At 73.7% G+C, this 55828-nt stretch carries 52 protein-coding genes and 1 pseudogene (2 of these 53 only partly in view); 20 read left to right on the forward strand and 33 right to left on the reverse strand.

Annotated elements, in window-relative coordinates; genetic code table 11:
* Window positions 1–521: the 3' end of a HAMP domain-containing sensor histidine kinase gene (locus KLI87_RS14360; protein WP_156215932.1), read on the forward strand. It extends 640 nt beyond the left edge of the window; only the last 521 of its 1161 coding nucleotides appear in the window; its start codon lies off the left edge, out of view; the stop codon is at window positions 519–521.
* Window positions 522–662: 141 nt separating this feature from the next.
* Window positions 663–2018, forward strand: coding sequence for a tetratricopeptide repeat protein (locus tag KLI87_RS14365; RefSeq protein ID WP_214617292.1), 1356 nt, complete (start codon window positions 663–665; stop codon window positions 2016–2018).
* Window positions 2019–2065: 47 nt separating this feature from the next.
* On the opposite strand, the gene KLI87_RS14370 is transcribed toward KLI87_RS14365, so the two are convergent.
* From KLI87_RS14370 to KLI87_RS14380, 3 genes are all read right to left on the reverse strand, one after another.
* On the reverse strand, window positions 2066–2566 hold the full coding sequence (locus tag KLI87_RS14370; protein ID WP_214617294.1) for a DinB family protein: 501 nt from the start codon (window positions 2564–2566) through the stop codon (window positions 2066–2068).
* Between the two features lie 47 nt (window positions 2567–2613).
* A complete protein-coding gene (locus tag KLI87_RS14375) occupies window positions 2614–3747 on the reverse strand; it encodes an FAD-dependent oxidoreductase (protein WP_214617296.1) in 1134 nt (377 codons plus the stop codon).
* A gap of 78 nt (window positions 3748–3825) precedes the next feature.
* The gene (locus KLI87_RS14380) at window positions 3826–4287 is read right to left on the reverse strand and encodes a cupin domain-containing protein (RefSeq protein ID WP_214617298.1); all 462 of its coding nucleotides are present in this window, start codon (window positions 4285–4287) and stop codon (window positions 3826–3828) included.
* A 308-nt stretch (window positions 4288–4595) separates the two neighbouring features.
* Here KLI87_RS14380 and KLI87_RS14385 point away from each other — a divergent pair, with 308 nt between their 5' ends.
* Both KLI87_RS14385 and KLI87_RS14390 read left to right on the forward strand, forming a co-directional pair.
* On the forward strand, window positions 4596–5378 hold the full coding sequence (locus tag KLI87_RS14385; protein ID WP_173390709.1) for a SigB/SigF/SigG family RNA polymerase sigma factor: 783 nt from the start codon (window positions 4596–4598) through the stop codon (window positions 5376–5378).
* 280 nt (window positions 5379–5658) lie between these two features.
* Window positions 5659–6126: a hypothetical protein gene (locus KLI87_RS14390; RefSeq protein ID WP_214617300.1), complete on the forward strand. Its 468-nt coding sequence runs from the start codon at window positions 5659–5661 to the stop codon at window positions 6124–6126.
* Here KLI87_RS14390 and KLI87_RS14395 read toward each other — a convergent pair.
* The 8 genes from KLI87_RS14395 to gvpJ are packed head-to-tail and all read right to left on the reverse strand — an operon-like array spanning window position 6080 to window position 9448.
* Window positions 6080–6373, reverse strand: coding sequence for a gas vesicle protein K (locus KLI87_RS14395; RefSeq protein WP_214617301.1), 294 nt, complete (start codon window positions 6371–6373; stop codon window positions 6080–6082). The genes KLI87_RS14390 and KLI87_RS14395 overlap by 47 nt on opposite strands.
* Entirely contained in the window at window positions 6370–6573 is a 204-nt protein-coding gene (locus KLI87_RS14400) for a gas vesicle protein (RefSeq protein ID WP_242884689.1), read from the reverse strand. Before KLI87_RS14400 ends, KLI87_RS14395 begins: the two co-directional genes overlap by 4 nt.
* On the reverse strand, window positions 6570–7343 hold the full coding sequence (locus KLI87_RS14405) for a GvpL/GvpF family gas vesicle protein (RefSeq protein WP_214617305.1): 774 nt from the start codon (window positions 7341–7343) through the stop codon (window positions 6570–6572). The genes KLI87_RS14400 and KLI87_RS14405 overlap by 4 nt, the downstream gene beginning before the upstream one ends.
* A complete protein-coding gene (locus KLI87_RS14410; protein WP_156215925.1) occupies window positions 7340–7723 on the reverse strand; it encodes a gas vesicle protein in 384 nt (127 codons plus the stop codon). Before KLI87_RS14410 ends, KLI87_RS14405 begins: the two co-directional genes overlap by 4 nt.
* A 16-nt stretch (window positions 7724–7739) precedes the next feature.
* Window positions 7740–7997 (reverse strand): gas vesicle protein GvpO, encoded by a 258-nt coding sequence (gene gvpO / locus KLI87_RS14415; RefSeq protein WP_156215924.1) that lies wholly within the window; start codon window positions 7995–7997, stop codon window positions 7740–7742.
* Between the two features lie 9 nt (window positions 7998–8006).
* Window positions 8007–8267 carry a gas vesicle protein GvpG gene (locus KLI87_RS14420; protein ID WP_156215923.1) on the reverse strand — a complete coding sequence of 87 codons (261 nt, stop codon included), beginning with the start codon at window positions 8265–8267 and terminating at the stop codon, window positions 8007–8009.
* A gap of 3 nt (window positions 8268–8270) precedes the next feature.
* Complete coding sequence (locus KLI87_RS14425; protein WP_214617306.1) at window positions 8271–9017, reverse strand: GvpL/GvpF family gas vesicle protein; 747 nt, start codon at window positions 9015–9017, stop codon at window positions 8271–8273.
* Window positions 9014–9448 (reverse strand): gas vesicle protein GvpJ, encoded by a 435-nt coding sequence (gene gvpJ, locus KLI87_RS14430; protein ID WP_156215921.1) that lies wholly within the window; start codon window positions 9446–9448, stop codon window positions 9014–9016. The genes KLI87_RS14425 and gvpJ overlap by 4 nt, the downstream gene beginning before the upstream one ends.
* Before the next feature lie 196 nt (window positions 9449–9644).
* Here gvpJ and KLI87_RS40030 point away from each other — a divergent pair, with 196 nt between their 5' ends.
* The 4 genes and pseudogenes from KLI87_RS40030 to KLI87_RS14450 form a co-directional block, all read left to right on the forward strand.
* Entirely contained in the window at window positions 9645–10382 is a 738-nt protein-coding gene (locus tag KLI87_RS40030; RefSeq protein ID WP_250903765.1) for an FAD-binding protein, read from the forward strand.
* A complete protein-coding gene (locus KLI87_RS14440) occupies window positions 10379–11455 on the forward strand; it encodes an enolase C-terminal domain-like protein (protein WP_214617307.1) in 1077 nt (358 codons plus the stop codon). The genes KLI87_RS40030 and KLI87_RS14440 overlap by 4 nt, the downstream gene beginning before the upstream one ends.
* Window positions 11452–13134, forward strand: coding sequence for a glycoside hydrolase family 15 protein (locus KLI87_RS14445; RefSeq protein WP_214617308.1), 1683 nt, complete (start codon window positions 11452–11454; stop codon window positions 13132–13134). Before KLI87_RS14440 ends, KLI87_RS14445 begins: the two co-directional genes overlap by 4 nt.
* Window positions 13110–13673 (forward strand): annotated as a pseudogene (locus KLI87_RS14450) (SDR family oxidoreductase); the annotation flags it as partial. The gene KLI87_RS14445 and the pseudogene KLI87_RS14450, both read left to right, overlap by 25 nt.
* Window positions 13674–13867: 194 nt before the next feature.
* On the opposite strand, the gene KLI87_RS14455 reads toward KLI87_RS14450, so the two are convergent.
* Window positions 13868–15664, reverse strand: a complete 1797-nt coding sequence (locus tag KLI87_RS14455) for a thiamine pyrophosphate-requiring protein (protein WP_214617309.1) — start codon at window positions 15662–15664, stop codon at window positions 13868–13870.
* A gap of 124 nt (window positions 15665–15788) precedes the next feature.
* Between KLI87_RS14455 and KLI87_RS14460 the strand changes: the two genes are divergently transcribed.
* The 3 genes from KLI87_RS14460 (at window position 15789) to KLI87_RS14470 (ending at window position 19004) form a co-directional block, all read left to right on the forward strand.
* On the forward strand, window positions 15789–16646 hold the full coding sequence (locus KLI87_RS14460; RefSeq protein ID WP_214617311.1) for a helix-turn-helix transcriptional regulator: 858 nt from the start codon (window positions 15789–15791) through the stop codon (window positions 16644–16646).
* A 70-nt stretch (window positions 16647–16716) separates the two neighbouring features.
* The gene (locus KLI87_RS14465; protein WP_214617313.1) at window positions 16717–17466 is read left to right on the forward strand and encodes an SDR family NAD(P)-dependent oxidoreductase; all 750 of its coding nucleotides are present in this window, start codon (window positions 16717–16719) and stop codon (window positions 17464–17466) included.
* Entirely contained in the window at window positions 17463–19004 is a 1542-nt protein-coding gene (locus KLI87_RS14470) for an MFS transporter (RefSeq protein WP_214617315.1), read from the forward strand. Before KLI87_RS14465 ends, KLI87_RS14470 begins: the two co-directional genes overlap by 4 nt.
* On the opposite strand, the gene KLI87_RS14475 is transcribed toward KLI87_RS14470, so the two are convergent.
* The 3 genes from KLI87_RS14475 to KLI87_RS41520 all read right to left on the reverse strand — a co-directional run bounded on the left by KLI87_RS14475 (window position 18989) and on the right by KLI87_RS41520 (window position 22562).
* Window positions 18989–19762 carry an SDR family oxidoreductase gene (locus KLI87_RS14475; RefSeq protein ID WP_214617317.1) on the reverse strand — a complete coding sequence of 258 codons (774 nt, stop codon included), beginning with the start codon at window positions 19760–19762 and terminating at the stop codon, window positions 18989–18991. The genes KLI87_RS14470 and KLI87_RS14475 overlap by 16 nt on opposite strands.
* Before the next feature lie 375 nt (window positions 19763–20137).
* Window positions 20138–21562 (reverse strand): MFS transporter, encoded by a 1425-nt coding sequence (locus tag KLI87_RS14480; RefSeq protein ID WP_214617326.1) that lies wholly within the window; start codon window positions 21560–21562, stop codon window positions 20138–20140.
* A 34-nt stretch (window positions 21563–21596) separates the two neighbouring features.
* Window positions 21597–22562, reverse strand: coding sequence for a LuxR family transcriptional regulator (locus KLI87_RS41520; RefSeq protein ID WP_173390708.1), 966 nt, complete (start codon window positions 22560–22562; stop codon window positions 21597–21599).
* Between the two features lie 375 nt (window positions 22563–22937).
* Here KLI87_RS41520 and KLI87_RS14490 point away from each other — a divergent pair, with 375 nt between their 5' ends.
* Complete coding sequence (locus tag KLI87_RS14490; RefSeq protein ID WP_250903766.1) at window positions 22938–24299, forward strand: carbohydrate-binding protein; 1362 nt, start codon at window positions 22938–22940, stop codon at window positions 24297–24299.
* A 198-nt stretch (window positions 24300–24497) separates the two neighbouring features.
* Here the strand turns inward: KLI87_RS14490 and KLI87_RS14495 are convergent, their stop codons facing one another.
* Entirely contained in the window at window positions 24498–25679 is a 1182-nt protein-coding gene (locus tag KLI87_RS14495; protein WP_156215910.1) for a zinc-dependent alcohol dehydrogenase, read from the reverse strand.
* Between the two features lie 112 nt (window positions 25680–25791).
* Window positions 25792–26655, reverse strand: a complete 864-nt coding sequence (locus KLI87_RS14500; RefSeq protein WP_156215909.1) for a helix-turn-helix domain-containing protein — start codon at window positions 26653–26655, stop codon at window positions 25792–25794.
* Window positions 26656–26799: 144 nt separating this feature from the next.
* On the opposite strand from KLI87_RS14500, the gene KLI87_RS14505 reads away from it, so the two are divergent.
* On the forward strand, window positions 26800–28236 hold the full coding sequence (locus tag KLI87_RS14505; RefSeq protein ID WP_250903767.1) for an MFS transporter: 1437 nt from the start codon (window positions 26800–26802) through the stop codon (window positions 28234–28236).
* On the opposite strand, the gene KLI87_RS14510 is transcribed toward KLI87_RS14505, so the two are convergent.
* Genes KLI87_RS14510 through KLI87_RS14520 form a run of 3 tightly spaced genes read right to left on the reverse strand, consistent with a single transcriptional unit; the run spans window position 28148 to window position 29593 of the window.
* A complete protein-coding gene (locus KLI87_RS14510) occupies window positions 28148–28642 on the reverse strand; it encodes a Clp protease N-terminal domain-containing protein (RefSeq protein ID WP_156215907.1) in 495 nt (164 codons plus the stop codon). The genes KLI87_RS14505 and KLI87_RS14510 overlap by 89 nt on opposite strands.
* A gap of 7 nt (window positions 28643–28649) precedes the next feature.
* Complete coding sequence (locus KLI87_RS14515) at window positions 28650–28829, reverse strand: hypothetical protein (RefSeq protein ID WP_214617327.1); 180 nt, start codon at window positions 28827–28829, stop codon at window positions 28650–28652.
* Between the two features lie 53 nt (window positions 28830–28882).
* Entirely contained in the window at window positions 28883–29593 is a 711-nt protein-coding gene (locus tag KLI87_RS14520) for a TetR/AcrR family transcriptional regulator (protein WP_214617329.1), read from the reverse strand.
* A gap of 140 nt (window positions 29594–29733) precedes the next feature.
* Here KLI87_RS14520 and KLI87_RS14525 point away from each other — a divergent pair, with 140 nt between their 5' ends.
* Both KLI87_RS14525 and KLI87_RS14530 read left to right on the forward strand, forming a co-directional pair.
* Window positions 29734–30690: an ATP-binding cassette domain-containing protein gene (locus KLI87_RS14525; RefSeq protein WP_214617331.1), complete on the forward strand. Its 957-nt coding sequence runs from the start codon at window positions 29734–29736 to the stop codon at window positions 30688–30690.
* Window positions 30687–31529: an ABC transporter permease gene (locus KLI87_RS14530; RefSeq protein WP_156215903.1), complete on the forward strand. Its 843-nt coding sequence runs from the start codon at window positions 30687–30689 to the stop codon at window positions 31527–31529. Before KLI87_RS14525 ends, KLI87_RS14530 begins: the two co-directional genes overlap by 4 nt.
* Window positions 31530–31545: 16 nt before the next feature.
* Here the strand turns inward: KLI87_RS14530 and KLI87_RS14535 are convergent, their stop codons facing one another.
* The gene (locus KLI87_RS14535) at window positions 31546–32112 is read right to left on the reverse strand and encodes a PadR family transcriptional regulator (protein WP_214617333.1); all 567 of its coding nucleotides are present in this window, start codon (window positions 32110–32112) and stop codon (window positions 31546–31548) included.
* 120 nt (window positions 32113–32232) lie between these two features.
* On the opposite strand from KLI87_RS14535, the gene KLI87_RS14540 reads away from it, so the two are divergent.
* Window positions 32233–33093, forward strand: coding sequence for an SDR family oxidoreductase (locus KLI87_RS14540; RefSeq protein WP_156215901.1), 861 nt, complete (start codon window positions 32233–32235; stop codon window positions 33091–33093).
* Between the two features lie 4 nt (window positions 33094–33097).
* Here the strand turns inward: KLI87_RS14540 and KLI87_RS14545 are convergent, their stop codons facing one another.
* The 3 genes from KLI87_RS14545 to KLI87_RS14555 form a co-directional block, all read right to left on the reverse strand.
* Entirely contained in the window at window positions 33098–33907 is an 810-nt protein-coding gene (locus tag KLI87_RS14545; RefSeq protein ID WP_246249558.1) for an SAM-dependent methyltransferase, read from the reverse strand.
* Between the two features lie 122 nt (window positions 33908–34029).
* Window positions 34030–34716 carry a DUF1986 domain-containing protein gene (locus KLI87_RS14550; RefSeq protein WP_156215899.1) on the reverse strand — a complete coding sequence of 229 codons (687 nt, stop codon included), beginning with the start codon at window positions 34714–34716 and terminating at the stop codon, window positions 34030–34032.
* A gap of 132 nt (window positions 34717–34848) precedes the next feature.
* Window positions 34849–35181: a hypothetical protein gene (locus KLI87_RS14555; RefSeq protein WP_214617334.1), complete on the reverse strand. Its 333-nt coding sequence runs from the start codon at window positions 35179–35181 to the stop codon at window positions 34849–34851.
* A gap of 528 nt (window positions 35182–35709) precedes the next feature.
* On the opposite strand from KLI87_RS14555, the gene KLI87_RS14560 reads away from it, so the two are divergent.
* Window positions 35710–36798 carry a glycosyltransferase family 2 protein gene (locus KLI87_RS14560; RefSeq protein ID WP_214617336.1) on the forward strand — a complete coding sequence of 363 codons (1089 nt, stop codon included), beginning with the start codon at window positions 35710–35712 and terminating at the stop codon, window positions 36796–36798.
* A gap of 31 nt (window positions 36799–36829) precedes the next feature.
* Window positions 36830–39208, forward strand: coding sequence for a glycoside hydrolase family 3 protein (locus tag KLI87_RS14565; RefSeq protein ID WP_214617338.1), 2379 nt, complete (start codon window positions 36830–36832; stop codon window positions 39206–39208).
* Between the two features lie 57 nt (window positions 39209–39265).
* Here the strand turns inward: KLI87_RS14565 and KLI87_RS14570 are convergent, their stop codons facing one another.
* The 3 genes from KLI87_RS14570 to KLI87_RS40040 all read right to left on the reverse strand — a co-directional run bounded on the left by KLI87_RS14570 (window position 39266) and on the right by KLI87_RS40040 (window position 44006).
* A complete protein-coding gene (locus KLI87_RS14570) occupies window positions 39266–41764 on the reverse strand; it encodes an ABC transporter permease (protein WP_214617340.1) in 2499 nt (832 codons plus the stop codon).
* Window positions 41765–41768: 4 nt separating this feature from the next.
* Complete coding sequence (locus tag KLI87_RS14575; RefSeq protein ID WP_308166005.1) at window positions 41769–42551, reverse strand: ABC transporter ATP-binding protein; 783 nt, start codon at window positions 42549–42551, stop codon at window positions 41769–41771.
* A 348-nt stretch (window positions 42552–42899) separates the two neighbouring features.
* Window positions 42900–44006: an MFS transporter gene (locus KLI87_RS40040; protein WP_214617342.1), complete on the reverse strand. Its 1107-nt coding sequence runs from the start codon at window positions 44004–44006 to the stop codon at window positions 42900–42902.
* Between the two features lie 204 nt (window positions 44007–44210).
* Here KLI87_RS40040 and KLI87_RS14585 point away from each other — a divergent pair, with 204 nt between their 5' ends.
* Both KLI87_RS14585 and KLI87_RS14590 read left to right on the forward strand, forming a co-directional pair.
* Entirely contained in the window at window positions 44211–47336 is a 3126-nt protein-coding gene (locus KLI87_RS14585; RefSeq protein ID WP_214617343.1) for a BTAD domain-containing putative transcriptional regulator, read from the forward strand.
* 730 nt (window positions 47337–48066) lie between these two features.
* The gene (locus KLI87_RS14590; protein WP_214617345.1) at window positions 48067–49866 is read left to right on the forward strand and encodes an AfsR/SARP family transcriptional regulator; all 1800 of its coding nucleotides are present in this window, start codon (window positions 48067–48069) and stop codon (window positions 49864–49866) included.
* Window positions 49867–49955: 89 nt separating this feature from the next.
* On the opposite strand, the gene KLI87_RS14595 is transcribed toward KLI87_RS14590, so the two are convergent.
* The 6 genes in view from KLI87_RS14595 to KLI87_RS14620 are tightly spaced (at most 41 nt apart) and all read right to left on the reverse strand, a layout consistent with a single transcriptional unit that may run on beyond the window.
* The gene (locus KLI87_RS14595) at window positions 49956–50465 is read right to left on the reverse strand and encodes a flavin reductase family protein (protein ID WP_156215892.1); all 510 of its coding nucleotides are present in this window, start codon (window positions 50463–50465) and stop codon (window positions 49956–49958) included.
* Window positions 50462–52222 (reverse strand): MFS transporter, encoded by a 1761-nt coding sequence (locus KLI87_RS14600; RefSeq protein ID WP_214617347.1) that lies wholly within the window; start codon window positions 52220–52222, stop codon window positions 50462–50464. Before KLI87_RS14600 ends, KLI87_RS14595 begins: the two co-directional genes overlap by 4 nt.
* Window positions 52219–53262 (reverse strand): MupA/Atu3671 family FMN-dependent luciferase-like monooxygenase, encoded by a 1044-nt coding sequence (locus KLI87_RS14605; protein WP_214617349.1) that lies wholly within the window; start codon window positions 53260–53262, stop codon window positions 52219–52221. Before KLI87_RS14605 ends, KLI87_RS14600 begins: the two co-directional genes overlap by 4 nt.
* 27 nt (window positions 53263–53289) lie before the next feature.
* Window positions 53290–54225, reverse strand: a complete 936-nt coding sequence (locus KLI87_RS14610; RefSeq protein WP_156215889.1) for a TauD/TfdA family dioxygenase — start codon at window positions 54223–54225, stop codon at window positions 53290–53292.
* Window positions 54226–54266: 41 nt separating this feature from the next.
* Entirely contained in the window at window positions 54267–55073 is an 807-nt protein-coding gene (locus tag KLI87_RS14615) for an alpha/beta fold hydrolase (protein WP_214617350.1), read from the reverse strand.
* 7 nt (window positions 55074–55080) lie between these two features.
* Window positions 55081–55828 carry the 3' portion of a phytanoyl-CoA dioxygenase family protein gene (locus KLI87_RS14620; RefSeq protein WP_156215887.1) on the reverse strand. The gene runs 41 nt beyond the window's last position, so 748 of the gene's 789 nt are visible here — the last part of the coding sequence; its start codon lies beyond the right edge, outside the window — the gene reads right to left on this strand; its stop codon occupies window positions 55081–55083.

The following is a 55828-nucleotide window of genomic DNA, read 5'->3' on the forward strand; positions in this document are numbered from 1 at the left end:
TGCTCAGCCGCAGCGACCGCAGGAGCTTCACCCGCGAGCCCGTCGACCTCTCGCTCGTCGCCGAAGAGGCCGCCGAGACGCTGCTCCCGTTCGCCGAACAGCGCCGGATCACCCTTGAGGTCACGGGCGAGAGGGCGCAGACCGTCGGCTCGGAGGAGCTCATCCTGCGGGTGGTCACCAACCTCGTCCAGAACGCCATCGTCCACAACCTCCCCACGGGCGGCGTCGTGAGCGTCCACACCGAGTCGCAGCCCGACGTGAGCGTGCTGCGGGTCGAGAACACCGGCCGACCGGTCCCGCCGGACCTGGTGCCGACCCTGACCGAGCCCTTCCAGCGCGGGACGCGGCGCATCCGCACCGACGAGCACGCGGGCGTCGGGCTCGGGCTGGCCATCGTGCACAGCATCGTCCGCGCCCATGACGGGGCGCTCGACATCACGCCGCGCCCCGCCGGGGGCCTCATCGTGACCGTCCGGCTTCCCAACGCGCCGCAGACGTCCGCGCTGAGCGGAGCGCGTTAGCCGCGCGTATCGCGGGCGTATCGAAAAGCGCATACGCCACCGCGACGGCCTCTCCTCTTCAGTAGAGGCGCGGACCACGGCGGTCCGCGCCGAGGGCATGACGCCCCGGCTCCGAGAGGTGACCGTGAAGAGGAGAGGGATATGGCCAACGCCCGCGAATGGGGTCGGCGGTCGCTGCTGCGGGGCGCCGCCCTGGTGACCGGCGCCGCCGCGACCGCGCCGCTGCTGGGCAGGACGGCCGCGGCGCGAGCCGAGGACGGCGACGCGGACGCGTTGTTCAAGGCCGGGGAGTTCGAGCGGGCGGGCCGCGCCTACGAGGAGATCCTGAAGAAGGATCCCAAGAACGTGCACGCCGCACGCCGGCGCGGCTATGTCGGGCTACTGGGCAACAAGTTCCCCGACGCGGAGAAGTACCTCACGATGGCGCTCGGACTCGCGCCCGCCGACAAGGAGACCAACCGCCTCTTGGGCGACTGCTATATCCGGCAGGACAAGTTCGCCCTTTCCGTGCCGCGCTGGCAGGCGGCCGGCGAGGACGTCTACGCCAAGTGGTTCGGGGCGATCCGCGGCGAGGCGTACCAGGTCCACGGCGACGTCGGCCGCGCGGCCTGGACCGAGTTGGACCCGTTCCCGATACTGCCCGCCTCGGTCAACGGCGGGCCGCAGAAGCGCTTCACGTTCTACAGCCGCGTCCCGTGGCTGGGCCTTTCGGCGAAGACGGCCAAGGAGGCCGGGCTCGAAGCCGTCGCCAGCCAGAAGATCGAGTACGCGGGCCGCGAGATCTGGCACTACTTCGGCGTGCTGGAGTCGTTCAGGCTGGGCGGGATCGAACTGCGCAACGTCCCCGTCCAGTGGACGGGTGATGAGGAGGCCTCCTCCGCGGCCGCGGACGGCATCATCGGCACCTGGATCCTGTACCACTTCCTGACCACGGTCGACTACGCGGGCCGGTCGCTGATCCTGCGCCGCCGGACCCCCGAGGCGGCCAGGAAGGCGCGCGCCGACGCCGGGCGCGCGGGTGCCGACCCGCTGCCGATGTGGTTGGCCCGCGAGCACCTGCTGCACAGCAGGGGCAGCGTCGCCGACTCCGGGACGCGGGTGGTGGCGATGGACGTCGGCGGCACCGGCGAGACCGCCGCGGGAATGGCCGTCGAGACGGCGCAGCGGCTGCGGGTCCGCACCGACTACGACCGGCCGGTGGAGGCCTACGCCGGAGGCCAGCCGGTCATCAGCTACCCCTGCTACCCGCACGAGATCCGCCTCGGCGACGCCACCGCCAAGCACGTCTACTGCTACGCGGACAAGGGCGGCGGCGCCGGCGGATTCGCCTTCGCGGGCGCCGCCGGCGGTGCCTTCGCGAGCGCGGACGAGGACCCGCCCCAGGGGGAGGGATTCGATGTGCTGGCGCACTTCTCCCACAGCTTCTACAAGCCCTACAACGTCACGCTCGACTTCACCGGCATGAACGTCTACATCGCCCGCGGCAAGGCGGGCTGACCGCACCGCCGTCCGGTGCCTCCGGGCGGCTCCGCGAACGCGGGAGACTATTCTCCGGTGCTTCCGTCGATGCTCTCGCGGAGCAGGTCGGCGTGGCCGTTGTGCCGCGCGTACTCCTCGATCAGGTGGGCGAGGATCCAGCGGAGCGAGAAGCTCCAGTCGCCGTCACGGCCGGTGACGTCGAGGGATTCGGCCGCCGCCACGATGTCGCGGGACCGCGCGCACTCCTCGTTCCAGGCCGCGAAGGCCTCCTCGGGATCGGCCGCGTCGACCTCGAAGTCGATGTCGTCGCCGGGCCGCCGCTTCCACCGGAGGGGGATGTCCTCGCCGGACAGCCTGATCCGGAACCAGATCCGCTCGACCTCGGCCATGTGCCGGACCAGCCCGAGCAGCGACATGCTCGACGGCGGCACCGACCTGCGCTTGAGCTGTTCGGGGGTCAGCCCCGCGCATTTCATGGCCAGGGTCTCGCGGTGGTATTGAAGGAAGGCGGCCAGAACGCTGCGTTCATCGCCCTCAAGGGGAGGCACGATCCTCTTGTCGTCCACCGGGTCATCATGGCACAGCCATTGAAGGGGGGCCGCGCCATTCCGCGCTACACGGTCACGCGGAAACGTTCTGGGGCGGCGCGTTCGCCCGATGCCGAATCGGCGATGATTCGGCCGAGGAGCGGAGCGAACTTGGCGCCGTGCCCGGAGCAGGGCGAGGCCACGGTGATTCCCTCGACGCCGTCGATCACGAAGTCTTCCGTGGGGGTGTTGGTGAAAAGGCAGGTCGTCTCGGCGTAGGGCTCGGGGACGAGGCCGGGCAGCGTCCGCCGGACGTGTTCGACGAGCCGCGCGCGGTTGGCCGGGTCGATCCCGCCGTTCTGGGCGGCGGCGCTCCGGATCGGCCGCCCGCCGTTGAACTCGGCCACTTTTATGCCGGACCGGCCGCCGGCGAGGGCGGCGTCGCGTCCGCCTGGAAGGCCGTAGACCAGAATGGCCGACTCCTTATGTATGAATGTCGGCCATACCCTTTCCCCGGCTTCGCGGCAGGGAAAGTGGTAAGCGTTCTCCTGCATCACCTGGAGCGGAGGGAGAGCGGCCAGGAACGGCGCGGGCAGGGGAAGGTCGCCGAGGAGGTCGGGCAGCCAGCCGCCGATGGCGATGACGACCCTCTCGGCCTCCTCGGCCTGCCCGTCCGGGCCCAGCAGCCGGTAACCGGCGCCCGCCCGCTCGATCGAGGTCACCGGCCGGCCGGTCTCGACCCGGGCGCCGTCCGCCCGCGCCAGCCGCAGCATGGCCGCCACCGCGGACTCCGCGTCGATCACCCCGGCCGCCGGGTGCCACAGCACGCCGGAACCGCCCTCGAAGGCGAAGCCCGGCCAGCGCGCGGCGGCCTCGGCGGCGGTGAGCAGCTCGTGGTCGACGCCGACCCGCTCGAACACGGCGGCCAGGGCCGCCGGGTCGCGGGCGGCACCGAAGTCGAGGGAGCCGGTCGGGTCGATGAGGCGCTCGCCGGAGCGGCGCTCCAGCTCGTCCCACTCGGCCCGCGCGTCGGCGACCAGCCGGACGTAGAAGGGGTCGGCGTAGCCGTACCGGAGGATCCGCGCGGACCCGTGCGAGCTGCCCTCGGCGTTGGCCGGGGTGGAGCGCTCCAGCACGGTGACCTCGTGGCCGCGCCGGGCCAGCTGCCAGGCGGTCGCGGCGCCGGTGAGCCCGGCCCCGACGACGGCGTAGGCGCCCATCGCGGCCCTCCCTTCCCGACATGGCCACCGAACAGAACCTACTCACCCCCGGCGGCCGGGCCCGCGCCGGAGGCCCCCTTACCGGTCCGCGTGGAAGTCGTAGGGCAGGTCGTCGTAGACCTTGTAGACGCAGTCGGCGCCCTTCAGGCATTCGCCCCAGTGAACCGCCTTGGACGGGTAGTAGAGGAAGTCGCCCTGGCCGATGCGGGCGCGCGGCCCGCCCTCGACGTTCCAGACGAGCCTGCCCGAGACGCCGAGGACGTGCTCGGGGCTCGTGTGCCAGTGGCGGTCGAAGCCGGTGCCCGCCTTCAGCCGGAAGACGCTCTCCGACGGGCCGGTCCGCGGGTCGCCCCGCAGCGGCTTGTACGTGCACCCGGCGAGACCTTCGCAGGGCAGCCACCGTCCGCCGTGGAGCGGAACGTAGACCGGCTTGTCGGCGGCCGGCTCCACTCGGGGGGACGGCTGGGCGGACGCTTCGGACGCGGCGAGCAGCAGGCCGCCGACCGCCGCGGCGACCAGGAGATGGCGCACGCGCATCATGAACACCCCTTCACTCGGACCATGGTCCGTTTACCTTAAACGGACCATGGTCCCTATGTCCAGGGCACAGAGATCTCCAGGCGGCGGCCATCCGTCCGACCAGGCGATTATCACGATCAGTGATCAGGGAAGCACAATCGGAAAGGCGGCCCCTCCGCAATACATGGCCGAACTCCCGACCGGTGACGCACACGCTCTGAGCGGGTGGAACGCGTCTCTCCTGAAGGCGGGTCGTATGAAGGGCCATTCCGTGGGTAGCCGAAGAAGTGAGCGGAAGCTCGCTCATGCCGAGCGGAAAGGCCCCCCGGATGACAAGGACGCAGGCCACGCAGCGATACGACGATGGACAGACCGAGAACATGCTGGCCGAGATGAAGCGGCTCGCGAGCGACGATCCGCGCCGGGAACGCCTCCGCGGCCGCGTCGTGGACCTGCACGCCTCACTCGTCCGGGGCGTGGCGCGGCGCTACGCCGACCGAGGTGAGCCGCTCGACGACCTCCAGCAGGTCGCCTATGTGGGGCTGATCAAGGCCATCAACCGGTTCGACCCCGAGATCGGCGACCGCTTCGTCGCCTACGCCTATCCGATGATGCTCGGGGAGGTGAAGCGCCATTTCCGCGACAAGACATGGAGCGTCCATGTGTCGCGGCGGCTCCAGGAGCTCCGCCCCATCCTCCAGCGCACCGTCCAGGAGTTCACCCAGGATCACGGGCGCTCCCCCACGACCACCGAGATCTCCGCTCGGATGGGCATCACCGAGGAGGAGACCGTCGAGACCATCGGCGCCTGCGACGCCTACCGCCCGCTGTCCCTGGAGGCGCCGAACGACGCGCACCAGGAGGACGGCACCATCGGCGAGCGCCTCGGGACCGACGACGGCGCGCTGGAGGACCTCATCGACGCCCAGGCCCTCGGCCCCCTGGTCGACGACCTCCCCGAACGCGAGCGGACGATCCTGCTCCTGCGGTTCTTCGGCAACAAGACCCAGGCGCAGATAGCCGAGCAGATCGGCCTCTCCCAGATGCACGTCTCCCGCCTCCTGCGCAGCACCCTCGAAGGACTTCGCGTCGAGATGCTCGCGGAACGCTGACCCGGCGGCCGGGCGATCGTCTCGGCGGTGATCCCGGCGGAGGTGGTCACCGCCTGCCTCGCCGCGGCCGCAGTGGGGGTGGCCGCGCGGCCCGTCCTGGGCGGCAACCTGCGGCGCGGCCTGGTCTCCCTCGGCCGGTCGGTGTGGCCGACGGCGTACGTGGCGCAGGTCGACCCGGAGCGCGATGTGCTGATCCTGCACCGGAGGTCGGGGTTCGAGGAGCGGCCGGTGCCGCGAGGGCGGGCGTGCTGGTCTACGCGCGGTTCCTCGGGAGGACGCTGTGACCGCGCTCTCCTACGTCCTGGTCTGGGCCGGGGGCGTCTTCCGCGGCGCGGGACGTCCGGCGCGGCACACGTCGAAGGCCCACGAGGATCCGGAGACGACGCCCCGGCTGGTCGACCTGCCCTGGACGATGCTCGCCCCCGGCGTCCTGCTGACCGCCGGGACGGCGGCGCTCGCCCTGCTGCCCGGCCGCGCCGTGACCGGCGCCGTCGAGGCGTTCACCCATGGGTACCGGGCCGCCGTCCTCCATGGCGGGCACGTACCGCCGCACGGGCACCCGCTGGAGCTGTGGACGGCGGGCGACATCGCGGCGGCGTCCTCGCGGCGGCGCTGGCCGTGGCGTTCGGCTGGCCGGGCACCCGCGGCCTCCGCCCGCCCGCGCCGGTGCTCGCCCTCCTCCAGCTCCTCTGGGGCTAGCGCTAGTCGGGCGGGAGGAGCGGGCCGAGGGGACCCAGGTCGAGGTTGAGGTCGTGGTCGTCCAGGCCGAAGTGGTCCTTGAGCGTGGTCATCGCGTGGTTCAGCCGCATCAGCGCCAGCCCCAGCTCCTCGACCTGCTCGTCGGACAGGTCGCCGCCGTCGACGCGGCGCAGCGCCTGCCGCTCCATCAGCTGCCGGATCAGCTCCACCAGCGTCAGCACCAGCTTCACGAGATCGCGCTCGACGGTCTCGGGGTCGGTGCGCAGCTTCCAGACGGGCTCGGTCGGTCGGGTCACGGTGCCTCCTCGCCGGACGCCTCGTCCATGACGGTGGTGATCAGCGCGCGCAGCGACACCCGCACCAGGTCGACGCCCGAGACGGAGATGACCAGGTCGCCAGCGATGACGACGCCGCCGGCGAGCAGCCGGTCGAGCAGGTCGACCAGCGCGATCCGCTCCAGCGGGCGGCCGCCGCCGGTGTCGAGGGCGGCGGTCACCGGTCCCCTTCGATGAAGGAGTAGGGCGGCCACGGGCCCGTGACCTCCAGCTCGATGCCGGCCAGCCGGTCCTGCGCCCGCTGCGCCGCCGCCAGGAACTCCTCCACCCGGTCGTCCTCCAGGAGGTAGGCGGCGTTGAGGACCTGGACGTCGGTGCGCCCGGACAGCCGCGCGTCCTGCGCCGGGTGGTGCCGGGACGCCACGGCGCCGTCGGCGAGTTCGGCGTGCAGCTCGCCCGCCAGTTCGGCGGAGCGGCGTCCGGCGTCGGCGCGGCGGCGCTGCTCGCGCTGGCGGCCGCGCAGGTAGGCGGTGCCCGAGCTCGGCTCGGCGGGCGGGGCGTCCTGGACGGCCGGGGCCGGGGCCGGGTACGCCTTGACGCCCCATTCCGTCCGCCCGGCGACGCGGTCCAGGATCTCGGCGAACCGGCCGCCCTCGGACGTCAGGACCTCGGCGACGCGGTCGTCGTCGCTGTAGATCGTCGCGATCCGGACCGGGGCGGTCGGCGCCGCGCGCGCGGCCCGCTCCACCACCGCGTGGTGGGTGCGGGCGGTCGCCTCCAGCCAGGCCAGGTCCTCCAGGTTCGCGCGCAGCGCCGCCTCCCCGTACTCCTCCAGCCGGACGGTGCTGACCAGCGCGGTCAGCCCGGCGGCGGGCACGCCGCGCACGGGCGCGCCCGCCACCCCGGTGCCGGGCAGCGCGGCCGGGTCCAGGTCGCGCGCCACCCCGTACAGGTAGACGGCGGTGCCGCCGTCCGTCCGGACCTCGGTCATGATCGGCTCTCCTTCCGCGACTCGGCCCCGTCACCGGCCCCGCCTGCCTCCAGCGCGGCGAGCCGCTCGCGCAGCCGCCGGTTCTCCTCCTCCAGCTCCCGGTCGCGGCCGCCCTCGACCCCGTCCCGCCGGGCCTTGGACGACAGCGACGGGTCGTGCTCCCACCAGTCGATGCCCATCTCCTTGGCGCGGTCGACCGAGGCGACCAGCAGCCGCAGCTTGATCGTCAGCAGCTCGATGTCGAGCAGGTTCACCCGCACGTCGCCGACGATCACGATGCCCTTGTCGAGGATGCGCTCCAGCAGGTCGGCCAGGTTGGCCGAGCCGCCGCCCGGCGGGCTCCCCCCGGCGAGGGGAGACCGGGCACCGGTCCAGGACATCTCACTCAAACCCCGTTCACTCCCTCTCGACCCGTCCGCGCGGATAGCGGCGGACGCGGCGGTAGGCGACCAGCTCGCCGTCCCCGTCCACCTCGGTTTCGTAGACCGCCAGGATGTCGGCGGAGTCGGGGATGCGGCGGGTCTCCACGACCTCGACCGTGACCCGCCAGCCGTCCCCGTCCGCGCGCTCCATCCCGACGACGGACTCGGCGCTGCGGCCGGTCATGGCGGTGACGTGCTCGACCGCGTACTCGGCGGCCTTGGACGCGGGCATCGGCACGGGCTATCCCCCCGCTCCGCCGAGGGACGCGGCGCGGCGGCGGCCCTCGATCAGCCGCTCGAACAGCTCGTCCTCCGCCGCGGCCGCCTCCTCCTCGGTCAGCTCGCCGTCCGCCACCCGGTCGGCGAGCCCCTGTAGTTCGGCGTTGATGCGCCCCGGGTCATAGAGCCGCTCCTCCGCCTGCGTGACCAGCGTCTCGGCCAGCCAGGTCACGCCGCGCACGGGCGCCAGCGGCAGGGTCAGCAGTCCGGTGAACAGCCCCATGGCTCACGCCTCCGGGACGAAGTCGTAGGGCGGCAGCGGCCCCACCACCCGGATCCGGACGCGGTCGGCGTGCGCGCGGCTCAGCTCCTCGACGGCCGCGTCGAACTCGGCGCGCCGCTCGACGGGGACCAGGAAGGAGGCGTCCACGACGTCCTCCTCGCGGGCGGGCGGCCTCGGGATCACGGCCTCGGCCGCCGGGGCGGCGCCCTCCAGCAGCAGCTGGGCGTCGGTCTCGCGGCGCTGCTCCATCGCGCCCGCGATCAGCTCGCCGAGCCGGATCCGGTCGTAGTAGACCGCGTCGGCCGCGTCGGCGGGCACCTCGCGCAGCCGCTTGGACAGCTCGGCGATCTCGGGCTCGGCCTGCATGATCTCGCGGAGCACCGCGTCCTGGATGTAGGTGCCGCGCAGCCGCAGCTCGACGCGGCCCTCCAGGCGGTCCAGCATGTGGGCGAACCGGTCGGAGTTCGCGGCGAGCAGCTCCCGCTCGACGGCCTCGCGCCCCTCCATCGCGGCCCCGAACCGGAGCGGCACGACGACGATGCCCGCGTCGACCATCGCTCCCAGGACCCGCTGGTGCGCCTCCAGGTCGGGGCGCTCGCCGAGCGCGCGGCCGACCGGCAGGTCGCTGACGAGCGCGGCGCACTCGCCGTCGGCCACCAGCGCGACCGGCCGGTCGTCGAGCCCGGTCACTCCGTCGGGCAGCGCGGCCCCCTTGCGGGTCACCCCGTACACGTACTGCGGGGTCGTCATGAGTCGTCGTCCTCCTTCTTGCGGGAGGAGCGGCGCCGCGAGGGCTCGGACTCCTTCTCGGAGTCGGAGTCGGAGTCGCCGCCGAAGGTCTCCTTCAGCTTGTCCGAGGCGCCCTGGAGGGCACCGCGCGTCTTCTTCTTCGCGCCGGACTCCTCCAGGCCCCCGACGAACTCGGGCAGCCCCTGCGAGGTGCCGTCGTGGGCGATGTCGAGGCGGTTCACCGCCTCGGCGAACCGGAGGTAGGTGTCGACGCTGGCGACGACGATCCGGACGTCCACCGTGAGGATCTCGATCCCCACCAGCGACACCCGGGCGTAGAGGTCGATGACCAGACCCTTTTCCAGGATCAGGTCGACGACATCGACGAGTCCGCTGCCGGACCTGCCGCTCTGGGCGGTGTTCGGCGCCTGCTGGGCGATCGGCCCAGTCATGTCATCCCCTCCTTTGGTCGGAGAAATGTGTCCAAAGTGGACATGACGCAACGTCTACCCTCGTGAGATCGCCTAAACGGCCAATCCGCTTTCGGTCATCGCCCGGTCAAGGTCTCGGCCCCTTCCCCATGCAGGCCGCAGCCCCTGTCACAGCGGGCCTGAGGTTAGATCCGGCGGCCCGGGTAGTTCGACGCGTATGTTCGACACGCTTGAACGTGATCTCGCGGTCAGGGTCGACGGCGAGGTGCGCTTCGACGCCGGGTCGCGGGCGGCCTACGCCTACGACGCCTCCGACTACCGGCAGCCGCCGATCGGCGTGGTCGTCCCCCGGAGCATCGACGCGGCCGTCGAGGCGGTCGCGGTCTGCCGCGGGCACGGCGTGCCCGTGCCGTCGCGGGGCGGCGGGACGAGCCTGGCCGGCCAGTGCCGCAACGCCGCCGTGGTGATCGACCGGTCCAGGTACCGCGGCCGGCCGGTGTCGCTGGACACCGGCCGCCGCCGCGCGGTCGTCGAGCCCGGGGCCTGCCTGGACGACCTGAACGCCGAACTCGCCGCGCCCCAGGTCGTCCTGCGGCCGGACGCCTTCACCGACAACTTCCACCCGGGCGCCGGGCGCGCCGCGATCGCCCAGCCGCACTGCCACCAGCACACCGTCTGGGGGGTCGAGGCCGACGCGGAGGTGCTGCGCCGCGCGGGCGTCCAGGCCCAGGTCCTCGACGTGGGCTGCTGCGGCCTGGCGGGCAACTTCGGCTTCGAGCGGGGCCACCACGAGGTCTCGGTCGGCGCCGCCGAACCCGGGCTGTGGCCCCGCGTCCGCGACGCCGGTCCGGGTACGACCGTGCCGGCCGACGGGTTCTCCTGCCGCACGCGGATCGCCGACGGCACCGGCGTGCGGGCCCCGCACCTCGCCGAACTCCCCGCGGAGCCGCTGTGATCGAGCTGACCGCCGCCGCGTACACGATCCCGACGGACGGCCCGGAGGCGGACGGCACGCTGGCCTGGGCCTCGACGACGCTCGTGCTCGTCGAGGCGTCCAGCGAGGAGTGGACCGGCCTCGGCTGGACCTACGGTCCGGCGGCCGTCGCCGGGGCGGTCACCGCGCTGCTCGCGCCGGTGGTCCGCGACACCGGCGCGCTCGACCCGCCCGGGGCGCACGAGCGGATGTGCCGCGCCGTCCGCAACGCGGGGCGTCCCGGCGTCTGCGCCATGGCGATCTCGGCGGTCGACTGCGCGCTGTGGGACCTGAAGGCGCGGCTGCTCGGCCTGCCGCTGCACCGGCTGCTCGGCGCCGTCCACGACGAGGTCCCCGTGTACGGCTCGGGCGGCTTCACCACCGACGGCCACGCGCGGCTGCGCGACCAGCTCGGCAACTGGGCCGGCGACCTCGGCATCCCCCGCGTGAAGATCAAGATCGGCGAGGGGCGGGGCGCCCGGACCGGCCGCGACCTGGAGCGGCTGCGCGTCGCCCGCGAGGTCATCGGCCCCGACACCGAGCTGTACGCCGACGCCAACGGCGCCTACACCGCCAAGCAGGCCGTGCGGGTCGCCGAGGCGGCGCCCGACCTGCGGTGGTTCGAGGAGCCGGTGTCCTCCGACGACGTCGCCGGCCTGCGCGCGGTCCGCGACGCGGTGCCGTGCGAGGTGGCGGCCGGGGAGTACGGCTACGACCTGCCCTACTACGTCCGCCTGATCGACGCCGTCGACTGCCCGCAGGCCGACGTGACCCGGGTCGGCGGGATCACCGAGTTCCTCCGGGTCGCCGCGTTCGCCCGCGCGCACGCCCGGGACCTGTCCGCCCACTGCGCGCCGCACCTGCACGCGGCCGTGATGGCGGCCGTCCCGAACGCCCGCCACATCGAGTGGTTCCACGACCACGTCCGCGTCGAGTCGATGCTCTTCGACGGCGCGCTCGTGCCGTCCGGCGGGGTCGTCCGCCCCCGGGACGACGCGCCCGGGATCGGCCTGGAGTTCCGCAGGCGGGACGCGGAGGAGTACCGGGTGGCATGAACGACGACCGCTACCCCCCGCAGGTGCTGCGGGAGTACGCGCTCATCGCCGACGGCGAGCGGGGCGTCGTCGTCGGCCCGCGCGGGGAGTTCTGCTGGATGTGCGCGCCGCGCTGGGACGGCGACGCGGTGTTCGCCTCCCTGATCGGCGGGCCCGGGATCTACGCGGTCACGCCCCGGGAGCGGTTCGTGTGGGGCGGCGCCTACGAGCCCGGCACGCTGATCTGGCGCAGCCGGTGGGTGACCGACGACGGGGTCATCGAGTGCCGGGAGGCCCTGGCGTTCCCGGGCGAGCCCGGCCGCGCGGTGCTGCTCCGGCAGATCGTCGCCCGCGAGGGGGACGCCCGCGTCCGCGTCCTCTGCGACCCGCGCCCCGGCTTCGGCGCCTTCCGTCCGGACTTCCACGGCGCCTGGACGGGCGACGCGGGCGGCCTGTGGTTCCGCTGGACGGGCGCGGCCGGGGCCCGGCGCGGGCGGGGCCTCGAACTGGACCTCACGGTTCCGGCTGGAACGCGCCACGACCTGGTCCTGGAGATCACCGACCGTCCCCCGCGCAAGGAGCCGCCGGTCGCGGACCGCGTCTGGCACGCCACCGAAACGGCCTGGCACCGCGCGGTGCCGCGCCCGCGCACGATCGCCGACCGGGACGCGCGGCACGCCCACGCCGTCATGCGCGGCATGACCGGCGCGAGCGGGGGGATGGTCGCGGCGGCGACCACGAGCCTGCCCGAGCGCAGCGAGGCGGGCCGCAACTACGACTACCGCTACGTCTGGATCCGCGACCAGTGCTTCGCGGGCCTCGCGGCGGCCGCCGCCGGGGCCGAGCGGCTCTTCGACGACGCGGTGCGGTTCGTCACCGCGCGCGTCCTGGAGGACGGTCCGCGCCTCAAGCCCGCCTACACGAGCACCGGCGGGCCGGTGCCCGAGCAGGACGTGCTGAAGCTGCCCGGCTACCCGGGCGGCTACGACCGGGTGGGGAACCAGATGACCGGCCGGTTCCAGCTCGACGGCTTCGGCGACGCGCTGCTGCTGCTCGGCGCCGCGGCCGAGCGCGACGGGCTCGACGCCGACGGCAGGCGGGCCCTGCGCACGGCGGTCGCCGCCGTCGACGAGCGCTGGCGCGACCCGGACGCGGGCATCTGGGAGCTGGACGACCGCCGGTGGACGCACAGCGCCCTCAACTGCGCGGCCGGGCTGCGGGCCGTCGGGGAGACCGGGCGGGCCGACGCCATCGTGGCGGCGACGGCGTCCCGCGCCGTCCACCCGTCCGGGCGCTGGCAGCGCTCGCCCGGCGACCCGAGGCTGGACGGCGCGCTGCTGCTGCCCGCGATCCGCGGCGCCGTGCCCGCGGGCGACCCGCGCAGCCGCCGCACGCTCGACGCCTACCTCGCCGAGCTCACCGACGACGGCTACGCCTACCGGTTCCGGCACGACGAGCGGCCGCTCGGCGAGGCCGAGGGCGCGTTCCTGCCGTGCGGGTTCCTCGTCGCGCTCGCCACCCACCGGCGGGGGGACGTGGCGGCCGCGCTGCGCTGGTTCGAGCGCAACCGCTCCGCGTGCGGGCCCGCCGGGCTGCTGTCCGAGGAGTACGACGTGGAGCAGCGGCAGATGCGCGGGAACCTCCCGCAGGCCTTCGTGCACGCGCTGCTCCTCGAATGCGCGGCACGCCTCGACCACTAGACCGGGTCGAGCGCACGCTCGGGCCGATCGGGGTGTGGGTGAACAACGCCTTCACCGGCGTCTTCGCGCCGTTCGACGAGATCACGCCCGAGGAGTACCGCCGCGTCACCGAGGTCACCTACCTCGGGACCGCGCACGGCACGCGGGCCGCGCTCGCGCGGATGAGGCCGCGCGACTCGGGCGTGATCGTCCAGGTCGGCTCGGCGCTGGCCTACCGCGGGATCCCGCTCCAGTCGGCCTACTGCGGCGCCAAGCACGCCGTCGAGGGCTTCACCGAGTCGCTGCGCGCCGAACTGCTGCACGACCGCAGCGCGGTCAAGGTGACGATGGTCCAGCTGCCCGCCCTCAGCACCCCCCAGTTCGACTGGGTCCGCTCCCGGCTGCCGCGCCGCCCGCGGCCGGTGCCGCCGATCTACCAGCCCGAGGTGGCCGCCCGCGCCGTCGTCCACGCCGCCGACAACCCCCGGTGCCGGGAGCGCTGGGTCGGCGACTCCACGATCGCGGCGCTGCTCGCCGAGAAGGTCGTCCCGGGGCTGCTCGACCGCTACCTCGGCCGGACCGGGTACCGGTCGCAGCAGACCGGCGCCCGGCGGCCCGAGTTCGACCCGGCAACCTGTGGGAGCCGTGCGACGCCGACCGGGACCACGGCGCGCACGGCGCCTTCGACGACAGCGCCAGGCCGCGCAGCCTGCTGCTCACCCTCCAGACCTGGCGCCCCGGCCGCTCGTGACCCTCACCTGCCGGAGCGGTGCGGGAGGAGCTCCCGCATCTTGACCTTGAGGCCCTTCTGGACGACGCCCCGGCGGTCCTCGTCGCCCTTCGCCATCGCCTTGGCGGTGTCCTTGGCCTGCTCGAAGGTCGCGTGCGGCGGGATCGGGGGGATGTCGGGGTCCACCAGGACGTCCAGCACGGTCGGCCGGTCGGCCGCGAGCGCCGCCTCCCAGGCCGGGGCGATCTGGCCGGGCTCCTCCACCTTGATCGCGTTGAGCCCGTTGCCCGCCGCGAACGCGGCGTAGTCGCACTCGGGCAGCGTCTGCGACTCGGTGAACTTCGGCGCGCCCTGCATCGCGCGCATCTCCCACGTGACCTGGTTGAGGTCGTTGTTGTGGAGGATCGCGACGACCAGCCGCGGGTCCTCCCACTGCTCCCAGTAGTGCCGGATCGTGAGCAGCTCGGCCATCCCGTTCATCTGCATCGCGCCGTCGCCCTCGAACACGATCACCGGCCGTCCGGGGTGGCCGAACTTCGCCCCGATCCCGTACGGGACGCCCGGCCCCATCGTGGCCAGCGTCCCCGACAGGGAGCCGCGCACGCCGTCGCGGAAGCTCAGGTTGCGGGCGTACCAGTTCGCCGCCGACCCCGAGTCGGCGACGACGATCGCGTCGTCCGGCAGCCGCTCCGACAGCTCGTGGAACAGCCGCATCGGGTTGATCGGATCGGCGTCCACCATGGCCTCCTCCGCCACCGTCTTCCGCCAGCGCCGCACGTTACCCTCGACGGTCTCGCGCCAGCCCCGGTCGTCCTTGCGCTCCAGCAGCGGGATCAGCGCGCGCAGCGTCGAGGCCGCGTCGCCGACGAGGTTGACCTCGTAGGGGTAGCGCATGCCGATCAGCTTGGGGTCGATGTCGATCTGCACCCCGCGCGCCTGGTCCAGCTCCGGCATGAACTGGGTGTAGGGGAAGCTGGAGCCGACCGTGAGGAGGGTGTCGCAGCCGTTCATCAGCTCGTAGCTGGGCCGGGTGCCGAGCAGCCCGATCGAGCCGGTGACGTAGGGCAGATCGTCCGGAAGGACGTCCTTGCCGAGCAGCGCCTTCGCGACGCCCGCGCCGAGCAGGTCGGCCACCTGGCGCAGCTCGGTGGCGGCGCTCCTGGCCCCCGCGCCCGCGAGGATCGCGACCTTCCTGCCCGCGTTGAGGACCTCGGCGGCGCGGGCGACCGCCTCCGCGTCGGCGGCGATCGACGGCAGCGACACCCCCAGGCTGGAGGGGACCATCTTGAACGCGTGCGCGGGCGGGCTGTACTCCAGCTCCTGGACGTCGGCGTGGACGATCAGGGCGGTCGGCGTCCGCTCGGCCATCGCGACGCGGATCGCCCGGTCCAGCACGTTCGGGAGCTGCTCGGGCACCGTGACCACCTGGACGTAGTCGCCCGCCACGTCCTTGTAGAGCGACAGCAGGTCCACCTCCTGCTGGTAGGAGCCGCCCATCGCGCTGCGGTTGGTCTGGCCGACGATCGCGACGACGGGCACGTGGTCGAGCTTGGCGTCGTAGAGCCCGTTCAGCAGGTGGACGGCGCCCGGCCCCGACGTCGCCGCGCACACCCCGACCCGCCCGGTGAACTTGGCGTACCCGACCGCCTGGAAGGCGCTCATCTCCTCGTGCCGCGACTGGACGAACTGCGGCTCGTTCCCGGCGCGTCCCCAGGCGGCCATCAGCCCGTTGATCCCGTCGCCCGGGTACCCGAACACCTTCTCGACCCCCCACTCGCGCAAACGCGCCAGCAGGTGATCGGCGACCGTCGTCGTTGCCATGGATCCGCTCTCCTCTCACCGCCCGTCGTTCAGACGTGTCGTCCCGCCTACCCAGCCCGTCGACGGCCTACCACGGGGTGCCCCACCACGGGGCGTCCGGCGGCGGACCGCCTAGCATGCGGGTATGGGTGGTGCGCGGCTTTCCGCGGAGGCGCGGCGGCGGCGCCGGGACGAGATCCGGGAGTTCCTGCGGTCCCGGCGCGCCCGGCTCACGCCGGAGGACGTCGGCATGGCGGCGGGCGGCGGCCGCCGGGCGGCGGGGCTCCGGCGGGAGGAGGTCGCGGTCCTGGCCGGGGTCGGCGTCTCCTGGTACACCTGGCTGGAGCAGGGGCGCGAGATCAACGTGTCGGCGGAGGTGCTGGACTCGGTCTCCCGGGTGCTGCGGCTGGACGGCGCCGAGCGGGAGCACCTCTACCTGCTCGCCGGGCTCAACCCGCCGAAGGCGGCGCCGGTGGAGCGGGAGGTGCCGGACGGCCTGCGGCGGCTGATCGAGGAGTGGTCGCCCCGTCCCGCCTACGTCATCGACCGGCACTGGAACCTGGTCGCGGTCAACCGGGCGGCCGAGGTCGTGTTCGGTTACGGCGCGGGCGACCACAACTGCCTGGTGAGCTTCTTCACCAACGCCCGGCTGCGCTCGACCGTGCGCCACTGGCGGGACGCGGCGCGCGCCATCGTCGGGCAGTTCCGCGCGGACGCCGCCCGCTACCCGGACGACCCGGAGTTCGGACGGCTCGCCGCCGACATGCGCGCCGCCAGCCCCGCCTTCGCCGAACTGTGGGCCGAGCACCATGTCGGCAGCGCCGCCCAGGGCGTCAAGGCCGTTCTGCACCCCTCGGCCGGGGAACTGCTCTTCGAGTACACGACGCTTCCGCTGACCGATCTGCCGGGACACCGGTTGATGCTCCACACCCCCGCCCAGGACGGGACGACGCCGTCCCGGCTCACCGCGCTGCTGGAGGAACCCGCGCCGCTCGCGGGCTGAGGGTGGTGGTGGCAGACCCAGGCCCACTGGACGCTGCCGGGTCCGCCGCGTCCGGCCGAGGATCGTCGGTATGCAGCGATTCACCGGCAAGACCGTTCTGATCACCGGCGGTACCAGCGGCATCGGCTTCGCCGCCGCGCGCCGCCTGCTCGACGAGGGCGCCCACGTCGCCGTCACCGGCCGCGACGAGAAGCGGCTGGACGACGCCGTCGCGCGGCTGGGGGAAGGGGTCCTCGGCGTCCGCGCCGACGTCGCCTCGCTCCCCGACCTCGACCGCCTGATGAGGCTGATCGAGACGTGGCGGGGCGGGCTGGACGCGGTCTTCGCCAACGCGGGGGTGGGCGTCTTCAAGCCGAGCGCCGACATCACCGAGGCCGATTTCGACGGGATGATCGGCGTCAACCTCAAGGGGGTCTTCTTCACCGTCCAGAAGGCGCGGAAGCTGATGCGCGACGGCGGCTCCGTCGTCATCAACGCGTCCTGGACCCTGCATCGCGGGCTGGCGATCGCCTCGGTGTACTCCGCCGGGAAGGCGGCGGCCCACAACCTCGCGCGGACGCTGGGCGCCGAGCTCGCCCCGCAGGGGATCCGCGTCAACTCCGTCAGCCCCGGCTACATCGACACCGAGATGTACCGCTCCGCCAACCCCGAGCCCGGGGCCGAGGCCCGTGACTCGGCGCAGGTGCCGCTCGGCGTCCTCGGCCATCCCGACGAGGTCGCGGCGGCCGTGGCGTTCCTCGCCTCCGACGACGCCTCCTACGTCACCGGGCAGGACCTGGTGGTCGACGGCGGCCTGCTCGGGTCGGTCCCCGCGGCATGACCTCGCGCACTCCGGCGGTCACCCTCGCCGCCGTCCTGCTGACGCTGGTGGTGCTGCCGACGTCGGTGACCGGGTCGGGGGTGGCATTGCCGCACATCGAACGCGACACCGGCGCGTCGCTGGAGGCGCTCCAGTGGGTCGTGCACGCCTACAACCTGACCTTCGCGTGCTTCATGCTGGCCTGCGGCTCGCTCGCCGACCTGCTCGGCAGGCGGCGGCTGTTCGCTGCGGGCGCGGCGCTGTTCACGGCGGCGTCGCTGGCGAGCGCGGTGGCGCGGGACGTCCTGCTGCTCGACCTCATGCGCGCGCTGGCGGGGGTCGGCGCCGCCGCCCTGCTGACCAGCGGAAGCTCGATCCTCGCCACGGCGTTCGCGGGGCGGGCGCGGGTCCGGGCCTTCGCCGCCGTCGGCATCGCCACCGGCGGCGGGCTCGCGCTCGGCGCCATGGCGGCCGGAACGCTGGCCGACTCCCTCGGCTGGCGGTGGTTCTTCGGGTCGCACGCGCTGGCGATGCTGCCGGTGCTGGCCGCCGTGCCGCTTCTGCGGGAGTCGCGGGCCGAGTCGGCCGCGCGGGTCGACTGGCCCGGGACCGCGGCCTTCGCGGGCGGCGTGTTCCTGCTGATGTTCGGCATGGTCGAGGGACCGCAGTGGGGATGGGCCAGCCCCGGCGTGCTGGGGCTGCTCGCGGGGGCGGTCCTCCTGGCGGTGGTCTTCGTGCTGGTGGAGCGGCGCCGCCCCGACCCGATGCTCGACCTGGGCCTCGTCCGCAACCGGAGGTTCATGGCGCTGTGCCTGATCCCCGTGGTCGTGTCGTTCTCGTTCGTGATCCTGCTGCCGCTGCTGCCGAACTACCTGGTGGTCGCGAGCGGCATGTCCAGCCGGGCGGCGGGGGCCACGATGCTGCTGATGACCGCGCCGATCCTGGTCGCGCCGCTGCTCGCCGGGCTCCTGATCAGGCGCGGGCTGCCGTCGCGCGCCGTCTTCACGCTGAGCCTGGTGCTGCTGACCGGCGGCGGCGCGTGGCTGGCCGCCGTCCTGCGCCCCGACATCGGGCCCGCGGCACTGGCCGGTCCGCTGATCACGCTCGGGGTCGGCCTGGGCCTCAACTTCGGGCTGGTGGACGGCGCCGTCCTGACCGTCGTCGACCCCCGGGCCACCGGCACGGCGGCGGGGTTCCTCAACACGCTCCGGCTGGGCAGCGAGGCGGTCGTCATCGCGGCGGCGGGCTCGGCCCTGGTCAATTTCACCGAGCACCGGCTGAGCCGGGCGGCGCCGCCCGGCCGGGCCGAGGACCCGGGGGCGGTGGCCGACAGCGTGAACTCCGGCGACCTCGACGGCGCCCTGGCGGGCCTTCCCGCCGACGGGCGCGCGAGCCTCCTCGACGCCATCGCGCACGGGTTCACCGACGCCTGGCAGACCGTCCTGTGGGCGAGCACCGCCGTCTGCGCGCTGCTGTCCGCCGCGATCTACCTCCTCCTCGCCGACCGCGAACCGGCCGCGGAGCCCGCGGGTCGGCCCGGCACTCACTCGACCGTGTAACCGGACCGCTCGGCCAGCCACCGCTCGAAGCCCGTCCCCAGCAGGCGCGCGCCGGGGCCGGGCAGCAGCACGTCACCGGAGTACTCGGTGCCGAAGGGCCCGTCCCAGCTCGGGACGATACGGACCTCGTCCCCGCGCGCGGCGAAGGTCCGGCGGGCCATGTCCACCAGGTCCTCCCTCCCGGGGCCCGCCACCTCGATGATCTGCTCGCCGGCCGGGCCGTCCAGGGCCAGCCCGACCAGCACGCGGGCGACGTCGTCCACCGCGCACGGCTGCACGAGCAGCGGGGGCACCGTCACGATGTCGGCCTTCCCCGGCTCGGACCGCCTGCTCCACGAGGCGACCTGCTCCGCGAAGCCGTGGAACTGGGTGGCGCGGACGACCGTGGCCGGGGCGGGCGCGCAGAGCGTCAGCACCTCCTGGACGCGCTTCCCGATGTAGCGCGGGCTGCCGACGATCCTGTCGACGCCGACGATCGACAGCAGCACGTGGTGGCCGACGCCCGCGCGCTCCGCCGCCGCCGTCAGCCGCAGCATCGTGTCGCGGAAGAAGGCCGGGGCGCCCTCCGCGTCCAGGAGCGGGGCGTCGAGGACGTCGACGACGGCGCCGGCGCCCTCCAGCGCCTCGTCGAGACCGGCGCCGGTGCGGAGGTCGACCCCGGCCGCGCCGCAGACCGACGCCACCTCGGCGCGGCCGTCCAGCAGTTCGACGACGCGACGGCCGACGAGACCGCTCCCTCCGATAACGGCGATCTTCATTTTCGTTCGTCCCGTCCTGAGTGTTGGTGCTTTTCGTCGGCCGATCAGCAAGACGGCACGACCATCAGGCTCTGGGACGGACACCGGCCCCACGATGTGACATGGCCCCCTGTTCGGGGCGCTCGACGCCTTCGCCCGCCTACGCGGGCTCCGGCCGACCGACCGTTCGCGGGAGGAGGGCGATCAGTGCCACCGGGACGAGCGCGGCGGCCACGCCCCAGCTCAGCGCGTCGGGGATCCGCCTGCGAGAGATCACGGCGTCCCGGACCCTGATCGGGCACCTCATGGAATGCGGCGCGGACGACTTCGCCCAGTGCCCCGACTACCGGCGCATGGTCGAGAAGGTCGCGGAAGCCCAGGACCCAAGCGGGTGCGTCACAGCGCGGACGTCTCGGCCGGACGCCTCAGCAGGAGGGTGATCAGGATCGTCACCGCCATCGCCGCCGCCCCGGCCAGGGCGGCGACGGTGTAGCCGGCCTCGTCAGGGAAGGTCGCGCCGGAACCCGTATGCGCTTCGAGCACCAGGCCGCCGAGCGCGCTGCCCACCGAGAACCCGACGCTGCGGACGACCTGGTTGAAGCTCATCGCGCTGGAGGTCTCCTCGGCCGGGGTGACGGCGAGGATCGCGGCCGGCATCGCGGCGGAGAAGGCGCCGACGCCGAGCCCGAGCAGGCCCATCACGGCGAACGCCAGCCAGAGGTGGCCGCGCGCGTACGCGAACACCAGCAGCGCCGCCAGGATCACCGCGCCCCCGGCGGCGAGCACGGTCGTGGGGGCGAGGCGCCCGCGCGCGAGCGGCACCAGCCTGCCGCCCGCGAACCCGAGGACCGAGAACGGCACGAGGACCAGGCCCGCGACGAAGACGTCCACGCCGAAGCCGTACCCGGCCGGGCCCGGCGTCTGGACGTAGCGGGTGACCAGCGTCAGCAGCAGGTACATGCCGACGCCGCCGAGGAGCATGCTCGCGTTCGCGCCGGCCACGGCGGGGTGCCGCAGCAGCGCGAGGTCCACCAGCGGGGCGTCGCTCCGGCGTTCGCGCCGCACCCAGGCGGCCAGGAGCAGCGCCGACGCCGCCGGCAACACGGCGAGGACCACCGGGTGGTCGGCCCAGAGGCCGGTCTGGCTGATCGCGAGCAGCAGCGCCAGCAGGGCCGCGCCGAGCAGCGCGGAGCCCGGCACGTCCACGGATCCGGACCGTCCGGGCGGCGCCTGCGGCACCGCCCACCAGGCCGCGGCCAGCGCCACCGCCGTGATCAGCAGGCCGAGCCCGTACGCGGCGGGCAGCCCCGCCACGTCGGTGAGCAGCCCGGCGAGCGGGTACCCGATGCCGATGCCGGCGATCGAGGCGACCGACAGCAGCGCGATCGCCGCGCCCGACCGCTCGGCGGGCAGGTGGTCGCGGGCGACGCCCATCATGAGCGCGGGCAGGCCGAGTCCGGCGCCCTGGGCGACGCGTCCGGCCAGCAGCCAGCCGAACGCGGACGGCACCACGGTGAGCAGGCTGCCGGCCACCACGACGGCGAGCGTGGCGAGGACGACCCGGCGGCGGTGCGGCCCGGCGCCGAGGCGTCCGAGGACGGGGGTCGCGAGCGCGCCGACCAGCAGCGGCGCGGTCAGCGTCCACTGCGCCGCCGCGAGCGAGACCCCGAACCCGCCCGCGACCTCGGTGATCAGCGGCGCGCCGAGGCTGCCGACCACCGCGACGACGAGCGCCACGAAGACCAGCGCGGGCACCAGCGGCCGGGCCGCGCTCCCGGCCCGGACCCCGGCCGCGGCGCCGGTCACCGCTTCGTCTCCCACACCGGTGCTCCCTGTCGGCGGCCGGGCCACGGGGTCAGACCAGGCCGCGGCGGGCGGCGTGCACGCCCGCCTGGAACCGGGTGCGGGCGTTGAGCGTGCGCAGCAGGCGGGCGACGTGCCTGCTGACGGTGCGCGCCCCCATCCCGGTGTGGCGGGCGACCGCCTCGTCCTTCAGCCCGGCGGCGAGCAGGGTGAGCAGGTGCCGGTCGGCGTCCGACAGCCGGGGCCAGACGCCCGGCGGGCTCGACTCCTCGTCGTCGAAGCGCAGCGGGGTCGCCTGCTCCCAGCAGGTGTTGAACACGCTGATCAGGATGTCGAGCAGGGTGGAGGGGCGGATGAGCGCGGTGATCCCCGGCTCGTCGCCGCGCAGCGGCATCAGCGCCAGCTCGTCGTCGACGATCACGAGCTTGGCGGGCGGGTTCTCCAGGACGCGGGCGCGCTCGCCGATCGCGGTGTCGTCGCGGGCGATCTCCAGGCGCTCGGGGATGGCGAGCGCGTCCGGGGTGTAGATCGCGCGGTACTCGATGCCGTTGGCGATCCGGTCGCGCTCGATCTCGTTCGGACGCGACGGGTCGGTCGCGTAGGGCGGCTTGTCGATGGTCTTGACCTGCCGGGACGCGCCCCGCTGAACCTGCTCCCAGCGCTGGGCCACCGCCTCCCGCCCGTCGATGATCTCCACCAGCTTCTCGGGGTTGCCGCGCTGCTCGGCCGCCAGCAGGTCGCCGCTGAGGCGCTTGGCCTCGATGCGGGCCCGGATGAACTCCGTCTCGCGCTTGCGGATGAGCGTCTCGACGACGGCGTCGGGCGGATAGGGGGTGTAGGCGGGTTCGGCGGAGCCGTCGACCCCGACCATGCCGAGGGCCTGCAACTCCAGCAGCAGCCCGGCCAGCCTGGCGCGCGGCTGCTCGGTCAGCCGGGTCAGGTCGCTGAGCGTGCTGCCCGGGTGGTACAGCAGCGTTGTGTAAATGGTCTGTTGCGCAGCGGTGACACCGAGAGCCACGAATGGATTCTCGCTGGGGGCGGTCACGGGGAGCATGCAGGCGATTATCCAGCAGCACCCTGTGGCCGCCAAGTCTTTGCAGCTCAAAGCGGCTGAACCTGGCCATGCCCTTCGCCGTTACCGGCCCTGCGACCAGGCGCGCGACCGCAAATTCCGCTTTCAAACGCGAACCGCGCCGAAATTCTTCCGGCTTCGCGGCGGGCCGGACTAGCGACGAGCCAGCCCATTTTCCGCCGCCGCGGCGGGCCGGGCAAGCGCATGGATGGCGAGTTACCGACAGCGGCGACAACTCGCCATAACCCGGTCACGGAAAGGTCTTTTCTCTTTATGCGAATGCTTCTACGTTTACCGCACCCCCCACCCCTAGGAGAGATCATGTCCAACAGACGCGGTCCGCGCGTCGCCGTGCTCTCGGTAGGCGCCCTGTGCGCGGTCGGCATCCCCGGCATCGGGACCGCCCAGGCGGCACCGGCCGGACCGTCGCACCCGGCGCCGTTCTCCGCGGCCACCGCCGCGAACGTCCCGTCCGACATGCTCAAGGCGATGCAGCGCGACCTCGGCCTCACCCCCGCCCAGGCCAAGCAGTCGCTGGTCAACCAGTTCGACGCCGGTGTCACCGCGGGCAAGCTGCGGCTGCGGCTCGGCGGCAGCTTCGCCGGCAGCTGGGTCAGCGGCAAGACCAGCGAGACGCTGACCGTCGCCACCACCGACGCCGCCGCGGCCCGCACGATCACCGCGCAGGGCGCGCGGGCGAAGGTCGTGGGCCACAGCCTCGCCTCGCTCGACGCGGTCAAGGCCAAGCTGGACCGTGCCAGCAAGAGCCACGCGACGACCAGCTCCCCGGTCTGGTACGTGGACGTCAGCACCAACCAGGTCGTGCTGCTCAGCTCCTCCCCCGCCAAGGCGCGCGCCTTCGTGAAGTCGGCCGGGCTCGGCGCCTCCGACGTCACGATCAAGCGCTCCGACATCAAGCCCCGCCCGCTGTACGACCTCCGGGGCGGCGACGCCTACTACATGAACGGCCAGGGCCGCTGCTCCATCGGCTTCCCGGTCAAGCAGAACGGCCGGGCCGGGTTCGTCAGCGCCGGGCACTGCGGACGCCCGGGCACCTCGACCAGCGGCTCCAACCAGGCCCAGCAGGGCAGCTTCCAGGGATCCACGTTCCCGGGCAGCGACTACTCCTGGGTCGCGGTCAACAGCAGCTGGACCCCGACCGCGAAGGTCAACGGCTACGGCACCGTCGCCGACCGCGACGTCAGCGGGTCGACCGTCGCGCAGCAGGGCTCGCAGGTGTGCCGCTCCGGCTCCACCACGGGCTGGCACTGCGGGAGCATCCAGCAGCTCAACACCAGCGTCACCTACCAGGAGGGCACCGTCTACGAGGTGACCCAGACGAACGTGTGCGCCGAGCCCGGCGACTCCGGCGGCTCGTTCATCTCCGGCACGCAGGCGCAGGGCATGACGTCCGGCGGCGACGGCGACTGCAGTCGCGGCGGGACGACGTTCTTCCAGCCGGTGAACGAGGCGCTCTCGGTGTACGGGCTGACGCTCTTCACCGGCGGCGACAACGGCCCCGGTCCCGGGGAGCCGCCGACGGGCACGTGGGCCGCCGGCACCGTTTACAAGTCCGGCGACGTCGTGACCTACAACGGCGCAAGTTACCGGTGCATCCAGGGCCACCAGGCGCAGCCTGGCTGGACTCCCGCGAATGTGCCGGCACTCTGGGAGCAGGTGTGACGGTGACGGCCGCCATACGGCACCTGTAACGGCGTCCCAGAGCCGGGGTTTCCCGGTGCGCCGTTCCTCCGGACCTCCCCCCAGCGCTTCGCGCGCTGGGGGGAGGTCTGCTTTTCCCGCCTTTTCGAGGCGGATTTCATTGGCGCCTTTTCCCGGCCGCCGCCTTTCCCCGGACGTTTCGCGCGAGGCGGCGGGCGGTCAGGGACTGAGCAGGACCTTGATGGCGCCGTCCTGCTTCTTCTGGAAGATCTCGTAGCCGTGCGCGGCGGCGGTGAGCGGCAGCCGGTGCGTGGCGAGGTCCATCACGCCGAGCGGGTCGGCTTCGTCCGCGACCAGCGGCATGAGGTCGTCGATCCAGCGCTTGACGTGCGCCTGGCCCATCCGCAGCGTGAGGCCCTTGTCGAAGATCTGGAGCATCGGCAGCGGGTCGGCCATGCCGCCGTACACCCCGATGACCGAGATCGTGCCGCCCCGGCGGACCGAGTCGATCGCCTGGTTCAGCGCCGCCAGCCGGTCCACGCCGACCCTGCCCATCAGCGGGGCGGCGGCGCGGTCGGGCAGCAGGCCGGTGAGCGTGTGGGCGACCTTGGCCACGGGCGAGCCGTGCGCCTCCATGCCGACCGCCTCGATGACCGAGTCGGCGCCGCGCCCGTCGGTCAGGGTGGCGATCGCCTCCGGCACGTCGTCGGTCCGCGTCGGGTCGAGCACCTCGACGCCGTGCCGCCGGGCCATCTCCAGCCGTTCGGGGACGAGGTCCACGCCGATCGCCCGGCGGCCGAGGTGCACGGCGATCCGGGCGCACATCTGCCCGATCGGGCCCAGCCCGAGCACCGCGACCGTGCCGCCCTCGGGGATGTCCGCCCACTCGACCGCCTGCCACGCGGTGGGCAGCACGTCCGAGAGGTAGACGAACCGCTCGTCCGGCGGCCCCTCGGGGACCTTGATCGGCCCGAACTGCGCCTGCGGCACCCGCAGGTACTCGGCCTGGCCGCCCGGCACCTGCCCGTAGAGTCTGGTGTAACCGAACAGCGCCGCGCCCATGTCGTACTCGCGCACCTGCGTGGTCTCGCACTGCGCGAACAGGCCGAGTCCGCACATGCGGCAGTGCCCGCAGGAGATGTTGAAGGGAATGACCACACGGTCACCAGGGCGGACGTGCGTGACGTCGGCACCCGTCTCCTCCACCACCCCCATGGCCTCGTGCCCGAGGATGTCGCCCTGCCCGAGGAACGGCCCGAGCACCTCGTACAGGTGCAGGTCGGAGCCGCAGATCCCGGTGCTGGTCACCCGTATGATCGCGTCGGTGGATTCCTTGATCACCGGATCCGGGACGTCCTCCACCCGCACGTCCCGCTTCCCCTGCCAGGTGAGCGCCTTCATGTGAATCGCCTCCGACCGGCATACCGAAAGAGCCGCGGCCACGACCGGCCGCCGCTTGTGGGGACGGGGACTGCCCGCCGTCCCGGCGCCTAAACAACCCCGGCCCGGCCGATCAGCGGTCGGCGGGCTCGTCCTCGCGGGGGCTCGCCATGTCCAGCAGCAGCATCGCGTCGTGGTCGGGGGTGCCGGGCCTCGCCTGGTAGGTGACCAGGCGCTGGCCGTCGGTGCCGTGGATCGCCATCACCTCGATGTCCATGCACATCGCGCCGACCTCCGGATGCTGGAAGCACTTCGTCGCGCGGGCGCGCAGCTGCACGTCGTAGCGCTCCCAGAGCCGGGCGAAGTCGGGGTCCTTCACCACCAGCTCGCCGACCAGCCGGACCAGCTCCGGCTCGTCGGGGTCGGCGCCCGCGATCGCGCGCAGGTGCGCCGCGCTGTGCGCGGCGAGCGTCTCCCAGTCGCGGTACAGCGTGCGGGCCTGCGGATGCAGGAACATGTAGCGGGTGAGGTTGCGCCGCTCGGGCGGCCAGTCGGTGAGGCCCGGGAACAGGCGGAGCCCCGGCCGGTTGGCGGCGAGCAAATCGTTGGCGTGGCTGGCGACGTACGCCGGTACCGGACGCAGCCGCTCCAGCAGGCCGAGCACCGGCTCCCGCACCTGGCGCGCCGGGCCCTGCGGCCGCGGGGGCGGCTGCCCCGCCGCGAGCGCCGCCAGCTCGTGCAGCCTGCGCAGCGCGTCGGCGGGCAGCCGCAGCGCGGCGCCGAGCGCGGCTAGGACGGCGGGCGAGGGCCTGGTCTCGGTGCCGCGCTCCAGCCGCGTGTAGTAGTCGACGCTGACCCCGGCCAGCGTCGCCAGCTCCTCGCGGCGCAGCCCCGGGGTGCGCCGGAGCCCCGTGCCCGGGGGCAGCCCCACGTCCTGCGGGCGGATGCCCGCGCGGCGCGCGCGCAGGAAGCGCCCCAGCTCCGTCCCGTCAGCCATCCCTCCAGTATCGCGGCAGGTCACCCGTCGTGGGAGGCCGTGTCAGGGCCCGGAACGGTGGTGCCCCTGATGTCCCGGTCTCCCACCGGCCGCCCCCGCCGGGCAGGCTGCCGCCTGCGACCTGCGAGCCGAGGGGGAGACACGATGGGACGGACGGAGACCCTGCCCGAGCGGACGGCGCGCGGCGGGCCGGAACGCCCGGTCTCCCCCACCGCGGCCCTGGTCGCGGCCGTCCTCGGCTTCTTCGTGATCACGCTCGACGTCTCCGGCGTCACGATCGCGCTGCCCGCGATCGGCCGCGACCTCGGCGGCTCGCTGTCCGGCCTCCAGTGGGTGGCCGACGGGTACACGCTGATGGTCGCGGCGCTGATGCTGTCCGCCGGGACGCTCTCGGACGCGGTCGGCGCGCGCCGCGCCTACGCCTGCGGCCTCGCCGCCTTCACCCTCGCCTCGCTGGCCTGCGGCGCGGCGCCGACGCTCGCGACGCTGACGGCCGCCCGCGCCGCGCAGGGCGGCGCGGCGGCGGTGATGGTCCCGGCGTCGCTGGCGCTGATCCGGCAGTCGTTCGCCGACCCGGGCGAGCGGGCGCGCGGCATCGCGCTGTGGACGCTCGGCGGCGCCGTCGCCATCGCCGCCGGACCCGTCCTCGGCGGGCTGTTCACCACGCAGTGGAGCTGGCGTGCCGTGTTCCTGCTCAACGTCCCCGCCGGGCTGGCCGGGCTGCTGGTCCTCCGGCGGGCGGCGCGCTCCCCGCGCCGTCCCGCCGCGCTCGACCTGCCGGGGCAGCTCACGGCGGTGGTCGCGCTGGCGTCGCTGACCTACGCGGTGATCGAGGGCGGGCACCGCGGGCTCACCGGCGCCGTGCCGGTCGCGGCGGGGCTCGCGGCGGCGGCCGGGGCCGCGTTCGTGACCGTCCAGGCGCGGCGGCGGGCGCCGATGCTGCCGCTCGCCATGTTCCGGGACCGCGCCGTCGGCGTGCCCGTCCTCGCGGGCTTCGCGCTGAACGCCGCCTTCTACGGCGGGGTGTTCGTGCTGAGCCTGTTCTTCCAGGAGCAGCGGGGGTGGTCGGCGTTCGCGGCGGGGCTGATGTTCGCGCCGATGGCGCTGGTCACGGCCGCCTTCAACCACCTGTCGCCACCGCTGGTGGCGCGGCTCGGGGCCCGGACGGTGATCGTCGCCGGGCTGGTGCTCAGCGCGCTCGGCACCGGCGGGCTCGCCGCCGTCGGCACCGGCACGCCCGCGTGGGCGATCGTCGTGCCGACCGTCCCGCTGGGCGTCGGGGGCGCGCTGGCCATGCCCGCGCTGACGACGCTGATGCTCGACGGCGTACCGGCCGAGCGGGCGGGCGTGGCGGCGGCGCTGCTCAACACCGTCCGGCAGACGGGCGGGGCGCTCGGCATCGCCCTCTTCGGCGCGCTGCTCGCGCGGGGCTTCGCGGTGGGGATGCGAGCCAGCCTGATCATCGCCGCCTGCCTGCTGGCGGCGAGCGCCCTCACCGCGTCCGCGCTGCTCGGTCGTGCCGGGGAAGGTCCGCGCGGATCCTCCGGCGCAGCGCGTCGCGGTCGACGCCGAGTTCGGTGAGCAGGTCCAGGACGGGGTCGCGGGAGCGGGCGCCGAGCAGGGCCAGCAGCAGGTGCCGGGGTTCGAGCTGGGGCTGCCTGCTCCGGAACGCCTCCTTGAGGCAGCGGCTCATCGCGGCCTTGGCGGCGGCCGTGAGCGGGAGCTGCTCGCCGGTGGAGGGCAGCGGCGGGGGCGGCTCCCCGAGCCGGACGCCGGTGGCCTCAAGCGCGCGGCGGTCCATCCGGTCCAGGGCGTCGCGCGCGCCGTCGAGGTCGACGCCCAGCGCCTCGGCGGCGGGCGCGCCGGGGTCGCGGAGCAGGGCGAGCAGCAGGTGCTCGGTACCGGCCCGGCGGTCGCCGCGGCGCCGAGCCTCCTCCACCGCGGCGGCCACCACCTCGCGGATCTCCTTCGGGAAACCACCGAACATCACCGCCTCACCTCCCGTGCTTGGTGTGGACCGCCTGCTTGGACAGCCCCAGGGCGTCGCCGATCTGCTCCCACGACCAGCCCTGCGCGCGGGCGTCGGCCACATGGACGGCTTCGAGGCGTTCGGCGAGGCGGCGCAGCGCGACCACGGCCCGCAGGCCGGTGGCCGCGTCCTTCTCCTCGGTCATGCCGTCAGATTAATTTGACGCTTGATGACCGTCAATCTGTTTGGACGTCGTAGTCAGGCGCCGGGCAGCATGGCGGAGATGCCGTCGAGCACGCGGTCGGCGCCGAACTGGAACGTGCGGTCGTCGTCCCAGGTCTCGGCCTCGGCCATGTACCGGACGGTCAGCGGATGGCGGCCCTCGGCGACCAGGCGCCGCGCCCACGGCACCAGCGCGTCCCCCGCGCCCGCTGTGTCCGCCGCGACGCCCTCCTCGGCGAGCCGGGCGGTGACCGCGCCGAGCACGTAGGACTTCAGCAGCGCGACCAGCGCCTGCATGACCGTGATGTCGAGGTCGAAGCGGACGAGCGCGCCGAGCGCGAACTCGTTGATCCGCAGCGCGTTCGGGCCGATCGGCGGGCGGCCCACGGCCGTCTCGACCCACCACGGGTGGCGCCGCGCCACGCTCCGCTGGAGGCGCATGACCCGCATGAGGTCGGCGCGCCAGTCCTCGGACGGGCTCTCCGGCAGCTCCTCCTCGCCCAGCACCGCGTCGTTCATCAGCACGAGCAGGTCGTCCTTGCTCGGGACGTAGCGGTAGAGCGTCATCGTGCCGACGCCGAGGCCGGTGGCGAGGCGGCGCATGGACACCGCGTCGACCCCCTCGGCGTCCGCCTTGGCGATCGCGGCCTCGACCACCTTCCGGCGGCTCAGCAGCGGGCGCGGGCCCGGCGGGGGCGGCTCCTCGTCCCACAGGTAGCCGCCGTTCCCGCCCTCGGGTTGTCTCACGTCGCGACCAGCCATCCCCGGTTCCCCATTGAAGGCACGACCCGCCGAATGTACGCTGTACGTCAGATGTACACCGTACGCTAGGCGTAGATCGTACGGACGAAGTACGTCGTACGAGGTCAGACTACTGGGGACGGCCCATGGGACATGAGACCGCTGTGCTCGTCGAGGGCATGGCGAAACGGTTCGGCGCCACGCGCGCCCTGCGCGGCGTGGATCTCCGGGTACCGGCGGGCGGCGTGTTCGGCGTCCTCGGCCCGAACGGCGCGGGCAAGACGACCCTGGTCCGCGTGCTCACGACGCTGCTGCTCCCGGACGCGGGCCGCGCGTTCGTCGACGGGATCGACGTGGTCGCCGACGCCGAGCGGGCCCGGTTCCGCTTCGGCCTCGCGGGCCAGTACGCGGCCGTGGACGAGCAGCTCACCGGACGCGGAAACCTGCGCATGTTCGCCCGCCTCTACCGGCTCTCGCCGCGCGCCGCCCGCCGCCGGGCCGACGAGCTGCTGGAGCGCTTCGAGCTGATCCCGGCGGCCGACCGGATCGTGGCGACCTACTCCGGCGGCATGCGGCGCAGGCTCGACCTCGCCGCGAGCCTGGTGGTGTCGCCGTCGGTGCTCTTCCTGGACGAGCCGACCACCGGCCTCGACCCGCGCGGGCGCGCCGAGGTGTGGACGGCCGTCCGCGACCTCGTCGCCACGGGGACGACGGTCGTGCTGACCACGCAGTACCTGGAGGAGGCCGACCGGCTCGCCGACGCGGTCGCGGTGATCGACTCCGGCCGCGTCGTCGCGCGCGGCGCCCCCCGGGAACTGAAGGCGATGACCGGCAGCGAGCGCCTGGAGATCACCGTGCCCGCGGTGGACGACATGGCGCCCGCCGCCCGCGTGCTCCGGGCCGCGACCGGGATCGAGCCCGTGCTCCGCCCCGGGTCGCGCACGGTGGACACCGGGATGGGCGGCGCGCCCGGAGAGGTGGCCCGCCTCGTACGCGAACTCGACGCCGCGGGCGTGGTGATCGCGCACCTGAACGTCCGCCGGCCGAGCCTGGACGACGTGTTCCTCCGGCTCACCGGACGCGCCACCGGGCAGGCGGCATGAGGGCCCTCGACGCACCGCCGCCCGCCGCGGCGTCACCGGGGACGCACCCGGTCCGCATCCTCGTCGACGGCGGCGTCATCGCGCGCCGCCAGATCGAGCACCTGCTGCGCAGGCCCGCCGGGCTGGTCGGCGAGCTGGCGCTGCCCGCGATCATCGTCCTGCTGTTCGGGTACGTGTTCGGCGGCGCGATCGAGGTCCCCGGCGGCGGCGACTACCGCGAGTACCTGCTGCCGGGCGTGTTCGCCATGCAGGCCGTCAGCGGCATCGGCGTCACCATCACCACCGTGGCGGGCGACCTGGCCCGGGGGGTCATGGACCGCTTCCGCGCGATGCCCATGGCCCGCTCGGCCGTCCCGGTCGGGCACACCACCGCCTCCCTGTTCACCGGCCTGGTCAACTTCCTCGGCGCGGCGCTGTGCGCGCTCGCCGTCGGCTGGCGGGCGCACCGCGGCGTGTGGCTGCTGCTCGCCGCGTTCGGCCTGCTGTGCCTGTTCCGCTACGCCACCGGCTGGATCGGGGTGGCCGTCGGCCTGTCGTTCAAGGACGAGGCGGGCGCCGACCACGCCGTCCCGCTGCTGTTCCCGATCAGCATGATCGCCAACACCTTCGTGCCGACCGACGGCATGCCGGCCTGGCTGCGCGTCATCGCCGACTGGAACCCCGTCAGCGCGGTCACGGCCGCGTGCCGCCAGCTCTGGGGCAACCCGGGAATGGACCGGACGCACACCGCGCTGCCGCTGCAACACCCGGTCATGGCGACGATCCTGTGGTCGGTCGGCATCATCGCCGTCTGCGCGCCGACGGCCGTATGGCGCTTCCGCGTCGCCGGCCGCCACTGACCTCCCCGCCGGCGCCCTATTCGCCGTCGGCGGGCTTGGGAACACCGAAGTCCTCGGCGGTCATCGGGTCGGTCTCCCGGGCCCACCGCGCCCAGTCCGCGAGGGCCTCGTTGACGCGGATGCCCGCCTCCAGCGCGATGCGCATCGCGCGCGCCTGGCGGCCGGTGCCCCATTCGCCGCGGTCCTTGCCCTCGGCGTAGCCGCGCAGCCGGTGGGCCAGCTCGCCGTAGAACTCCTCCTCGGACGCCAGGTGCGCGGCGAGGTCGTCGGCGTCCATCAGCCAGAAGAAATAGGAGCGGAACAGGGTCTCCATGCGGAAGGTGTGATCGACGTCCACCTCCGTCAACCAGCGGCGGACCTCGGCGCGGCCCTCGCCCGTGATCCGGTACGCCTTGCGCCCGCGCGGGCCGTGGCTGTCGACCTCGATGAGGCCCGCGGACTCCAGCCGGTTCAGCTCCAGGTAGATCTGCGGATGGCGGGCGGGCCACACCAGCCCGAGGGCCTCGGAGAAGCGGCGCGCCAGGTCGTAGCCGCTCGCGGGCCCCTCGGCGAGCAGGCCGAGAAGGCCGTGGCGCAGCGACATCCGCACACTCCCCGCGATGAGATCCGGCCCCCGTCGCGAACATCTTGACACATCGCGACACACCGATAAACGATGACATGTAACAACCAACATGTTCCTTGAATCAGCTGAGGTGGTCGCATGCCGAACACGGACGACGCCCGCGCGGTCCTGCTGACCGGGGCGAACGGCGGGGTGGGCCGCGCCACCGCGCGGGCGCTGGCCGAGCACGGCTTCCAGGTCTTCGCGGGGACGCGGAGCGAGGCCGGCGGCCTCGCCGAGATCCCGGGCGTGCGCGTGCTCCCGCTGGACGTCACCGATCCCGGGAGCATCGCGGACGCGGTACGCGAGGTGCGCGGCGCGGCGGACGGGGGCCTCCACGCGGTGATCAACAACGCCGGGATCATCGTCCAGGGGCCCCTCGAACTCGTCCCGGCCGAGGAGCTGCGCCGGCAGTTCGAGGTCAACGTGTTCGGCCCGGCCGCCGTCACCCGGGCGTTCCTGCCGATGCTGCGGTCGGGGCGGGGGCGGGTCGTCAACGTCAGCGCGGCCACCGCGCGGGTCGCGGGCCCGTTCTTCGGCCCGGTCTCGGCGAGCAAGGCCGCGCTCGCCTCGATGTCGGACGCGCTGCGCCTGGAGCTGGCGCACTGGGGCATCCACGTGGTGGTGGTCGAGCCCGGCCTGCTGGACACGCCGATCTTCGCCAAGTCCGCCGCGTCCACCGCGCGGACGGTCGCCGCCCTGCCGCCCGAGCAGGTCGCGATGTACCGGGAGCAGCTCGCCGCGGTGACCGCCGCGATGGGCGCGGGCAAGCCGGCGCCGCCCTCGATCGTCGCCCGGGCGGTGGTGCGGGCGCTGACCGCGTCCAGGCCGAGGGCCCGCTACACCGTCGGCCCCGACACGCGGCTGCTCGGCCTGGTCGCCCGGCTGCCGCTGCGGACCCGTGACCGGCTGCTGTCCCGCGTCGTCGGCCTGCGCGGGATCGCCCCGGCGAAGGGCTGAAGGACTACAGGGCGGCGACCCCGCTGAAGTGCGGGACCTCGGGCTCGGGCCACGGGGACGGGTCGGGATGCCAGCGCGAGCACGACACCACGCCGGGCGGCAGCAGCCGGGCCGCGCCGAACAGGGCCTCGATCTCCTTCGGGGAGCGGGCGCGGATGGGCGTGCCGCCGCGCTCCATCACCTCCCGGACCGCGCGCCGCATCGCCTCGCCGTCCAGTTCCTCGGTGGTGGCGTCGCAGGTGTGGGAGATCACCAGGTAGCTGCCGGGAGCCAGGCCGCGCAGCAGGTCCGCGACGAGGCCGTGGGCCTCGTCGTCGTCGAGGATGTGGTTGAGCACCCCGAGCATCATCAGCGCGACCGGGCGGTCGAGGTCCAGGGTGGCGGCGGCGCCGTCCAGGACCGCGCGGGTGTCGCGGATGTCGGCTTGGATGTAGTCGCAGGCCCCCTCCTTCGTGCTGGTCAGCAGCGCCCGCGCGTGCAGCAGCACCAGGGGGTCGTTGTCGACGTAGACGATCCGCGACTCGGGCCGGGCGCGCTGCGCGACCTCATGGGTGTTGTCGACGGTCGGCAGCCCCGTCCCGAGGTCGAGGAACTGGCGTATCCCGTTCCCCGCCACGAAACGCACGGCCCGGCCGAGAAAGGCGCGGTCCTGCCGGGCCGACAGGGCGATGCCGGGCAGATGCCGCAGGACGGCCTCACCGGCCTCGCGGTCCACCGGATAGTTCTCCTTGCCGCCCAGCCAGTAGTCCCAGACCCGGGCCGAATGCGGCACGTTCGTGTCGATCCGCGAGTTCACTTCAGAGCCATCGGACAATGGGATCCACCTCCACCGGAAGATCATCGCAGAAGGGCGACGCGCTTTCCGCCCATCGCCGCGAAAAGGGCGGACGCCCGGCCGGGAGGGGGATCCGGCCGGGCGTCCTCAGGGGCCGGGGGTCAGACACCGGCCGTGGCGCGGATCCAGGCCCGGCTCGGGGCCACGCTCCCATAGGTCTGCTCCGACCGCCCGTCGGCGGTGGAGGCGACCGCGACCTGCTTGCCCTCGTAGCGCTGCGGCCCGCCCGAGTCACCGCTCCAGGCGTTGCCGGTGATCTTGCTGGTGCAGATCGCCGGGCCGTAGCGGTGGTCGTAGCAGGTGGTGGAGGTGACCTTCACGTCGGCGCATTTGAGCTGGTCGGGGAAGGGGCCGTTGGTGCTGGTCCGGCCCCAGCCGCAGATCTGGTTGGTCGAGCCGACCGGCGGATCGGCGTCGGCGAGTGGGGAGTAGGCGGTCTGGTGGGCGGCGGCCAGGTGCACGAGCGCGAGGTCGCCCTTCGGCGCCACCTGGTAGTCGCTGACGTTGACCGTGGTGGCGCGCGACCGGTAGACGCTGCCGACGTTGACCGTGAGTCCGGAGCCGACGCAGTGGGCCGCGGTCAGGACCCAGGTCGGCGCGATGATGGTGCCCGAGCAGGTGAAGTTGCCGCGCACATAGATCGCGGCGGCCCAGGGGGCGTCGGTGACGAAGTCGCCGCCGATGATGGGCGCCTGCGGGCGGGGGCCGTCGGCGGCGGCGGGAACGGCGATCCCGCCGAGCAGGGCCAGCGCGGCGCCCATCAGGGCAATGGCGCGTCGGGGAGGCATGCACAGCTCCTTTGCTGGTATGCATGAGCCCCGTCAAAATAGACCAGCGGCCACCTTGCGCAGCCCTTCGAACGCGCCCTGGTTTTTCAGGCGGTGTTCGCTTGGCGTCGAAGGGCGCGGCGCGGCGGACCGCTACATGTAGGGCGGCGCGGCGGCGGTGATGGCGCGCGCCTGCGCCACCGCGTTCGCGGCCCACGCGCCCGACTGCGGCCCCGCCGGGAACTGCGCGGTGTGGTGGAAGCCGGGGCCGGTCACCGACACCGAGACGAAACCGACGTAACGGCGTTCCTTCATCAGCAGGAAAAGGAGGCCCAGCAGGCAGAACCAGACGAAGATGATGGTCAGCACGATGGCCACGACCGGAATTCCGTCGGTGACCTGGGTGGAGTCCTGGACGGTCCAGGTGGCGCCGTGCAGCGGGTACCGGCCGTACGGGAGAAGGACGTGCGTGCTCGTCAGGGCCATGTCGCCGATCTGCAGCAGAACGGGTTCGACTCCGCCTTGAGGAACCGGATACATCCCACCACCCCTGCCCGAACGAACCGCCAGCCACCCTGAGCGATCACCCCACCCTAAAGGGCCGCCCGAACCGGGGCAGCCCCACGGCCACGACCGGCCGCCCGGCGCCGTCTCGCCGCCGTCCAGCCTCCTCGCAAGGTGATCATACTTGGGCGTTTTCTACCCATTCAGTCCATGCACATGGACGGGACCGATAAGCCGCGATACCGAGGACCGCTTCGCCATCGTCGGGTTCGACCCGGTGCGCGATCCTGGCGCGCCGGCTTCTGGACGAGGTGATGACCAAGGCCGAGAACGGCCGTCGCCGGTGTTCCTGGAGACGCCGCGCGGGGCCCGCCGCCCGGCGGAACCCCAGGAAGCGACCCGGCCTTTCCGGGACATTTCGGGAATGCCACGCCGCTGCCCCCCGGACACGGCCCGCCATGCCCGGTCCTTCATAGGCGGTGTATAGAGGGCGATGCCAGCGTGCTGTGAATGATGGGTGAAGAGGCTCCTCCGGCGCGGGTCGATGTGATCTGCCCCGCCTACAACAGGTCGGGCGCCATTCGCGAGACGGTGGACAGCGTGCTCGCGCAGACGGTCGGCGACTGGCGGCTGATCGTCGTCTCCGACGGGTCCACCGACGACACCGACGAGGTCGTCCGCTCCTACTCCGATCCGCGCGTGCGGCTCGTCCGGACCGAGCACCACGGGGCGCCGGGAGGGCCGAGGAACATCGGGCTCGCGGTGTCCGACGCGCCCTACGTCGCCTACCTCGACAGTGACGACCGGTGGCTTCCCGGCCATCTGGAGGGCCTGCTCCGGCATCTGGAGGCGGGCGCGCGGCTGGTGGTGATGGGGAGCGTCGCGGTGGACGGGGACGGCGCGGAGGTGGCCCGGTCCGACCTGCTCAACCGGGTGTGGCACCCCGACCTCCAGCTCGTCTGGCCGCTGTACGAGCCGTCGCGGGTCGGGCATGTGCGCGGGCTGGTCGAGGCCGCGGGCGGGTGGTCCACGGGGGTCAGGGGCATGGAGGACTGGGACCTGTGGCTGCGGCTCGCCGATCGCGGCGAGGACTTCACGGTCGCGTCCGAGCACACGGCCGTGATGCGGCTGAACCCCGGGTCGCGGCGGCACACGACCGCCGTCGCCGACTACCTCCCGCTGGGCGCCGTCGCGACGGAGGACGACGCGAAGGCCGTCCTGGAGACGGTGTTCTCCGGCGAGAACCAGGACAGGCTGCGGCGGTCGTGGGCCGAGATGACGGTGGGCTGGTACCGGTCGATGGCCGCCTCGGACCGCCTCTCCAAGGCCGAGGACGTCGACATGGAGAAGGTCTACGAGCAGCTGAGGTGGTACGCGCTCAAGGGCCACGACCGGCTCATGCTCGGCGACCTGACCTATGTCGAGGACGGCGGCGAGTTCGTCCTCGTGCGCCCGCTGCGGTGCGTCGACGGCGCCCACGCGGAGCGACTGCGGGCCTTCCTCTGGACGGGCGACCACGCCCGGAACTCGGTCGTCCACGAGGCGGTCCGCCGGCGCGGGGGGAGGCCCATCGCGGCGGCCGGCGAGCGGACCAGGTAGCGCACGATCACGAACACGGGAGAACCCCCACATGTGGAACGACGAGACGGAGCTGCGGGCGCGCGTCGCCGGGCTCCCGCTGGAACGCAAGGTCGAGGCCCTCACCGGGATCGACTACTGGCGGCTGCCCGCCGTCCCGGAGGCCGGGCTGGAGACGGTCGTCATGTGCGACGGCCCCGCCGGGGTGTTCGGCACGACCTATGACGAGCGGGACCCGAGCCTGCTGTTCCCCAACCCGACCGCGCTGAGCGCCACCTGGGACCCGGCGCTGACGGGCCTCGCCGGACGGCTGATGGGCGCGCAGGCGCGGGCCAAGGGCGCGCACGTGCTGCTCGCCCCCGTCCTGAACCTGCACCGGTCGCCGGTCGGCGGCCGCAACTTCGAGAGCTTCTCCGAGGATCCGCTGCTCACCGCGCGGATGGCGGCCGGGTTCGTCACCGGGATCCAGTCGGCGGGCGTCGCCGCCGCCGTCAAGCACTTCGTGTGCAACGACTCCGAGACCGAGCGGCTCAGGTACGACGTCCGGATCGGTGAGCGGCTGCTGCGCGAGGTGTACCTGCGCCCGTTCGAGGCGGTGGTCGAGGCGGGCGCCTGGATGATCATGGCCGCGTACAACCGGGTCAACGGCACGATGATGACCGAGAACGAGCGGCTGCTCGGCGGCGTGCTGAAGGACGAGTGGGGCTTCGACGGCGTCGTGGTCTCCGACTGGACGGCGACCCGCACCACCGAGGCGAGCGCCAACGCCGGGCTCGATCTGATCATGCCGGGGCCGAACAACAAGTGGGGCCCCAAGCTGGTGGCGGCGGTGCGCGCCGGAGACGTCCCCGAGTCGCTGGTGGACGAGAAGGTCACGCGGCTGCTGCGGCTGGCCGGGCGCGTCGGCGCGTTGAAGGACGGCCCGGAGCCCGCCCCCGCGCCCCTTCCCGCCGACTACCGGGACCGGCTGCGGGCGCTGGCCGCGCGGGCGTGCGTCCTGCTGACCAACGACGGCGTGCTGCCGCTGGCGGCCCCGGGCTCGGTCGCGCTCATCGGCCCCAACGCCGTGTCGCTCACGGCGCAGGGGCGCGGCAGCTCGCTCATCCATCCCGAGCACGTCGTGGAGCCCTACGACGGGCTGCGGCGCGCGCTCGGGCCGGGCACCGGGATCAGCCTGCACCAGGGGTGCCGGCCGCGGCGGCTGCTGGCGGCGCTCCCGGCCGAGGAGTGCCGCGACCCCGAGACCGGGGAGCCGGGGCTGCGGCTCGACTACCTCGACTCCGGCGGCGGGCTGGTCGGCTCGGAGAACCGCAGGTCGGCGCGGCTCGTCTACGCGGGGACGCTGACGGCGGAGACGACCGGGATCAGGGCGCGGGGCGTGCTGACACCGGCCGAGACCGGGACGCACCTGTTCTCGGTCTGCGGCGTCGGGGTCTACACGCTGACGGTCGGCGACACCTCCGAGACGTTCACGCTGAAGCCCGCGGGCGACTACCTCGACACGATGACGCGCCCGCCCGAGCACCGCGTGGCGGTCGAGCTGACGGCGGGCGTGCCGGTCGCGATCGAGATGCGGCACACCCGCGACGAGCTGTTCGTCCAGCTCGGCATCGCCGCGTTCGGGCTCGGGTACGGCGCGCCGAGGCCGGACGAGGACGCGGAGATCGAGGCGGCGGTGGAGGCGGCCCGGCGGTCGGACGTGGCGGTCGTCATGGTCGGGACCGACGACGAGGGCGAGGCCGAGGGCCGCGACCGGACCGGCCTCGCGCTCCAGGGCCGCCAGGACGAGCTGGTCAGGCGGGTCGCCGCGGCCAACCCGAGGACGGTCGTCGTCGTCAACGCCAGCGGCCCGATGCTGCTGCCGTGGCGCGACGAGGTCGCGGCGGTCCTGTGGTCGTGGTTCCCGGGGCAGGAGGGCGGCGACGCGATCGCGGACGTGCTCGTGGGCGCCCGGGAGCCCGCCGGGCGGCTGCCGACCACGCTGCCCGCGTCCGAGGCGGGCGTCCCGATCTTCGACGTGGCGCCGGTCGAGGGCGTCCTGCGCTACGACGAGGAGGCCGTCGGGTACCGCGCGTACGCCGAGGACGGCGTCGCGTTCCCGTTCGGGCACGGCCTCGGGTACGGGCGGTGGGAGTACGAGTCCGCCGCCGTCGAGGGCGACACCGTCTCCGTGACCGTGCGCAACACCGCCGAGCGGGACGCGCTGGAGGTCGTCCAGGTGTACGCGGAGGGGCCCCGGCTCGCCGGGTTCGCCACCGTCCGCGCCGGTGCCGGGGAGCGGGTCACGGTCGAGGTGCCGCTGGACCGGCGGACGTTCCAGGACTACGACACCGGACTGCCCGGCTGGCGCACACGGCCCGGCCCGCACACCGTGCTGATCGGGCGGTCGAGCGCCGACCCGCGGCTCAGCGCCGAGTACGACCCCCGCTGACGCGCGCGAACGCCCCGCCGCGTCCGCGGCGGGGCGTTGGCGTGCATCACCGTGTGCTCACTCCGAGGCCAGCGACTCCACGATCGACGCCTTGGACGCGCGGCGCGCCGGGAGGACGGCGGCCAGCATCCCGGCCGCGCCCGCCAGCACGACGAACCCGATGATCTGGAGGACCGGGACGGCGAAGATGGCGCTCTTGGCCATCGCGTTGGTCGCGGCCCAGCCGAGCGTCATGCCGAAACCGACCCCGGTGAGCGCGCCGATCACGCCCATGACCAGCGCCTCGACCGACAGCATCCGGCGGAGCTGGCGCTTGGTGATGCCGAGGGCGCGCAGCAGCGCGGACTCGCGGGTCCGCTCCACGACCGAGAGCGTCAGCGTGTTGGCGATCCCGAACAGCGCGATGATGATCGCCAGGCCGAGCATCCCCGCGAAGATCATCAGAACCATGTCGATGATCTTCGTCAGCTCCTTCTTGACCTCCACGACCGAGCGCACCTTCACGGTGGCGTAGGGCTTGGCCGCCTGCTCGACCGCCGAGCGGGCGTCGGCCGCCGGCACCCCCTCCTTGGCGTTGACGTAGATCTCCGTCGGGTCCACGGCGCCGAACTGCCGGCCGAAGTCAGGCTCGGTCATCAGGATCGAGGGCGCCGGGGCGTCGCCGCCGAAGACGCCGGTCACCTTCGCGGGGACCACCCCGCGCCGCGTCTTGATCTTGATGGTGGCGCCCGGACCGAAGCCGCGCGACTTGGCGACGTCGCTGTTCACCGCGACCGTCCCCGGCTTCAGGTCGGCGAGCGCGCCCTTGGAGAAGTCGAGCTTGATGATCGTGCCGAGCGCCCCGGTGTTGAGCGTGCCGACCTCCTCGGGCCTGCCGTCCACCTCGCTCCGCCGCACGCGCATCTCGCCGACCTCGCCCACCTGCGGCACGCCGCGCAGCGCGGCGGCCAGCTCGTGCGGGATCGTGCGGGGCGTCTCGCCGTCGGAGAACTGCGCCTCCAACTGGAAGTCGACGGGGAACTCCTTGTCGAGCTGCGCGGACGTGCTGGCCTTGGCGCTGGAGGCGATCACCGCGAACAGGCTCATCAGCCCGATGCCGATCGTCAGCGCGATCGTCGTGGTGGCGGTGCGGCGCGGCGAGCGGCGCGCGTTCTCGACCGCGAGCCGTCCGGGGACGCCGCCGATCCGCGCCGGGATCGCGCCCACCAGCCAGCCCAGCGGCCGGACGAACGCGGGCATCATCGCGATGATCGCGAGGAAGACCAGCAGCCCGGCGATGCCGACCATCGAGATCGCCGACCCGCCCTTCTTCATGATCAGCGAGCCGTGCACGCCGAGGGCGAGGCCCGACACCCCGAGCACGCCCGCCGCGGTGGCGCGCGGCCAGGCGAGCCGGAACCGCCCGCCGCCCGGCTCGTGGTCGGTGCGCAGCGCGGCGATCGGCGCGACCCGGGTCGCGGCGCGGGCGGGCAGCAGCGCCGACACGACGGTCACGAGCACGCCGACCAGCAGGCCGATCACGACGGTGCGCGGCGACAGCCCGAACCCGGCGGTGGCGATCTCGGCGCCCATCGCGTTGAACAGCGCGATCGAGCCGTGCCCGAGGCCGAGCCCCGCGACCACGCCGAACACCGACCCGGCGAGGCCCACCGCCGCCGACTCGGCGACGACGCCGCCGAACACCTGCTTGCGGCTGGCGCCGACGCAGCGCAGCAGCGCCATCTCCCGCGTCCGCTGGGCGATCAGGATCGAGAACGTGTTGTAGATGACGAGCGCGGACACCAGCATCGAGATCAACCCGAAGATCAGCAGCCCGATCCGGATGATCTCGGTGTCGCCGCCGACCTCGGCGACGAGCCGGTCGCCCAGCTCCTTGCCGGTCAGCACGTCGAAGGAGCCGCCGACCGCGCCCGCGACCGCCGCCTTGTCCCCGCCGAGGACGTCGATCTCCTTGAGCGTCCGCATCCCGGTCATGCGCAGCGCGGTCGGGGTGTCGAAGCCGACCGCGCCGTTCATCGCGGTGCCGGAGGCGACGCCGAAGTCGACGACCCCGACCATCGTGAACCGGTGCGGGCGCTCCCGCCTGTCCAGGATGGTGATGCTCTGGCCGAGCCTGAACTTCTGCGAGGCGGCCGTCCCGTCGTCCACGACGGCCTCGGACGGCCCGCGCGGCGCCCGGCCCTGCTTGATCTCATAGCGCTGGAGCGTGCCGTCCGACACCGACAGCCCCGCGGTGGGGCTGTCGCCGACGACCTTGCCGTCGGCGCCGACCAGCGCGGCCTCGCCCTGCACCATCGCGTGCGCCTCGGTGACGCCGGGCACCGCGCGGACCCTCGCGAGCAGCGCGGCGGGCAGCTCGGGCCCCGGCTTCTTCGGCAGCACCGCGACGTCCACCCGGTCGGCGGACGCGGCGAACTGCGCGTCGATGCCCTTCTCCACCGTGTCGGTCAGCACGAACGTCCCGGAGATGAACCCCACGCCGAGCGTGATCGCCACCCCGGTCAGCACGAGGCGAAGCTTGTGGGCGAGCAGGCCCGCGAGCACCGTCTTCAGCATCGGCTCAGGCCCCCAGGCGCTTGAGCGTGTCGAGGACGGCGTCGGGGGTCGGCCGGGTCAGCTCGGTGACGACCATCCCGTCGCGCAGGAACACCACGCGGTCGGCGTAGGACGCGGCGACCGGGTCGTGCGTGACCATCACGATCGTCTGCCCCATCTCCCGGACGGACCCGCGCAGGAAGCCCAGCACCTCCGCCCCCGCGCGGGAGTCGAGGTTGCCGGTCGGCTCGTCGGCGAAGATGACCTCGGGCCGGGCGACGAGGGCGCGGGCGCACGCCACCCGCTGCTGCTGGCCGCCCGACAGCTCGCTCGGCCGGTGGTTCAGCCGGTCGCGCAGCCCGACGACCTCGACGACCTGGTCGAACCAGCGCTGGTCGAGCGCGCGCCCCGCGAGCTCCAGCGGGAGCTTGATGTTCTGCTCGGCGGTCAGCGTCGGCAGCAGGTTGAACGCCTGGAAGATGAAGCCGATCCGGTTGCGGCGCAGCAGCGTGAGCTGCTTGTCGCTCATCCGGGTGATCTCGGAGTCGCCGAGCCGGACCTGGCCCCCGCTGACGGTGTCGAGCCCCGCCAGGCAGTGCATCAGCGTGGACTTGCCCGACCCCGACGGGCCCATGATCGCGGTGAACACGCCCCGGGCGAACCCGACGCTGACCCCGCGCAACGCGTGGACGGCCGCGTCGCCCGAGCCGTACACCTTCGACACCTCGGTCGCGACCACGGCCGGCGGCGCGGGCGGCGCGGCGGCGGGGGGGTATCCGCCGGGCGGGCTGGCATACGCGCTGGTCACGGTGGCTCCTTCGGCGAGAGATGGCTGCTCCCCCGACACGCTAGGTATCCGCGCCGTCCCCGGCATCCACCCCGCGGCTACTGATTTCCTCGTCACCACGGCCGACAAACACGATTCGATACGACCCAGGTGGTACCCGAGAATCGTTCCAGCGGAGTATTGAATTCACTTCGGTAAGGCTATATAAGGGCCATTCAGAAGGCCCGCCGCCCGCACCCGGGAAGCACCGCTGACCACCAGTGAATATAGCACCAATATAGCGCGAGCGTTTCTCCGCGTGCTTCCCTTGTTCTTCGGCGGAACCATAGGCGTGCGACAAGTGGAAAGGCGGCGGTGATGGCCACGGGATCAGGACGTCGCCAACCGCCGGTGCCGCTGGAGCGGGCCGGAGGCGAGGCGTCCGGCGAGGGCCGCCACCACGACGAGGGCCACCGCGGCGACCGCGTATCCGGCGCGGTAGCCCGACAGCGGATGCACGGCCGCGACCATCGCGGTGCCGCACACGAACCCGATGTAGTTGAAGATGCCGACGCGGGCCACGGCGACGCCCCGGCCGCCGGGGTCGTGCCGTCCGGCGGCGGCGTAGGCGCTCGGCGCCATCGAGCAGAGGCCGAGTCCGGCCAGCGCGAACCCGCCGATGGCGACCGCCGGGCCGGGGGCGGCGGCGACGGCGAGCAGGCCCGCGGTCGTGACGAGCGCGCCCGCCCGCACCAGCCTCGGCGCGCCCCAGCGGCCGATCGCGCGGTCGGCCAGCGACCGGCCGAGCACGGTGGTCAGCGCGAACGCCGCGATCGCCAGCGGCGCGACGGCGGCCGAGCCGCGCAGATCCCCCTGGACGTACTTCACGGCGAACCCCATGACCGCGCCCTCGGCCACGTACGCGCAGGCCAGCACGCCCCCGATCACCAGGAGCGGGCGCCAGGGCACGGCCTGGCAGGCGGGCTCCTCCAGGCCGGGCGCGGCCGCGCCGTCCTCGGCGGGAAGCCGGAACCGGACGGTGGCGAGCGCCACCAGCAGGCCGAGCGCGGCGGGCGGCGCGAACCCGGCGGACAGGGAGACGCCGGTGCCGTTGGCGAGCGAGATCCACAGCGATCCGGCGATGCCCATCGCGCTCCACACCGCGAAGAAGCCGTTGACCACGCTGCGCCCGGCGCGCGCCTGGACGGCGACGGCCTGCGCGTTCATCGCCGCGTCCAGCGCCCCCACCGACAGCGCGAGCGCGACCAGCGTCACGACCAGCGCGGGGACGCCGCGGACCACTCCGACCGCCAGTACGGACGCGTGGAACAGCACCTGCGCGCACCGCAGCAGCGGGCCGGGGCCGAAGCGCGCCGCCACCCGCGCGGCGAGCAGGCCCCCGGCGATGGCCGTCGCCGGGACGCACGCCACGAGGAGGTTGATGGCGTCGTCGCTCAGCCCGTGCGCCAGCTGTATCTCCGGGGCGCGGGAGGTCACCGCGGCGAACGACAGTCCTTCCGCCGCATAGATCGCATAGACCGCGAAAACCCCGCTCCGGTCGGAACGGACGGCCGATGAGGTCGTTTCCTCCGTGGCCGCAACCCCGAAATCGGACATCGCGCCATGCTATACAGGGACGGATCCGCGACAGCGCTGGAACGCGGCCGTCGGTGTGTAAAGACACGGGTTGGCATGCCAGAGGTGAGACCCGATGAAGCTCCCCCCGCCACGACCACTGATACGACCCCCGACACCTCGACGAGGGCCGTTCGCTTCGAGGTCCTCGGCCCGCTGCGCATCGAGGCGCGCGGCGCCCCCGTGCCGCCGCCGCGCTCACCGATCCTGCGGGGGCTCCTCGGCGCGCTGCTGATCGCCGGCGACCGCCCGCTGAGCACGGCCCGGCTGATGGACCTGGTCTGGGACGACCGCGCGGAGCGCGTCGGCCCGGGAGCGGTCCAGGTGGCGGTCTCCCGGCTGCGGCGCTGGCTCGGCCGGTTCGGGCCGTCCACCGAGTCCACCTGGACGCTGACCAACGACGGCGTCGGCTACCACCTGCGGCTGCCCGAGGGCTCGGTCGACCTCGGCCGCTTCCGGACGTCGGTGCGGCGGGCGACCAAGGCGCGGCAGGTGCTCGAACGGCTCCGGTCGCTGGAGTCGGCGCTCGCGCCCTGGCGCGGGCCCGTGCTGGCCGACCTCGCCGCCGCCGACCTCGCCGACCCGCTGTTCCGGTCGGTGGACGACGAGGTGCAGTCGGCGGCGATGGAGCTGGCGGGGCTCGCGCTCGCGGCGGGGCGCCCCGGCACCGCGATCGGACGGCTCACCGCGCTGGCCGAGGCGTATCCCCTGCACGAGGGCCTCGCCGGACGGCTGCTGGAGCTGCTGACCCACGACGGGCGGGCCGCCGAGGCGCTCAGCCGCTACGGGGTCTTCCGCGACCGGGTCGTGGAGGAGCTGGGCGTTGAGCCGGGCGAGCGCGTCCACCGGGTGTACCTGTCGGCGCTGAGCCGCGACGGGCGGACCGCCGAGGCGCCGCGTCCGCGCGAGCCCGCCGACGACGAGCGCGCGCCCACGGTCCCGGTCCCGGCGCAGCTGCCGCCGCCGGTGCCCGACTTCGTCGGCCGCGAGGAGCAGGTGCGGGCGCTGTCGCAGGCGCTCGCCCGCCGCCGCACGCCGTCGGTGACGGTCATCACCGGGATGGGCGGGGTCGGCAAGTCGACGCTCGCGCTGCACGTCGCGCAGGCGCAGTCCGCGACGTTCCCCGACGGCACCCTGTACGCGAGGATGCGCACGCCCGACGGGGGGCACGCCTGCGTCGGCCGCGTCCTGGAGGGCTTCCTGCGGGCGCTCGGCATGGCGGGGCGCGACATCCCGCCGTCCGAGGAGCACCGCGAGGCGCTGTACCGCAGCCTGCTCGCGAGCCGCCGCGTGCTGGTCGTGCTCGACGACGCGCTGTCGGAGCGGGACGTGCGGCCGCTGCTGCCGAGCTCCAGCGGCTCGGCGGCCATCGTGACCAGCCGGGTCCCGCTGACGGGGCTGGACGGCGCCGCGTCCGCCGACCTGGACGCCTTCTCCTCCGAGCAGGCGGTGCGGCTGCTCGGCCGGATCATCGGGCCCGCCCGGCTCGCCGCCGAGCCCGAGGCGGCCGCCGAGATCGTGCGGCTGTGCGCCTACACGCCGCTCGCCGTGCGGATCGCGGGCGCGCGGCTGTCGGGGCGGCGGCACTGGCGGCTGGAGCAGCTCGCCTCCGCGCTGCGCGACGAGCGCCGCAGGCTCGACGAGCTGAGCACCGGCGACCTCGCGGTGCGGGCGTGCTTCGAGCTGAGCTACGCGCGGCTGCCCGCCGCGACGCGGCGGCTGTTCCGGCTGCTGGCGCTGCTGGACGCCCCCGACTTCGCCGACTGGGTCGCGGCGGCGGTGCTGGAGGTGCCGTTCGAGACCGGCCGCGACCATCTGGAGGCGCTGGTCGACGCGCAGCTGCTCACGGTCGCGGACATCGACGCGACCGGCGCGCCGCGCTTCCGCTACCACGACCTCGTGCGGCTCTACGCGCGCGAGCTGGCCGCGGGCGAGGAGGACGGCGAGACCCGCGCGGCGGCCGTCCGGCGCGCGCTCGGGGGCTGGCTGTGGCTGACCGAGCGCGCCGCCGAGCGCGTGCCCGGCCCCTGCTACGCGCTGATCCACGGGACGGCGACGCGGGTGCCGCTGCCCGCCGCGGCCGCCGAGCGGCTGCTGGCCGACCCGATGGCCTGGTTCGACGCCGAGCGGGACGCGTTGTCGGCCGGGGTGCTCCAGGCGTGCGACCTCGGCCTGGACGAGCTGGCCTGGGACCTCGCCGCGTCCCAGGAGAAGTACCTCGACATCAAGGGCATGGCGTCGGGCTGGCGGCTGATGCACGAGCGCGCGACGCGGGTCTGCCGCGCGGCGGGCAACGTCCTCGGCGAGGCGGTGCTGGCGCGCGGGCTGATCGAGGTGACGACGTGGCTCGCGGCCGACCGTCCGGGCGAGGCGATGGTCAACCTCTACGAGGGCGCGGGCGAGCTGCTCCGGCTGTTCGAGGCGGCCGGGGAGCGGCGCGGGATGTCGGACGCGCTGGTCATGCGCGGCTGGGGCCTCGCGGCCATGGGCGAGCCCGCGCGGGCGATGGAGTCGGCGCGGCGGGCTCTGGAGCTGGCCCGCGAGACCGACCACCTCGGCGGCGAGGCCCGCGCCCACCATCTGATGGGCCTCGCCCACGGCGAGCGCAACGCGGAGGCCGCCGCCGCCGAGCTGACCCGCAGCCTGGAGCTGGCCCGGCTGCTCGGCAACCCCCGGGTCGAGGCGACCGCGATGCAGTTCCTCGGCGTCGCGCAGTGCCTCACCGGACGGGTCGGCGAGGGCCACGACCTGCTCGTGCGCTCGCTGGACCTCTGCCACGCCCTCCAGGACCGCTACGCCGAGGCGTTCTCGCTGCTGTACCTCGGGAAGCTGTACGCGGCGACGGACGACCCCCGGGTGCGTCCCGCCATCGGCACGGTCATCTCCATCAGCCGCCGGTACAGGATGAACCACCATCTCGCCGACGCGCTGAAGGTGCTCGGCGAGCTGGAGCTGGCCGCGGGCCGCCCCGCGGAGGCCGTGGACGCGCTGGAGGAGTCGGTGCGGCTGTGGCGGGCGCGGGGCTGGCAGGCGTTCCTCGCCGCCGCCCTGACCGCGCTCGGCCACGCCTACCGGGGCACCGGCGCGGACGACGCGGCCGGGAAGGTGTGGCGCGAGGCGCTCGGCATGTTCGAGCGGCTGGAGGACACCGATGCCGCCGAGAACGTGAAAGCCCTGCTCGACGGCGTGTGACCGGGTTCGGACGCGCCGCGCGTCCCGGTGGTAAGCGATCTGTAAGGGACGACCGCGACACTTGGGGTGTGCCCTCCGCCAGAGTCGTCACCGCGCAGTCGCCTTCGTGCTCCCCGCGACGCGCCGCCGTTCCCCGCCGTGCCCCCGGGTCGTCCCGGTGGGCGCCGCCGGTCGGAACGTCCTGACGTCGCCTGGGATCCGGCGAGGGCTCCGGGGGAGGCGGCCGTGCCCGCCCCTCCCCCGCGCGTCCGGAGGCACTGCGGCTCCCCCGCGGCCGCGCAGGTAAGCACAGTCTGAAACACGGTTCCAACCGAAACACAACGCAGCTCGAACACAGTACTCACCGGAACACGGTGGTCACTGAAACGCAGTGGTCACCAGAACGCAGCACAAGACAGAACACGAGAGAGCCGAGGCCCGACGCATGCCTCGGCGCGGCGACGAGGGGTGAAGCGAGCAGGACACGGTGTACGGGGCACCGAAGGCGGTGACCCGGCCGAGGACGTCGCGGACGGCGGCGACCGGGCCGGGGGCACCGGAGCCGGAGGCCGGGCGGGGACGCCGGCCGCCGGTGGACGGAAGTGAAGGCGTCCGCGCGGACGTCGCCCAGTGTGCGGGCGACGCGGGCGCCGACCCACCTCCGTCGACAGGAACTACTACTGGGGGATTCAGCGTGGAATTTCGCATTCTCGGCTCCATTGAAGCTCGCCGCGATGGGCGCCTCATCGCGTTGGACGGTGCCAAGCAGAAGACCGTCCTCGCCTCCCTGCTCCTCGCGCGGGAGGGCATTCTTCCGGACGACAGGCTGAGCGCGCTGCTGTGGGGGGAGAACCCTCCGGCGACGTCCAGCGCGCAGATCTACACCTACGTGTCCCGACTCCGCAAGTATCTGGGGTCGGAGGTGAGCATCGCCCGCAAGCCGCCCGGCTACATGATGCGGATCGGCCATTCCGAACTCGACCACGAGCGCTTTCTCCGGCTGTCGGAGGCGGGCGTCGAGGATCTTGGTAAGACGCGTTACCGGGAGGCGAGCATCCGGTTCCGGGAGGCGCTGTCGCTGTGGCGCGGGCCCGCCCTCGCCAACGTGACCGAGTTCCTCGCCGAGACCGAGCTGCCCCGGCTCGACGAGGCCCGGATGGCCGTGCTGGAGCACCGCATCGACGCCGACCTCGCGCTCGGCGACCACCTGCGGCTGATCTCCGAGCTGACCGGGCTGGTGTCGGAGTACCCGCTGCGCGAGCGGTTCCGCGGCCAGCTCATGATCGCGCTGTACCGGAGCAGCAGGCAGACCGACGCGCTGGCCGTCTTCCAGGAGGGCCGGCGGATGCTCGCCGAGGAGTACGGCATCGACCCGGGCGCCGCCCTGATGGACATCCACCAGGCGATCCTGACCAGCGACGCCTCGCTCAAGCACGTCCCGGGCGGCGAGCCGGCGCGGGTCGGCGGGCGGCGCGGGCCCGCCCGGCCGCGGCTGCTGCCGCCCAACGCCGTCGACTTCGCCGGGCGGACGGAGGTCCTGAACGGCCTCCTCGACCTGCTGACCTCGCGCGACAACTCCGCCCCCGCCACGTTCCAGATCACCGGGATGGCGGGGTCGGGCAAGACGGCCCTCGCCGTCCGCGCCGCCTACGCCGCGCAGGACCAGTTCCCCGACGGGCAGCTCTACGGCGACCTCGTCACGGCGGAGGGGCGGATCGTCCCCCCGGCGGTGGTGCTGCTGTCGTTCCTGCGCGCGCTCGGCATGTCCGACCAGGAGATCCCGGAGGGGCTCGCCGAGCGGGTGCAGCTGTTCCGGAGCCTCGTCGCCGACCGCCGGGTGCTCGTCGTGCTCGACAACGCCGTCGACGAGATGCAGGTGACGCCGCTGCTGCCGAGCGGCCAGGAGTGCCGGACGATCGTCACCACCCGGCGGGACCTCGCCACCCACGCCTCCGTCCGGACGATCCGGCTGGACACGCTCGGCGCCGAGGGCGGCGTGGCGATGCTGAGCCGGATCGTCGGCGAGGAGCGGGTGGGGCGCGACCCCGAGAGCGCCCGCAGGCTCGTCGACCTGTGCGGCGCGCACCCGCTGGCGCTGCGGATCCTCGGTTCCAGGCTGTGCGCGAAGCCGCACTGGAGCCTCGCGATGGTCGCGCAGCGGATCGCCGCGTCCGGCAGCAGGCTCGACGAGCTGCGCTACGGCCGGATGGACCTGCGCGCCCGCATCCAGGCCGACTACGACGACCTGGACGAGCCGGCGCGGGAGGCGTTCGCGCTGCTGAGCCTGCTCGACGCCGAGGAGTTCTCCGCCCGGACGGCCGCGCTCGTCCTGGACGTCCCGGAGGACGCCGCCGAGGAGATCGTGGAGTCGCTCGTGGACGCCTGGATGCTCCAGGTCGGCATCTGCCCGATATCGGGCATGCCGCGCTACCGGTTCCACGAGCTGTACCGGGAGTTCGGGCGGGAGCGCGCGGTCAGCGGCGTCGGTTCGCTGCGCCCCTGCCCGCCGCTGCCCGACATCGCCGACGTCCGCCTGACGGCCGTCTGCTAGGACCCACCCCAAGCGGCGCCTCTCCGCCGCGAGGAACCGGTCAGGGGCTCGGGCCCCTGACCGGTTCCTCACTTTCCGGGCCCGTCCTCCTAGGGGAGCCTCGGGCCGAGGCCGTGGTAGCCGCGGCGGTGGTAGAGCAGCGGCTCCCGCTCGCCGTAGTGCGTGATCGCGCCGACCAGCGCGGTCACGATGAGGTGGTCCCCGGCGGGGACGGCGGCGGCGACCTCGCAGTCGATCGCCGCGATGGCGCCGGCCGCGACCGGGCGGCCCGCCGGGGACGGCGTCCACTCGACGCGGGTGTGCTTGTCGGGGTCGCGGCTGGCCATCGCGTCCGCGACCGAGCGCTGGTCGCGCGCCAGCAGGCTGACGCACAGGGCGCCGCCGTCCCCGGCGAGCCCGGGCCAGGTGCGGGACGCGGTCGCGACGCAGAAGCCGACGAGGCGGGGCCTCATCGAGACCGAGAAGAAGCTGCTGGCGGTCAGCCCGGCGGGACGTCCGCCGCGCAGCCCCGCGATCACGACCAGGCCGCTGGCGACGTGCGACATCACCTCGCGGAACTCGTCGGCCGGGGCGCTCGTCCGGGTCGTCAGGTTGCTCATGTGCGCTCCATGTCACCGGGGGGACGGCGCCGCGGCAGCGGGATGTCGCTCCGCGTGGTGGTCTTGGCCGGGTCGGCGCGGTAGGTCCCGGAGTCCGCAGGCTCGGGGGACTCCGGGGTCTCCGGTGGCGGGGCGGGGCCTCCCGCGACGCGCTTCTCCTCGGCGGGCCGCTGCGGCGGCCTGATGACGGGGATGTCCCAGCGCGTGGCGTTGGGGTCGGACGGATCGTGCTGGTTGGGGATGTAGGGCGGCGGCGCGAACGGGTGGGCGGCGCCGAGGTTGGGGAGCTTCAGCGGGATCGTGAGGCTCTCCGCCGACACCGGGACGCGCAGCGTCCGGGCCTGGGTGAGGTAGGTGTCCATCTCCTCGGCCCGCTCCTCGCGGCGGTGCCGGCCCGCGTAGACGGTGAAGGCGGGGTCCCTGGCGCCCGCGCGCAGCCCTGGGCTGACGATCGCGATGACGGTCAGGAACAGCATGACGCCGCTGACCGCCCAGATGGTGTGGACCGAGCCGAGGCCCTCCAGCGCGAACCCGGCGCCGAGGGAGCCGAGCGCGGTCGCGCCGAGCACGAGCAGGCCGACGGTGGCGCCCGCCCGGCCCTGCATGTCGGCGGGGGTGACCTTCATCTGGTAGACGGCGCCGACCACGCCGAACAGCGCGGTGACGACGTTGAGCCCGGCGAACACCGCGCCGATCGCCATCGGCGTGCGGGCGAACGCCATCGCGACCATCAGCAGGAACCAGCTCACGTGGACGCCGATGAACAGCGGCCGGATCCCGAACCGCTTCATCAGCCAGTTCGTCGCGGCCGACCCGATGATGCCGCCGATGCTGCTGACCGCCGAGACCGCGCCGACGGTGGCCGGGCCGCGCCCCTCCTCGACGACCAGGATGACCGGGACGCCGAGGCTGATGAACGGGAACAGCGCGCTGGTGATCGAGTAGAGGAGGATCGCGATGCGCAGCGTCTTCTGCCGCCAGAGCCAGACGATGCCCTCGCGGATGTCGGACATCAGCGACGGCTTCTTCTGCGGCGCCTTCTGCGGCGCGGCCGGCGCGGCCGGCGCGGCCGGCGCGGCCTGCTGCGGTTGCGGCTTCGCGGGCGCCTTCTCCGGCTTCTTCGCGCGGATCCGCATGATGGCGAGGACGGAGATCAGGTGCGCGAGCGTCGCGACCATGAACGGCACGCCCTTGGCGAGGCCGAAGATGGACGTGCCGAGCGGCCCGCCGACCAGGCCGGCGACGCGGCTGCGGACCTCGTTCTGGGAGAGCGCGTCGGGGAGTTGGCGGCGGTCCACGACCTGGCGGATGATGGCCCGCTCCGCCAGCGTGTAGAAGATGGTCAGCGAGCCGTCCACGAAGACGACCACGACCAGGTGGATCAGGTTGATCTTCCCGACCAGCAGGACGGGCGGGACGCTGCCGAGCACGAGGAAGCGCCCGAGCGCGCACACGATCATGACGCGCTTGCGGTCCCAGCGGTCGACGAGCGCCCCGGCGGGGAGCTGGAACACGAGGTTCGGGGCGGACGCGGCGAACGCGATGATCCCCGCGTAGGCGGCGCTGCCGGTGGCCCACAGGACCAGCAGCGGATAGGTGACCTGGGCGACCCGGGAGCCGAGGAACGACACCCAGGCCCCGCTCCACAGGAGGCGGTAGTCCCTGTTCTTCCGGAGCGGGCGGAGCCCGTCGCCGCCGCCGCTCCCGCGGGTCGCGCGGGTGCGGCGGCGGGCACCTCGGGTGCTGTCCCTGGTCATCCCCGGGGCAGCACCGAATGGAGCTTGCCGAGGTGTTCGAGGCCGGCGAGGGCGGCGAGGCCGTCCACGCCGAAGTCGATCAGGCAGGCCAGCTCGTCCACGCCGATCCCGGCGGCCATCTCGACGACCTCGACGGCCTGCTCGATGGTGCCGAACAGGCCGCCGGTCGGGAAGTAGCGCTCGAAGGCCTTCTCGATGAGGAAGTCGACGTCGTCGGCGTTCATCGTGGACACGTCGATCTCGCCGCCGACCAGCGAGGAGGCGAACAGGTGCAGCGAGCTCTTGAGGTAGGCGCGGAACGGCGCGTCGACATGCCGCCTGACCTGCTCCAGGTCGTCCCCGAGCAGGGTGTGCAGCATCAGCACGACGTGCCCCTGCCAGCCGTCGTGCTCGGCGGCGGCGACCCGGCGGTACTCGGCGATCTTCGCCGCCAGCTCGGCGGGGGTCTGCCCGAGCACGTGGGTGAGCACCCCGGCCTTGAGCTTGGCGGCGGCGCGGAAGGTGTCGATGCCGCGCGCGGCCGTCACCCAGACGGGCAGCTCGTCCTGGACGGGCGGCGGGTAGGCGCGGACCTCGATGTCGCGGCCGCGCCCGTCGGTCGCGGCCAGGCTCTCGCCGCGCCACAGCTTCCGGACGGTGTGGACGGAGTCGATGACGGTCTGCCGCCGCCCCTCGTACGCGCCGGGCGCGAGCGCGAAGTCGACCGCGTTCCAGCCGGAGGCGAAGGCGAGGCCCACGCGGCCGTTGGAGAGGTTGTCGACGACCGACCACTCCTCGGCGATGCGCAGCGGGTGGTGCAGCGGCGAGACGACGCTCCCCGCGCGGATCGCGACGTTCTCGGTGATGGCGGCCACGGCGGCGCCGAGCACCGAGGGGTTCGGGTAGGAGCCGCCGAACGGGTGGAAGTGCCGCTCGGGCGTCCACACGGCCGAGAAGCCGTGCACGTCGGCGTAGCGCGCGCCCTCCATCAGGAGGTCGTAGCGCCCTCCGCCGCTCGCGGCGGTGCTGTCGTTGGCGAAGTAGAACAGGCTGAGGTCCATGGAGGTCTCCCGCGAGATGGGCGTCGGTCAGGACATGGCGACCAGCACCCGCCGGTCCCCGGTGAACGGGCGGCGACCGTGGCCCACGGCGACGTTGTCGATGATCATGAGGTCGCCGGCGACCCAGTCGACGTCGACCGCGACGTCGAGCGCGACGTCCCGGACGTGGATCACGTGCTCCGCGGGGATCGGGGTCCCGTCGGCGTAGGTGACCGACTGGGGCAGCTCCTCCGGCGGGAGGATCTCGGCCAGCTCGGCGGCGGTCTCGTCGCCGAGCGCGGCGGGGTGGAACTGGTCGGCCTGGTTGAACCAGACCTCGTCGCCGGTCACGGGGTGGCGGATCGTGGCCGGGCGGTGCTGGACGATCCGCAGCGTGCCGTCGGACCGCCACTCCCACTCCGCCTCGGTGTCGGCGAGGAACTTCTCCACCTCCTCGCGGCTCTCGGTCTCGAAGGTGGTCTTCCAGCTCAGCCCGAGGCCGAGGCCGTCGTGCAGGTTCTGGGTGTAGCGGACGCCGCCCGCGAACGCGTCGCGGACCTCGGCGTCCAGCGACCCGAGCCAGCGGACGCCGTCGACCACGGGCGTGGCGCCGCCGCTGCCGGGCGTGGTCGTGCAGCAGAACATGAGCCGCGACGGCCACCTGTGCGCATACGACAGCTCGTTGTGCATCGAGATCGTCAGTTCCTGCGGGTACTCCGTCGAGGTGTAGACGTTGTCGCCCACCTTGGTTCGGGGGGACGTCCCGTGCAGGTAGGCGAGGCGGCCGGGCAGCAGTTCGTCCATCACCGGTTCGAGGGTGTCCTCGGCGAGCCCGAAGCCGCGGAACACGACCGCCTTCGACTTCACCAGCAGGTCGCCGAAGTCCCCGGACCGGACGTACTCCAGCACACCGTCCGCGCCGGACGGCAGGCCCTCCGCGTCCGCGTGGACCTCCAGGGGGCGCCATTCACGGCTTTCGGACATGGGAACATCCTCCATTTACTGACAGGGCTGTCATTGTGAATTCATACGGGCGCGCGGAGGAATTCGATGACGCTCTTGTTGACCGCCTCGGGGTCCTCCAGGTACCCGTAGTGGCCGCAGCCGCCGATCAGCTCGAAGGTGGCGCCCGGGATCGTCGCGGCCAGCTCCCGGCCGAGGTGCGGCGGGGTGAGCAGGTCGTCGGCGAACGCGATGACGTGGCAGGGCACGGCGATCGCCCGGTAGGCGGCGAGCCGGTCGGGGATCGGCTCCAGCCCGAGCTGGGCGCGCACGCCGGGCCCGGCGGGCGGCGTCGCCTCGAACACGTCCAGCCAGTCGCGGACGGCCTGCGGGTCGTCCAGCGTGCGGGGCGAGAGGTTCTGCGCCGCCCGGACGGCCGCGAGGTAGGACGGCGGCAGCGCCGCCCCCGAGTCGTAGAGCTCGGCCTCGGCCCGCGCGAGCGCGTCGCGCATCTCGTCGCCGCGGCCCCGGGTCGCCATGAGCACGGCCCGGGACACGAGGTCGGGACGGGCGAGGGCGAGCTCCTGCACGACGTAGGCGCCCATCGACGTCCCGACCAGGCGGCACGGCCCGACGTCCAGCGCCTCGATCAGCGCGGCGACGTCGCCGACCAGGTCGTCGACGCCGAACCCCTCCGCGCACTCGTCGCTCGGCGCGATGCCCCGGTTGTCGAGCGTGATCGTCCGGTAGCCCGCGGCGGTGAGCGCCGGGACCTGGTGCAGGTGCCAGGCCCGCGCGCCGCCGCCCGTCCCCATGACCATCACGACGGGTTCGCCGTCGCCGTCGTCGAGGTAGTGGAGCCGGACGCCGTTGACCGGGATCAGGGGCATGGGTCCCTCAGCGCCGTTCGAGGGGGGTGGTGTCGCGGTCCACGAGGAACTCGGGCCGGGTGACGTGCGCGGGCACGTTGTCCACCGCGTTGTAGGTGATCAGGAGCAGGGCCCGCCGCGTCTCGGACGGGTTGTTGGTCGAGGAGTGCAGCAGGCTCGGGTGGAAGGCGACCACGGTGCCCGCCGGGCCGAGCAGCGCGCGGCTCGGGTGGTCGCGCTCCAGCTCGGCCGCCCGCGCGTCGTCCACGGTGTAGGTCAGCTTCTCCGACACGTGGTCGCGCCAGTCGCCGCCCTTGGCCGGGGGCACCGCGCCCGGCGACTCGATGATGCCGAGCCGGTGGGTGCCGGGCAGGACGGTCAGCGGCCCGTTGTCCTCGTGGACGTCGTCCAGGAAGATCCCGATGTTGAGCGCGCGGGGCGCGGGCATGCCGTCCTCGTGGTGCCAGAACGGGTAGTCCTGGTGCCAGGGCCATTCCTTGCCCTCGCGGGGCTGCTTGACGTTGACCTTGAACTGGTAGACGTAGACCGGGCCGCCGAGGACGGCCTCGGCGAGGTCGAGCAGCATCGGGTGCCGCACCAGCTCGGCGCACGCGGCGTCGAAGCGGTGGCATCCGTGCAGCGCGCGGACGACGTCGCCGCCCGCCTCGTAGACGACCTCGGGGCGCGTCTCCTTGCTGATCCGGTCGATGCTCGCGCGCAGCTCGTCCACGGTGGCGGTGTCGAGCCGGCCCGCCGCGACGCAGCCGTTCGCCTCG

The organism is Actinomadura sp. NEAU-AAG7 (assembly GCF_018603865.1).
In the GTDB taxonomy this organism is placed as follows: Bacteria; Actinomycetota; Actinomycetes; order Streptosporangiales; family Streptosporangiaceae; genus Spirillospora; species Spirillospora litoris.

Coding starts and splice junctions, on each gene's coding strand:
- KLI87_RS14365 (WP_214617292.1), top strand. CDS start 663: ATGGCCAACGCCCGCGAATGGGGTCGGCGGTCGCTGCTGCGGGGCGCC.
- KLI87_RS14375 (WP_214617296.1), bottom strand. CDS start 3,747: ATGGGCGCCTACGCCGTCGTCGGGGCCGGGCTCACCGGCGCCGCGACC.
- KLI87_RS14380 (WP_214617298.1), bottom strand. CDS start 4,287: ATGATGCGCGTGCGCCATCTCCTGGTCGCCGCGGCGGTCGGCGGCCTG.
- KLI87_RS14385 (WP_173390709.1), top strand. CDS start 4,596: ATGACAAGGACGCAGGCCACGCAGCGATACGACGATGGACAGACCGAG.
- KLI87_RS14405 (WP_214617305.1), bottom strand. CDS start 7,343: ATGACCGAGGTCCGGACGGACGGCGGCACCGCCGTCTACCTGTACGGG.
- KLI87_RS14410 (WP_156215925.1), bottom strand. CDS start 7,723: ATGTCCTGGACCGGTGCCCGGTCTCCCCTCGCCGGGGGGAGCCCGCCG.
- gvpO (WP_156215924.1), bottom strand. CDS start 7,997: ATGCCCGCGTCCAAGGCCGCCGAGTACGCGGTCGAGCACGTCACCGCC.
- KLI87_RS14420 (WP_156215923.1), bottom strand. CDS start 8,267: ATGGGGCTGTTCACCGGACTGCTGACCCTGCCGCTGGCGCCCGTGCGC.
- KLI87_RS14425 (WP_214617306.1), bottom strand. CDS start 9,017: ATGACGACCCCGCAGTACGTGTACGGGGTGACCCGCAAGGGGGCCGCG.
- gvpJ (WP_156215921.1), bottom strand. CDS start 9,448: ATGACTGGGCCGATCGCCCAGCAGGCGCCGAACACCGCCCAGAGCGGC.
- KLI87_RS40030 (WP_250903765.1), top strand. CDS start 9,645: ATGTTCGACACGCTTGAACGTGATCTCGCGGTCAGGGTCGACGGCGAG.
- KLI87_RS14445 (WP_214617308.1), top strand. CDS start 11,452: ATGAACGACGACCGCTACCCCCCGCAGGTGCTGCGGGAGTACGCGCTC.
- KLI87_RS14455 (WP_214617309.1), bottom strand. CDS start 15,664: ATGGCAACGACGACGGTCGCCGATCACCTGCTGGCGCGTTTGCGCGAG.
- KLI87_RS14460 (WP_214617311.1), top strand. CDS start 15,789: ATGGGTGGTGCGCGGCTTTCCGCGGAGGCGCGGCGGCGGCGCCGGGAC.
- KLI87_RS14465 (WP_214617313.1), top strand. CDS start 16,717: ATGCAGCGATTCACCGGCAAGACCGTTCTGATCACCGGCGGTACCAGC.
- KLI87_RS14470 (WP_214617315.1), top strand. CDS start 17,463: ATGACCTCGCGCACTCCGGCGGTCACCCTCGCCGCCGTCCTGCTGACG.
- KLI87_RS14475 (WP_214617317.1), bottom strand. CDS start 19,762: ATGAAGATCGCCGTTATCGGAGGGAGCGGTCTCGTCGGCCGTCGCGTC.
- KLI87_RS14490 (WP_250903766.1), top strand. CDS start 22,938: ATGTCCAACAGACGCGGTCCGCGCGTCGCCGTGCTCTCGGTAGGCGCC.
- KLI87_RS14495 (WP_156215910.1), bottom strand. CDS start 25,679: ATGAAGGCGCTCACCTGGCAGGGGAAGCGGGACGTGCGGGTGGAGGAC.
- KLI87_RS14500 (WP_156215909.1), bottom strand. CDS start 26,655: ATGGCTGACGGGACGGAGCTGGGGCGCTTCCTGCGCGCGCGCCGCGCG.
- KLI87_RS14505 (WP_250903767.1), top strand. CDS start 26,800: ATGGGACGGACGGAGACCCTGCCCGAGCGGACGGCGCGCGGCGGGCCG.
- KLI87_RS14510 (WP_156215907.1), bottom strand. CDS start 28,642: ATGTTCGGTGGTTTCCCGAAGGAGATCCGCGAGGTGGTGGCCGCCGCG.
- KLI87_RS14515 (WP_214617327.1), bottom strand. CDS start 28,829: ATGACCGAGGAGAAGGACGCGGCCACCGGCCTGCGGGCCGTGGTCGCG.
- KLI87_RS14525 (WP_214617331.1), top strand. CDS start 29,734: ATGGGACATGAGACCGCTGTGCTCGTCGAGGGCATGGCGAAACGGTTC.
- KLI87_RS14530 (WP_156215903.1), top strand. CDS start 30,687: ATGAGGGCCCTCGACGCACCGCCGCCCGCCGCGGCGTCACCGGGGACG.
- KLI87_RS14535 (WP_214617333.1), bottom strand. CDS start 32,112: ATGTCGCTGCGCCACGGCCTTCTCGGCCTGCTCGCCGAGGGGCCCGCG.
- KLI87_RS14540 (WP_156215901.1), top strand. CDS start 32,233: ATGCCGAACACGGACGACGCCCGCGCGGTCCTGCTGACCGGGGCGAAC.
- KLI87_RS14550 (WP_156215899.1), bottom strand. CDS start 34,716: ATGCCTCCCCGACGCGCCATTGCCCTGATGGGCGCCGCGCTGGCCCTG.
- KLI87_RS14555 (WP_214617334.1), bottom strand. CDS start 35,181: ATGGCCCTGACGAGCACGCACGTCCTTCTCCCGTACGGCCGGTACCCG.
- KLI87_RS14560 (WP_214617336.1), top strand. CDS start 35,710: ATGATGGGTGAAGAGGCTCCTCCGGCGCGGGTCGATGTGATCTGCCCC.
- KLI87_RS14565 (WP_214617338.1), top strand. CDS start 36,830: ATGTGGAACGACGAGACGGAGCTGCGGGCGCGCGTCGCCGGGCTCCCG.
- KLI87_RS14570 (WP_214617340.1), bottom strand. CDS start 41,764: ATGCTGAAGACGGTGCTCGCGGGCCTGCTCGCCCACAAGCTTCGCCTC.
- KLI87_RS14595 (WP_156215892.1), bottom strand. CDS start 50,465: ATGAGCAACCTGACGACCCGGACGAGCGCCCCGGCCGACGAGTTCCGC.
- KLI87_RS14600 (WP_214617347.1), bottom strand. CDS start 52,222: ATGACCAGGGACAGCACCCGAGGTGCCCGCCGCCGCACCCGCGCGACC.
- KLI87_RS14605 (WP_214617349.1), bottom strand. CDS start 53,262: ATGGACCTCAGCCTGTTCTACTTCGCCAACGACAGCACCGCCGCGAGC.
- KLI87_RS14610 (WP_156215889.1), bottom strand. CDS start 54,225: ATGTCCGAAAGCCGTGAATGGCGCCCCCTGGAGGTCCACGCGGACGCG.
- KLI87_RS14615 (WP_214617350.1), bottom strand. CDS start 55,073: ATGCCCCTGATCCCGGTCAACGGCGTCCGGCTCCACTACCTCGACGAC.